Source organism: Methylobacterium sp. D54C (assembly GCF_053345595.1).
This window is the reverse complement of the sequence record NZ_JBKFAK010000019.1, coordinates 54,835-95,308: the sequence shown is the minus strand read 5'-3', so window position 1 is coordinate 95,308 and position 40,474 is coordinate 54,835. Positions and strand designations below refer to the sequence as shown.

The 40,474-nt window shown below is 75.5% G+C and carries 32 protein-coding genes and 1 tRNA gene (1 of these 33 cut by a window edge); 19 read left to right on the top strand and 14 right to left on the bottom strand.

All coding sequences use genetic code 11. From position 1 onward, the window contains the following. The 3 genes from ACLBYB_RS25550 to ACLBYB_RS25540 form a co-directional block, all read right to left on the bottom strand. Window positions 1-445: IS110 family transposase (locus ACLBYB_RS25550; RefSeq protein ID WP_447700457.1), on the bottom strand; the 445-nt coding region annotated here is incomplete at its 3' end. A gap of 389 nt (window positions 446-834) precedes the next feature. After that, window positions 835-1,839: an SDR family oxidoreductase gene (locus ACLBYB_RS25545; protein ID WP_091681446.1), complete on the bottom strand. Its 1,005-nt coding sequence runs from the start codon at window positions 1,837-1,839 to the stop codon at window positions 835-837. Between the two features lie 41 nt (window positions 1,840-1,880). Further along, window positions 1,881-2,096, bottom strand: coding sequence for a hypothetical protein (locus tag ACLBYB_RS25540; protein WP_020095116.1), 216 nt, complete (start codon window positions 2,094-2,096; stop codon window positions 1,881-1,883). Between the two features lie 192 nt (window positions 2,097-2,288). Between ACLBYB_RS25540 and ACLBYB_RS25535 the strand changes: the two genes are divergently transcribed. Next, on the top strand, window positions 2,289-2,870 hold the full coding sequence (locus tag ACLBYB_RS25535) for a hypothetical protein (RefSeq protein ID WP_447681895.1): 582 nt from the start codon (window positions 2,289-2,291) through the stop codon (window positions 2,868-2,870). A 178-nt stretch (window positions 2,871-3,048) separates the two neighbouring features. Here ACLBYB_RS25535 and ACLBYB_RS25530 read toward each other — a convergent pair whose 3' ends face one another. Then, complete coding sequence (locus tag ACLBYB_RS25530; RefSeq protein ID WP_447700456.1) at window positions 3,049-3,879, bottom strand: outer membrane protein; 831 nt, start codon at window positions 3,877-3,879, stop codon at window positions 3,049-3,051. A 1,008-nt stretch (window positions 3,880-4,887) separates the two neighbouring features. On the opposite strand from ACLBYB_RS25530, the gene ACLBYB_RS25525 reads away from it, so the two are divergent. Together ACLBYB_RS25525 and ACLBYB_RS25520 are read left to right on the top strand one after the other, a co-directional pair. Continuing rightward, complete coding sequence (locus tag ACLBYB_RS25525) at window positions 4,888-5,370, top strand: DUF2721 domain-containing protein (protein WP_020095112.1); 483 nt, start codon at window positions 4,888-4,890, stop codon at window positions 5,368-5,370. A 222-nt stretch (window positions 5,371-5,592) separates the two neighbouring features. Beyond that, window positions 5,593-5,772, top strand: a complete 180-nt coding sequence (locus ACLBYB_RS25520) for a hypothetical protein (RefSeq protein WP_447700455.1) — start codon at window positions 5,593-5,595, stop codon at window positions 5,770-5,772. Between the two features lie 19 nt (window positions 5,773-5,791). Here ACLBYB_RS25520 and ACLBYB_RS25515 read toward each other — a convergent pair whose 3' ends face one another. The 4 genes from ACLBYB_RS25515 to ACLBYB_RS25500 all read right to left on the bottom strand — a co-directional run bounded on the left by ACLBYB_RS25515 (window position 5,792) and on the right by ACLBYB_RS25500 (window position 7,393). Continuing rightward, a complete protein-coding gene (locus ACLBYB_RS25515; protein ID WP_042671493.1) occupies window positions 5,792-6,052 on the bottom strand; it encodes a hypothetical protein in 261 nt (86 codons plus the stop codon). A gap of 337 nt (window positions 6,053-6,389) precedes the next feature. After that, window positions 6,390-6,764, bottom strand: a complete 375-nt coding sequence (locus ACLBYB_RS25510) for a hypothetical protein (protein WP_042671492.1) — start codon at window positions 6,762-6,764, stop codon at window positions 6,390-6,392. Window positions 6,765-6,937: 173 nt separating this feature from the next. Next, a complete protein-coding gene (locus tag ACLBYB_RS25505; protein WP_447700454.1) occupies window positions 6,938-7,180 on the bottom strand; it encodes a hypothetical protein in 243 nt (80 codons plus the stop codon). 36 nt (window positions 7,181-7,216) lie between these two features. After that, window positions 7,217-7,393, bottom strand: a complete 177-nt coding sequence (locus ACLBYB_RS25500) for a hypothetical protein (RefSeq protein WP_020095107.1) — start codon at window positions 7,391-7,393, stop codon at window positions 7,217-7,219. 207 nt (window positions 7,394-7,600) lie between these two features. Between ACLBYB_RS25500 and ACLBYB_RS25495 the strand changes: the two genes are divergently transcribed. The 5 genes from ACLBYB_RS25495 (at window position 7,601) to ACLBYB_RS25475 (ending at window position 14,304) form a co-directional block, all read left to right on the top strand. Beyond that, entirely contained in the window at window positions 7,601-7,780 is a 180-nt protein-coding gene (locus ACLBYB_RS25495; protein WP_020095106.1) for a hypothetical protein, read from the top strand. A 265-nt stretch (window positions 7,781-8,045) separates the two neighbouring features. After that, window positions 8,046-9,086: an AraC-like ligand-binding domain-containing protein gene (locus ACLBYB_RS25490; RefSeq protein ID WP_020095105.1), complete on the top strand. Its 1,041-nt coding sequence runs from the start codon at window positions 8,046-8,048 to the stop codon at window positions 9,084-9,086. Window positions 9,087-9,149: 63 nt separating this feature from the next. Continuing rightward, entirely contained in the window at window positions 9,150-9,521 is a 372-nt protein-coding gene (locus ACLBYB_RS25485) for a hypothetical protein (RefSeq protein WP_447700453.1), read from the top strand. Window positions 9,522-9,655: 134 nt separating this feature from the next. After that, on the top strand, window positions 9,656-11,053 hold the full coding sequence (locus ACLBYB_RS25480; protein ID WP_447700452.1) for an efflux RND transporter periplasmic adaptor subunit: 1,398 nt from the start codon (window positions 9,656-9,658) through the stop codon (window positions 11,051-11,053). Window positions 11,054-11,064: 11 nt separating this feature from the next. Then, the gene (locus ACLBYB_RS25475; RefSeq protein ID WP_447700451.1) at window positions 11,065-14,304 is read left to right on the top strand and encodes an efflux RND transporter permease subunit; all 3,240 of its coding nucleotides are present in this window, start codon (window positions 11,065-11,067) and stop codon (window positions 14,302-14,304) included. 45 nt (window positions 14,305-14,349) lie between these two features. On the opposite strand, the gene ACLBYB_RS25470 is transcribed toward ACLBYB_RS25475, so the two are convergent. From ACLBYB_RS25470 to ACLBYB_RS25460, 3 genes are all read right to left on the bottom strand, one after another. Beyond that, the gene (locus tag ACLBYB_RS25470) at window positions 14,350-14,493 is read right to left on the bottom strand and encodes a hypothetical protein (RefSeq protein WP_020095101.1); all 144 of its coding nucleotides are present in this window, start codon (window positions 14,491-14,493) and stop codon (window positions 14,350-14,352) included. Between the two features lie 105 nt (window positions 14,494-14,598). Then, window positions 14,599-14,811, bottom strand: coding sequence for a TOBE domain-containing protein (locus ACLBYB_RS25465; protein WP_020095100.1), 213 nt, complete (start codon window positions 14,809-14,811; stop codon window positions 14,599-14,601). Window positions 14,812-14,940: 129 nt separating this feature from the next. Beyond that, window positions 14,941-15,222 (bottom strand): hypothetical protein, encoded by a 282-nt coding sequence (locus tag ACLBYB_RS25460; protein WP_020095099.1) that lies wholly within the window; start codon window positions 15,220-15,222, stop codon window positions 14,941-14,943. 614 nt (window positions 15,223-15,836) lie between these two features. Here ACLBYB_RS25460 and ACLBYB_RS25455 point away from each other — a divergent pair. The 11 genes from ACLBYB_RS25455 to ACLBYB_RS25405 all read left to right on the top strand — a co-directional run bounded on the left by ACLBYB_RS25455 (window position 15,837) and on the right by ACLBYB_RS25405 (window position 38,490). Continuing rightward, complete coding sequence (locus tag ACLBYB_RS25455; protein ID WP_447700450.1) at window positions 15,837-16,946, top strand: ATP-binding protein; 1,110 nt, start codon at window positions 15,837-15,839, stop codon at window positions 16,944-16,946. Continuing rightward, window positions 16,943-19,255 carry a DUF5682 family protein gene (locus ACLBYB_RS25450; RefSeq protein WP_447700449.1) on the top strand — a complete coding sequence of 771 codons (2,313 nt, stop codon included), beginning with the start codon at window positions 16,943-16,945 and terminating at the stop codon, window positions 19,253-19,255. Before ACLBYB_RS25455 ends, ACLBYB_RS25450 begins: the two co-directional genes overlap by 4 nt. Window positions 19,256-19,302: 47 nt before the next feature. Beyond that, window positions 19,303-23,193 (top strand): DUF4132 domain-containing protein, encoded by a 3,891-nt coding sequence (locus tag ACLBYB_RS25445; protein ID WP_447700448.1) that lies wholly within the window; start codon window positions 19,303-19,305, stop codon window positions 23,191-23,193. Between the two features lie 14 nt (window positions 23,194-23,207). Continuing rightward, a complete protein-coding gene (locus ACLBYB_RS25440) occupies window positions 23,208-27,098 on the top strand; it encodes a DUF4132 domain-containing protein (protein WP_447700447.1) in 3,891 nt (1,296 codons plus the stop codon). Next, window positions 27,095-28,225 carry a VWA domain-containing protein gene (locus ACLBYB_RS25435; RefSeq protein ID WP_447700446.1) on the top strand — a complete coding sequence of 377 codons (1,131 nt, stop codon included), beginning with the start codon at window positions 27,095-27,097 and terminating at the stop codon, window positions 28,223-28,225. Before ACLBYB_RS25440 ends, ACLBYB_RS25435 begins: the two co-directional genes overlap by 4 nt. Before the next feature lie 9 nt (window positions 28,226-28,234). Then, window positions 28,235-30,220, top strand: coding sequence for an SWIM zinc finger family protein (locus ACLBYB_RS25430; protein WP_447700445.1), 1,986 nt, complete (start codon window positions 28,235-28,237; stop codon window positions 30,218-30,220). Window positions 30,221-30,416: 196 nt separating this feature from the next. Continuing rightward, window positions 30,417-33,539, top strand: coding sequence for a hypothetical protein (locus tag ACLBYB_RS25425; protein ID WP_447700444.1), 3,123 nt, complete (start codon window positions 30,417-30,419; stop codon window positions 33,537-33,539). Then, entirely contained in the window at window positions 33,536-35,200 is a 1,665-nt protein-coding gene (locus ACLBYB_RS25420; protein WP_447700443.1) for an SWIM zinc finger family protein, read from the top strand. Before ACLBYB_RS25425 ends, ACLBYB_RS25420 begins: the two co-directional genes overlap by 4 nt. 310 nt (window positions 35,201-35,510) lie before the next feature. Beyond that, a complete protein-coding gene (locus ACLBYB_RS25415) occupies window positions 35,511-37,358 on the top strand; it encodes a reverse transcriptase family protein (RefSeq protein WP_447700442.1) in 1,848 nt (615 codons plus the stop codon). Continuing rightward, a complete protein-coding gene (locus ACLBYB_RS25410) occupies window positions 37,355-38,095 on the top strand; it encodes a hypothetical protein (RefSeq protein WP_447700441.1) in 741 nt (246 codons plus the stop codon). The genes ACLBYB_RS25415 and ACLBYB_RS25410 overlap by 4 nt, the downstream gene beginning before the upstream one ends. Then, window positions 38,092-38,490, top strand: coding sequence for a hypothetical protein (locus ACLBYB_RS25405; RefSeq protein ID WP_447700440.1), 399 nt, complete (start codon window positions 38,092-38,094; stop codon window positions 38,488-38,490). The genes ACLBYB_RS25410 and ACLBYB_RS25405 overlap by 4 nt, the downstream gene beginning before the upstream one ends. A gap of 32 nt (window positions 38,491-38,522) precedes the next feature. Here the strand turns inward: ACLBYB_RS25405 and ACLBYB_RS25400 are convergent, their stop codons facing one another. The 3 genes from ACLBYB_RS25400 to ACLBYB_RS25390 all read right to left on the bottom strand — a co-directional run. Beyond that, complete coding sequence (locus ACLBYB_RS25400) at window positions 38,523-39,623, bottom strand: adenylate/guanylate cyclase domain-containing protein (RefSeq protein ID WP_447700439.1); 1,101 nt, start codon at window positions 39,621-39,623, stop codon at window positions 38,523-38,525. 144 nt (window positions 39,624-39,767) lie between these two features. Then, a tRNA-Ile gene (locus ACLBYB_RS25395) sits at window positions 39,768-39,843 on the bottom strand. Window positions 39,844-39,880: 37 nt separating this feature from the next. Beyond that, window positions 39,881-40,474 carry the 3' portion of a DNA-3-methyladenine glycosylase family protein gene (locus tag ACLBYB_RS25390; RefSeq protein WP_447700438.1) on the bottom strand. Its footprint extends 108 nt past the window's final position, so only the last 594 of its 702 coding nucleotides appear in the window; its start codon lies beyond the right edge, outside the window; it ends in the stop codon at window positions 39,881-39,883.

Here is a 40,474-nt window from a genome sequence, read left to right as displayed (position 1 = left end):
TGCGCCGGGCCGCGACCGCCGTCTTCCGGCACGCGCTCAGGACGCGCAGCGACTCGACCATGCCGTCGCGGGTGCGCGGCGTGACGGTACGGGTGCCGGCGAAGGCCGCGTGCGCCGCGCTCTGTGCGTCGAAGTCGTCGTTCTTGCCCCGACGGCGACGGTCCTGGGTGTCGGGGGCGGTCACCTCCAGCACCTCGATCCCGGACCGCTGGAGGAAGCGGAGCAGGCCGGCACCATAGCTGCCGGTCGATTCGACCCCGACGCGGCGCAGCGGGCCGAACGAACGCATCCAAGTCAGCATCTGCCGATAGCCCTGGCGGGTCGCGGCGAAGCTGGCGGTCGCCAGAACCCGATCCCGGTCATCGACGACCGCGGCGACATGCAGATCTTTGTGGGTGTCGACACCGCCGATGACACGACGCTCGTGAGCTTCCTCGGCACTCATCCCATCCTCCTGTCGATCGAGCCTGATGGCTTCACCACGACCGGATGCGCGGACAGGACAGTCACGAGACCAGACGGTCAGGCCCTTCTCGGGTCACAGGCATCGGCGAGGCAAAACCTCACCGCAGGGTGTTCCCGGGCGGCCGACAGGTCCGGGGAAAGACACGGCCGGTCGATCAGAGTGCGAGTCAGGCCGCACCGGGACGCCCTGCGGCGCCAGCTTAACCGATGGTCCATCGCTGTGCGGGTCAGACCACCCGGGAACTGGCGCAGATCTTCTGACTGTCAGAATGGTCATCGGCCCTGAATGTCGGCTGACCTCCGCCATCATCGTCTAGAAACAAACAGTCCGGCCGGCGCCCGCGCGGGGGCGGGCGCCGCGGCGGGGCTCTAGCGGCGGTCGGCGCGGCCCAGCAGCGAGGCCGCGGCCGCGGTGGCCCCCGCCAGCAGGATCCCGGTCAGGACCGGGTTGATCGAGGCCCGGGTGTAGGCGCTGCGCATGACGTGGTGGGGCGAGCCGCCCCGCACGGCCCCGTCGCGGCCGGCCGCGTGGAGGGCGCCGTCCCGCCGCTTGCCGGCCGCGCCCGCCGTCTGGCTCCGCGACATTACCTGGGCGCCCATCCAGTCGGTCGCCGCAGGGACCCGCTTGCGCAGCGCGCTCATCAGCTTGCCGCCGCCGCCGACGTAGAGGTCGCGGGGCCCGTGCTCCGCGGCGTACAGGATCGCGTCGGCGACGTCGGCAGGGTCGTAGACCGGCGGCGGCAGCTTGGGCGCCTGCGCCATGTAGTTCCGGGCATGCTCCGGGAACGGCGTGTCGATCGAGGCCGGCTTGATGAGCGTCACCGAGACCGGGGCGCCCTCCTCTTGGAGCTCCATCCGGAGCGCGTCCGTGAAGCCTTTGATCGCGTGCTTGGAGGCGGAGTACATGCCCTGGATCGGCAAGGCGAGGTCGGAGGCGACGGAGCCCAGGTTGATCAGCGCGCCGCCGGTCCGCTTCAGGTGCTGCAGCGCCACCGTCGAGCCGTAGACGATTCCCCAGAAATTGACGTCGAACAGCCGGCGATGGTCTTCGTCCGAAACCTCCTCGAGGCGGCCGAAGATCGAGAGACCGGCATTGTTGACCCAGGTGTCGAAGCCGCCGTAGGCGCGCACGGTCTCTGCGGCCAGCGCCTCGACATCCTCGCGGCGGGACACGTCGGTCACGACGGCCCGGGCCTCGCCGCCGCGCTCCTGGATGTCGCGGACGATGTCGTCGAGGGCGGCGCCGTTCCGGGCCGCCAGCACGACGCGGGCGCCGCGGCGGGCGGCCGCCCGGGCCGTGGCGAGGCCGATCCCGCTGGAGGCGCCGGTGATGACGATCACCTGCTCGCGCAGGGGCTTGTGCCGGATCTGCATGCTGCGTTTTCCTCTCTCGCGTGCTGTCTCGATGGCGGCGCTCAGCCCCGGCCTCCGCCCGGCCGGTCGCGCTCCGCGCCGAGGCTGGTCCCGCCCTGGCGCGCCTCCTCCTTCTCGGTGCCGGCCCGCTCCATCGGGCCGTCCTGCGGCCTGACCGTGCCGGTTGCGGTGTCGCGGGGGCTGTCGGCCAGGCCCGCGCGCTCCGGCTCGCCGTGCGGCATCCGCTCGGCCTGGGTGTCGTCCGGCGTGTCCGCCATGCTGCATCCCTCGCGACGGGCCTGATCCCCTGAGGGCCAACCCGTCAGGCGGCCGGCGTATCCGGCGGCCCCGGCCGCGACGGCGGACGCTGCGCGGGTGGAGATGCGGGAGGGTGCGGGTCGGGCGAACGCGCCGCAGGAACACGGCCGCGGGGCCCGTGTTGTCTGCCAAATCTTTTTCACGAGGCGCCGATGTCAGGAACCGCCAAGAAGACCGACCCGAAACTCTGGGACAAGGTCAAGACGCAGGTCACGAAGTCCGAGAAGGGCGGGAAGCCCGGCCAATGGTCGGCGCGCAAGGCGCAGATCGCGACCGCCGAATACAAGAAAGAGGGCGGCGGCTACGCCGGCAAGAAGTCGGCCGACAACCATCTCCAGCAATGGACCGACGAGGAGTGGGGCACGAAGTCTGGCAAAGAGAGCGGCAAGACCGGCGAGCGTTACCTGCCCAAGAAGGCCCGCGAGAGCCTGACCGACACGGAATACGCCGCCAGCACGGCCAAGAAGCGCGCCGATACCCGGAAGGGCAAGCAGTTCTCGAAGCAGCCGAAGGCCGCCGCCGAGAAGGCCGCCGCGGCGCGCGAGGACGGCAAGTCCACCAAGGCGTCCGCAAAAGGCAAGACGTCAGGCAAGACAACCGGCAAGTCTGCCGCCAAGGCGTCCCGCAAGACGGAAACGACCAAGGCCGCGCTGATGCGCAAGGCCCGGGCGCAGAACGTGCCCGGCCGGTCGCGGATGTCGAAGGCGCAGCTGGAGCACGCGGTCCACGCCTGAGGCGCGCCGCGGCGGGCCCTCACCCCCGACGCAAGACGTCCCGGGAATGGCTCCCGGGACGCTCCTCGGCTCAAGCGGCCAGTTTGATCGGGCTGGGGATGCTCAGGTCGAGAGGGGATGCGGCCTGTCCAGAGGCCCGCGCGCCGTCCCGGTGGTCGGGACGGCGCGCGGGTGGATCTTAGTACGAGCCGAACTTGTAGTTCAGGCCGGCGCGGATGACGGCGAACTCGTCGTCGCGGCGGCCGATGTTGTTGTACACCACCGGGAAGTTGTTGGCGGCGTTGATGACGAACGCACCCTGGTTGCGGGTGTTGCGGTCGAGGTTGACGTACAGGCCTTCGACCTTGAGCGTCACGGCCGAGGAGCGGAAGAAGTTCAGGAACGAGTCGGTGGGCAGGGCGTACTCAATGCCGCCGCCGACCGCGTAGCCGGTGCGGAAGCTGTCGTTGCCGGCGAAGCCGCCGAAGGAGCGGTCGGCGCTGCCCGAGCCGTAGGCGAAGCCGCCGGTGCCGTACACGAGGACGCGGTCGAAGGCGTAACCGATGCGGCCGCGCACGGTGCCGAAGAAGTCGAGGCTGGAGAGGCCGCGCGGGTCGGTGACGTAGTAGCCGGGGGCCAGCGGACCGACGAGGAAGGCGTTGTTCCGGCTGCGGCCGAAGTCGAGGTACTGGGCGTCGGCCTCGACACCGACGACGATGCCGGAGCCCGGGGTGAACTGGAAGTTGTAGCCGACCTGGCCACCGCCGGTGAAGCCTTCCTGGTTGCGCTGGCTGAAGAAGGCGGTTGTGCCGTTGCCGTAGGGGGCGGGCACGCCGAAGCTGTTGGTGTTGTTGCTGCTGGCGTCGAAGGCGTAGCCGGCGTTGATACCGAAGTAGGCGCCGGTCCAGGTGAAGACCGGGACGGGGGTGAACACCGGCGGCGGGGCGGCGCGGCGCGGCAGGTCGGCGGCCGAGGCGGCGCCGGTCAGGAGAGCCGTGGCGGCGCTCGCGAGCAGAAGCTTCTTGATCATCTGGTCCTCTGTCTCCCGTTGGGCGGGATGTGTGCGGGGCGGACAGAACGCCAGGACGTGCCGGGGCGATAGTGCATCGCTGCAACAGCTCGGAATCGGGTCTTTGACCCCGAAACAGCCGGGTGCGCTGGAGCACATCGCGAGATCGACTGGTCTAGCCCGAGAAAAACTTCGGTATCCGAATGTTTCCAGAAACAAAATGCCCCGTCGCGCTCGAGCGGACGGGGCTTCAGTTTGTCGGTGAACGTTCCCAGGACCAACCAGGAAGCTTCGGGTTTAATAAATCCTACCGGTCGGCGGCCCGCAAGCCCGATCGCGATCCCGCGAGCGGTTAACATTAATTTACGGGTGGTGCCCGCGCATCCCCGGGCGCGCGGGTGTGGGCGGCGCCGCAGATCTCGCGCGATCCCGTCCCGTATTGTGGGGCTTTCGGACGCCATCGCGCCTCTGTGCGGGCACCACTCGCGCGTCCGGCCGCGGATCTGCACAGATGAAACCGGCCGCCCGACTGGCCCGAGTCTTGATCGCGCATCCCCGGGTCTTGGCGCGCGGCCGCGGCCGGATCGATCTCCTCGGAACCGGCAGATCTCGCGGGGGATCGGCGGCGGCGCGGCGCCGGTCTCCCGGCCTGTGGAGAAGGCGCCGCCGCGCCGGGGCGGCGCGGCGGCCGCGGCTTTTCCGGCGCGCCGCAGGCCCTATCTGCCGGCCTCGTCGTCGGTGGAGATTTCAGGAGACGCGCATGCACCCCGTCGCGCTGCCTTCGATGCCGGCCCTCCGGGCCCGGACCGGGATCGGGGATGTCGGCCCCGCGCCGGCCGGGAGGCCTCGATGACCGACACGCCGGCCCCGTATCTCGCGGTGGCGTTCCTCTCGGCGCTGTGCCTGCTCGTGGCCGGGCTGCAGGCGGAGGGCCTCCTGTGGTGATCCGCCCGGTCCGGAGCCGCGCCGCCGTCCGTCCCGGCGGCCGGCGGAGGCGGGGCGCGGCGCGTCCGCCCGCGTAGCCCGCCGATGTTCGGCTTCTCCCTCAGCGCGACCGAGCCCGACAGCATCGCCCACATCATCCAGGTGGCGCTCGCGCCCGCCTTCCTGCTGTCGGCGCTGGCGACGCTGCTCAACGTGTTCTCGACCCGCCTCGGCCGGATCTCCGACAAGGTCGACAGCCTCTCGGCGGAGGCCGCCCGGGCGACGGAAGCCGAGGCCGGCCGCCTCGCCCGCCGGCTGACCTTCCTGCGGCGGCGCTCCTTCGTGCTGGACGTGGCGGTGGTCCTAGCCTCGCTGGCGGGCGGCCTGATCGGTCTGGCCGTGCTCACGCTGTTCGTCGGCGCGCTGCGCGACGCGGCGACCGCGTCCGTCCTGTTCGCCTGCTTCGGAGCGGCGCTGGTCTGCACCGTGGCGGCGATCGCGGCGTTCATGACCGAGATCCTCATGGCCGGCCGCGGCGTCCGCGACGCGGTCGACCGGCAGCAGGATCAGGTTTCGACGCCGCGGTGAGGCCCGTTCCGGATCGCCCGGACGCGCTCCGCGACCGGGGGCGGTCTCCCGGTCTTCCGGAGATCGCGGGGCGAGCCCGTGCCGCGCGCTGCGGCCGTGCCCGCCGTGCGGGCTGGGCGATCCGGAGCGAACGGGCGGTGATTTCGGTTGCGGCGTGCGCGAGCCGGGCCTTAGTCTCGCCGTGGCCCGACTCCGCCGCCGGCGACGCCCGAGTGTTCCGTCATGAGCATCGCGATCCTGATTGCCTTCGTCGCCGGCGCGCTCTGCCTCGGGATCCTGTCCGCGGTCATCCCGTTCGGGCGGCGCGATGCCGAGGAGCTGGACGAGGTGCTCCCGTACGAGGACGAGTTCTTCGACGTGGGCGGCCCCGTGATCGATCTGGAGCCGCGCCACCTCACCTGACGGCGCGTCGGTCCGAAGCCTACCGGGCTGCCGATCCCTCGGTGCCGGGCGTCGCGGCGTCCTGCCGGGCCGACCAGACCACCCGCCCGGCGGAATCCCGCAGGGCCGCCGAGCCCGCGCGGCCGGCGCGCAGCTCCGCGAAGCGGGCTTTGGCGGCGGCGACCGCCGCCTCCACGAGGGGCCCGGGAATCTGCTCGTCGTGGATGATGATGCCGCCGGCGCTTTCCCGGTGGATCATGCACTGCAGCCGGTAGGGCGCCTGGGTCTCGGGCGTGGCCATGTGGCGATCTCCCGTCCGGTCACGGGACCCGCGCGCCGCCGGAACGGGCGTGGCGCAAGGATCCCGGGCGCCGGCCTCTCTCGGTACGACGCGTCGAGCGCGATCCATACCAGATCGGTCCGGCCCGCGGGCGATCCCGCGCGGTGCCTCTCGCGCTCGCCCCCAACATCCCGCGTGGACGGGCATCGCCCGGCGGTCGGACGCCGCCCTGGCTCCGTCAGGCCGCCTCGCCCGCCGCGTCGTCGGCGTCCGGGATCGTCTCCGGATCGCCCACGAGGGCGTCGCGCCGGTCGGCCGTCGCGACGCGCTCGCGGTGTGGTCGGCCACCTCGCCGCGCTCAACCGCGCCTGCGGGTGTAGCGCTCGACCACGCGCTGCCGGTGCGACGGGAGCTCCGGCAGGCGGGAGGGGCCCGCCAGGGCACGGTCCCGGGCCGCGGGGGGCCGGGGCGCGGGCAGCAGCTCCGGCGGGAACCGGGGCGTCTCGACGACGACCGCCTCCAGCACGATGGGCCGCATCCGCGGCGCGGAACGCACCGGTCGGCCAGGCCGTGCCGCGAGGGTGCCGAACGTGCCGAGGGCCCAGAGCCCGAGGCAGAACAGGCCGATCAGGATCCCGTCCCAGGACGGCTCGGTCCGGCACATCAGGATCCCGGTGCCGGTGAGGGCGGCCGCGGCCGCGAACAGGCGCGGTGTCGGATCGGCGGAACGCATGCACCACCGTCGGTGCGGAGCCCTAGGGACGCGTGAACGGGATCGCTTGAATTGTCGGCACCGCCGGATTCTCCCCAGGCTATTCCCAGGTTCTCTCCAAGTTCTCCTCAGGTTCTCCCGGTACGCACCGGCCCCGGCGGCCGGGACGGGCACCGCGGCCCGGCGGACGCGCCTCAGCCCGCCAGGCTGGACGGGGCCTGCCACGCGACGCCGGGATGCTCGCGGATGTCACCGGCCCGGCATCCGGTATCGGCGTCGCTCGTCCAGTCGCCGGGCTCGGCGACGTGGGCGATCTCGGCGTCCGGATAGGCGGCCGCCAGGAACAGGCGCGCCTCGCCCTCGGCCTCGGCCCGGACCGTCACGAGCGGCCGCTCGCCGCCCGCGTCGCACACCTGCGCGATGAACAGCTTGGTCATGGTCTCCCTCCGGACTCGTCCGCCGGCGCGGCGGGATCAGGCCTGCAGTTCCTCGACGTGGAGGCCGCCGGCCCGCAGGTGGTTCGGGATCCGCGTGCGGTCGCGGAAGCCGGCGGCGCGCGCCATCGCGTCGAGGGCGGCCATCGGATCGAGCGCCGCGCCGCTCCAGAGAATCGCGCCCGTGGCCGCCTGCATGATCCGGAACACCTTCACGCCACGCTCCCGGTCTCGACCCTCGGACAAGCTCGCGGGATTCGCGGGTGTTCCCGACGCGCGGCCGCGGGCGGCTGCGGCCGATTCGCGCCGGCCCGGCCCCGGCGGGAACGGGCGCCGCCGGGGTGCGGTTCTCCAGCCGACGCCGGCACAAGCCGGCACGGCGACGACCCGCGTCGAGACCCCGCTCGGGATCCAAGGAGAGCCATGACCAGCCGCACCGTTCAGTCCGCCCTGCTCGCCCTCGCCCTCGTTGCCGGCAGCGCCGGGATGGCCGCCGCGCAGAGCACGCCCAACGGCAACACCTCGTCTCCCGGCGCCCCCGCGGGCGACAACAGCACCGGCAACGGCGCCACCGGCAGCGGCGCGGCCCCGAGCGGCCGGTAACCACCGGTTAACCATAAGGGTCGAAGCCCTCGATCCTCACAACCGTGCAACTCACCGTCCCGCGGCCACCCGGCCTGCGGGACGTTCTGTTTCACGGCCCCTTGCCGGCCTCTCGCCGGCCTCTCGCCGGCCTCTCGCCGACCGTGCCAGGACGGGGCACGGCGCGGAGTCCGGTGATTGGAACGGAGTGCCACTTTTCTGGGCAGACAGAATCGCCATATTGTCGGCGTGACCGGGCCGCGCTCGGTCAGGACTAACACGGGCGATGCGACCGAAACCGATCCTGCAGCTCAGGGGCGAGAGCCCGGGTCATCGTCAGGCCGACGACTGGCGCGACGCCGTCGCGCCGTTCTGGGATTTCACGATCCGCCGGGAGGACCTGCCCGATTTCCGCGGACAGTCCCGGGTCCGTCACCTCGGCACCGCGATCGTCTGCAGCGCCCGCGCCTCCGGGCTCCGGTTCGTGCGTGCGCGGGCCCTGACCGCCCGGATGGGCGTCGACCACATCGTCGCCCACATGCGCGTCTCCGGGCAGTCCCGGGTCACGATCGGCGGCCGGGAGCGGGACTGCGCCCCCGGCGACATCTGCCTGTTCGACCTGTCGCAGCCGCTCTCCGCCGCCTCCACGGACTACGAGGCCATCACGGTGGTGCTGCCGCGCCCGCTCTTCGGATCCCGGCAGAGCGGCCTCGACGCCCTGCACGGTTCGGTGATCCGGGGCGCGACCCCGTTCGGCCGGATGCTCAGCGACCACCTGCACTCCCTGAGCGCGCACGCGACCGGGTTCTCGGAGCCGGAGGCCGCGGCGGCGGCCGAGGCCACCGCCGCGCTGCTCGGCGCGGCGACCCTGGGCCTGCCGGAGGACGGAGGGGGCACGCAGCCGCCCGAGCGGGCGCCTCTGCTCGTCGCGATCCGGCGCTTCATCGAGGCCGAACTGGCCTCCGCGGACCTGTCCGCCGAGACGATCGGGCGGCGGTTCGGCGTCTCGCGGAGCGCCCTCTACCGGCTGTTCGTCCCCCTCGGGGGGGTCTCCGGCTACGTCCGGCAGCGCCGGCTCGCCCGCGCCTACCGCGACCTCGCCACCGGCGACGGGCGCTTCGCCCGCATCTCCGAGGTGGCGTATCGCTGGCGCTTCGAGAGCCCCGCGCATTTCACCCAGGCCTTCCGCGCGGAGTTCGGCTGCGCCCCCCGGGACGTCCGCGACCGGGCCGCGGCCGAGCCCGACCGGTCCCCGGCCGCGGAGCCGCCGGCCCAGGCCGAGACCTGGGCCGACTTCTACCAGTGGGTCCTCAAGCTGGCGGCCTGAGCGGGTCCGGGGCCGGAACCCGGACCTTGTGCCCCCGGCCTCGGATGGCTCATAAGGGCCGCGATGACCTTCGGGGTTCGGCATAGGCGCCCGGCCGGGGCGCGGGGCTGGTGGGCGCTCGCCGCCCGCGCGCTCGCGCTCGTCCTGGCGCTGGCCGTCGCCGCTCCGGGCGTCGGCTTCGCGGCGGATCTCGCCTTCCACGCGGGCGGCCACCACGACCGGAACCAGGGCCCGGCCCTCGACGCGCCGGCGGCGCCCGCGACCGTCGATCCCGGCCTCTCGGAGCATCTCCATTGCGGCTGCCATCAGGCGGCCCGCCTGGAGGCCACCGAGATCGCGCCCCCGGCCGCTCCGGGCCGGGTGCTGCCGGGCGCCCTCGCCCAGGGCCGCCCCTCCGTCATTCCCGACCGCCTGCCGCGGCCTCCGCGCGCGTGAGCTGACGCCGCCCGCGGGCGGCGCTCCGCCCGGCTGCCGAACCGGCTCCGGGTTCATCCCCACGCGACACCTGAACGGGACCCTCCGGGGCCGCCGCGCGCGGCACCCCGCCCTCCCGGCCGAGCAGCTTCCCCATGCGCATCATCCTGTCCGTGGCCGCCGCCGCGGCACTCCTGGCCGCCGGCTTCGCCCTCGGCGCTGCCGCCCCCGGCGCCCCGACCCTGCCCGACCGTCTCCGGCAGACCCTCGCGTCCGTCGGGCTCGCCCGCGCCCCGGCCGACGACCACGATCAGCGCTACGCGGCGGCCGCACCGGACCGGCCCAAAGCCGCGCCCGACCTGCACGCGGGCGACGATCACGCCGGCCACGACCACGACCACGCGCACGGCGACGCGCACAACCACGAGCACGGCGACGCGCACGGCGCCGACGAGCCTCACGAGGCGGGCACGATCCGGATGCGGCCCGATCAGGTCGCCGGCCAGGACATCGTCACGCGCAGAGTGGAGGGCGGCACGCTGGCGCGCCACCTCCTCGTCCCCGGCACGATCACGCCCGACACCGACCGGATCGCCCGGGTCCCGGCCCGGGTGGTCGGGACCGTGGCCGAGATGCGCAAGCGCCTCGGCGACGCCGTGCAGGCGAACGAGGTCGTCGCCATCCTCGACAGCCGCGAGGTCGCCGACGCCAAGAGCGAGTACCTCACCGCCCAGGTTCAGGCCGAGCTGCAGACGATCAACTTCGAGCGCCAGCAGAAGCTGCTCGCCTCGCGCAGCGCCTCCGAGGCCGCGTTCGAGACCGCCCGGGCCGCCTATCTGGAGAACCGGCTCCGGGTCGACCTCGCCCGCCAGAAGCTGTCGGCGCTCGGCCTCGACGCCGCCGAGGTGGCGGCCGCCCAGAAGCGCGACGAGGCGACGCCGAACCAGTCGACGCTGCGCCGCTATCCCCTGCGGTCGCCCCTCGCCGGCCGCATCGTCGAGCGCAAGGTCGATGTCGGCACGGCGGTCGGCAAGGAGGGCGATCCGGCCGACCTCTACACGGTGGCGGACCTCTCCACGGTCTGGATCGAGCTGTCGGTGCCGACCGTGGACCTCGCCCAGGTCCGGGAAGGCGCCCGCGTGACGGTCACGCCCGGCCGGACGGGCGAGACGGAGCGCCGGGCGGAGGGCCGCGTGATCTTCGTCAGCCCCTTCCTCAACCCCGACACGCGCTCGGCCCGGGTGGTGGTCGCCCTGCCGAACCCCGACTTCGCGTGGCGGCCCGGCACCTTCGTGACCGCCGAGGTCGAGATCGCGCAGGATTCGGTCCCGGTCCGGATCCCCAAGGCGGCGGTCCAGACCGTCGAGGGCCGGAGTGTCGTCTTCGCGCGCACGGCCGAGGGGTTCGAGAAGCGGCCGGTCACCCTCGGCCGCTCCGACGACGAGGCCTACGAGGTCACCGCCGGGCTCGAGCCCGGCGCCGAGATCGCGGTCGGCAACGCGTTCCTGCTGAAGGCCGAGCTCGGCAAGGCCGACGCCGGCCACGCCCACTGAGGAGACGGACGATGATCAGCCGCATCCTCGCCGTCTCGGTCCGCCAGCGCTGGCTGGTGCTGCTCCTCGTGCTGCTGGCCTCGGCCTTCGGCGCCGCCGCGCTCACGCGGCTGCCCATCGACGCCGTGCCCGACATCACCAACAACCAGGTCCAGATCAACACCCTGGCCCCGTCCCTGTCGCCGGCCGACGTCGAGCGGCAGGTCACCTACCCGGTCGAGACGGCACTCGCCGGTATCAAGGGCCTCGAGTACACCCGCTCGCTCTCGCGCAACGGCTTCTCGCAGATCACCGCGGTCTTCGCCGAGTCCCTCGACATCTACTTCGCCCGCCAGCAGGTCGCCGAGCGTATCGCCCAGGTGCGGGAGGAGCTGCCCTCCGGGGTCGAGCCGCGGATGGGCCCGATCTCCACGGGCCTCGGCGAGATCTACATGTGGTCGGTCCAGTACGCGCCGCTGCCTGAGCGCGCGGCCGTGCCGGCGGGCCGGCCGGGCTGGCAGCCGGACGGGAGCTACCGGACCCCGGAGGGCCAGGCGCTCAGGACGGAACTGGAGCAGGTCGCCTACCTGCGCACGGTGCAGGACTGGATCGTGCGGCCGCAGATCAAGTCCGTCCCGGGCGTCGCCGGCGTCGACGGGATCGGCGGCTTCGAGAAGCAGTACCACGTCCAGCCGGACCCCACGAAGCTCACCGCCCTCGACCTGTCCTTCGCGGACGTCGCCCGGGCGCTCCAGGCCAACAACGCCAACCAGGGCGCCCGCTACCTGGAGGATAACGGCGAGAGCTACGTCGTGCGCGCCGCCGGCCGCCTGGAGAGCCCGGAGGCGATCGCCGACGTCGTCGTGGCGAGCCGCGGCGGCGTGCCGGTGCGGATCCGCGACGTCGCGACGGTGCGGATCGGGCGCGACCTGCGGACCGGCTCGGCGAGCGAGAACGGGCAGGAGACCGTCATCGGCACCGCCCTGATGCGGATCGGCGAGAACAGCCGTACGGTGGCGGCCGCCGTCGACGCCCGCATGGACCAGATCCGGCGGGCCCTGCCCCCCGGCATCCTCGTCCAGACCGTCCTCGACCGGACGCAGCTCGTCGAGGCCACGATCCGCACGGTGGGCAGGAACCTCGCCGAGGGCGCGGCCCTCGTGATCGTCGTCCTGTTCCTGCTGCTCGGCAACATCCGGGCGGCGCTGATCGCCGCGCTGGTCATCCCGGCCGCCATGCTGATGACCGTGACCGGCATGGTCGAGGGGAGGATCTCGGCGAACCTGATGAGCCTCGGGGCGCTGGATTTCGGGCTCATCGTCGACGGGGCGGTGATCATCACCGAGAACGCGCTGCGCCACCTCGCCGAGCGGCAGCACGCCCTCGGGCGGCCGCTCGTGCTGGAGGAGCGCCTGGAGACGGTGCGGGACTCGGCCGAGGAGATGATCGCGCCGTCCCTCTACGGGCAGGCGATCATCATGCTGGTCTACGTCCCGCTCCTGACCTTCACGGGGGTCGAGGGCAAGATGTTCCAGCCGATGGCGCTGACCGTCATCCTCGCCCTGGCGGCGGCCTTCGTGCTGTCGCTGACCTTCGTGCCGGCCCTGATCGCCATCGCGCTGACCGGCCGGGTCACCGAGGCCGAGAACCCTCTCGTCCGGGGCCTGAAGGCGCTCTACCGGCCCGTCCTCGCGGCGGCGATCCGGGCGCCCGCCCCGTTCGTCGGGACGGCGCTGCTCCTCCTCGCGGGCGCTGGGCTGCTCGCCACCCGGCTCGGGACCGAGTTCATCCCGCAGCTCGACGAGAAGAGCATCGCCCTCAACGCCACACGGATCCCGTCCACCTCCCTCACCCAGTCGCAGGCGATGCAGCTCAAGGTGGAGCGGGCGATCGCCAAGTTCCCGCAGGTCGCCTACGTGTTCTCGAAGACCGGTACCGCCGAGGTCGCCACCGACCCGATGCCGCCGAATTCCTCCGACACCTTCGTGATGCTCAAGCCGCAGGCGGACTGGCCCGACCCGGGCCTGTCGAAGGCCGAACTGCAGGAGCGGATCGAGGCGTCCTTGAGCGAGCTCGCCGGCAACGTCTACGAGTTCTCCCAGCCGATCCAGCTGCGCTTCAACGAGCTGCTCGCCGGGACACGGGGCGACCTCGCCGTGAAGGTGTTCGGCGACGCCTTCGAGCCGATGCTGGAGACCGCCAACAGGATCGCCGCGATCCTGCGCGGGATCCCGGGCGCCGACGACGTGAAGGTCGAGCAGATCACCGGCCTGCCGGTCTTCGAGATCAGGATCGACCGGACCGAGGCGGCGCGGCTGGGTCTCAGCACCGGGGCGATCCAGGACGTGATCGGCGCCGCCATGGGCGGTCGGGACGCCGGGGTCGTGTTCGAGGGCGACCGGCGCGTGCCGATCGTCGTGCGCCTGACCGATCAGGTCCGCGAGGACCGGGAGGCCCTGGAGAACCTGCCGGTCCCCCTGCCCCCGGGCGCGAACGGCAAGGCCGCCTCCGTGCTCCTGCGGCAGGTGGCGCAGTTCTCGGTGAGCGAGGGGCCGAACCAGATCAGCCGCGAGAACGGCCGGCGCCGGGTCGTGGTCACCGCCAATGTCCGCGGGCGCGACATCGGCTCGCTGGTGGCGGAGGCGCAGGCGAAGGTCGCCGCGCAGGTGACCCTGCCGGCGGGCTCGTACGTCACCTGGGGCGGCCAGTTCGAGAACCTCGCCTCGGCTCAGGCGCGGCTCACCGTGGTGGTGCCGGTGTGCTTCTTCCTGATCTTCCTGCTGCTCACCTCGGCGCTCGGCAGCGCGCGGGACGCGCTCCTCGTGTTCAGCGCGGTGCCGCTGGCGCTCACCGGCGGCATCGCGGCCCTGTGGCTGCGGGGGATGCCGCTCTCGGTGCCGGCCGCGGTCGGGTTCATCGCGCTCTCGGGGGTGGCGGTGCTCAACGGCCTCGTGATGCTGACCTTCATCAAGCAGCTCGTCGCCGCGGGCCGGCCGCTGCGGGCGGCGATCCGCGAGGGCGCCCTCACCCGGCTGCGGCCGGTGGCGATGACCGCGCTGGTCGCCTCCCTGGGTTTCGTGCCGATGGCGCTCGCCACCGGCACCGGGGCCGAGGTGCAGCGGCCGCTCGCCACCGTGGTGATCGGCGGCCTGATCAGCGCGACCCTGCTGACCCTGGTGGTGCTGCCGGCGCTCTACGCGCGGTTCGGGCGCGCCGGTCCGGCCGACCGCGCCGCGCCCACTGCGGAGCCGGTGGCGGATCGCGCCGCCTGACGGCGCCCGAGCCGCGGCCGCGCCCGTCGCCGGGCGGGACGGTCGTCAGGCGGGGAGGATGTGCAGCATCCCGCCGACCATGCCGAGGGCGCCGATGCCGATCAGCCCAACGGCGATGTAGAGCCGCATCCGGCTCTCGTCGGCGGCCGACGGCGGCTGGGGGTCTTCGGGCAGGTCGAACCAATCCATCGGGTGAGCGCAGCCGGTCGGGTGGGCGGGAGGCGCCGCCCTAGGCCGGCCGGATGACGACGGGATGACAACGGGATGACGGCGGTATGCCGGCCGCGCAGGCCGCTACGGCTTCACCAGCAGCACGTTCACCGCCTTGGCGAGCACGTGGACGGTGTCGCCTTCCTTGAGGCCCAGCTCCTCCAGCGAGTCGACCGTCATGACCGAGGCCATGCGGTAGGCGGTGCCGACCAGTTCCACCTCGACCTGGGCCATCACGTCCCCGCGCTTGATCGCCGTCACCGTGGCGGGGATGTCGTTGCGCGCGCCGTGTTTCATGGGAGCTTCCGGGTTGCGCGGCCCGTCCGGCCGCCGTCCAGGCCTATCGCGGCCGGGGCCTCGGCATCAATCACGACGCCGGGTCCCCGGCCTGGAGACCGCCGGGCAGCGGCCCCGGGCAGGGCAAGATCAGCGACGGCCGGAGGCTCCGGCCGAGCCGCCATCGCTGCCGCCGGGCTGGAATCCGGCCGCGTTCGGCGGCCCCTTCATCCGGCCGTCCTGCTTCGGCATCTCCGAGCCCGGAGATCCGGTCGTCGTGCCCGTCGTCTCGCCTTTGCCCGTCGCGCCCTGGCCCGTGTAGCCGGCCGCGTTGGGCGAACCCTGCATGCGGGTCCCGGTATTCTCCGCGGCCGTGGCGGCCGCGCCTGTCGCCAGGAGGCCGGCGACGGTCAGGCTGATCAGCGTCTTCATGTGCGAATCCTCAAGCGCTTCCCCAGGCCGCCTCTCCGGACGTACCGGGGCAACGCGGCCGGACGGATCCCGTTCACGCCGCCGCGACCGGACCGGCGCGGGCGCCGGGGTTGCGGGACAATACTTGCTGCGATGCGATATTTCTGCATCGAAGACGGGGCGCGAGCCCGTTCCGCGAGGCAATGTATTGATTTATGTACGGAGTTGAGCCGCCGCGCACAATTGCAATCCGCGGCAGAATCTGTTTGAATATTCGGACGCGTTGCATTCCATCGTGGTGACTGAATTCGCTTGCGGCCTATCGGGCTCCGCGAGGAGGTCGAACATGTACGCTTTGGCCAAGACCAGAGAGAGAACCGACTGGGAGCTGGTCGTCGTCTTCGGCAGCTGGATCGTCTTCGAGATCGCGATCCTGATGCTGTGCTTGGTGTCGATGTAGGCTTTCTTCGGGACTACGCCCGATCCGCCGCGCCCCGGGCGGTGCCGGATCCCCGGCCGGGTAGCCGATGCTTGGAGATGCGCGGAGACGCTTGAGAAACCCGCGCGTGCCGGGGCATGCTCTGCCGATCGCAGGAGTCGCCGACAGGGTCGGCGCGACGGCAGGGGACGGGTGCATGGCGAAGGCGGTGCGGGCGGGCGGTGATCGCGAGGCGCGTCAGAGACCCCCGGCCGAGGACGCCCACGCCGCGGAACTCGCGCGCCTGCGCGCCGAGGATCCGGCGCCGCGGCCGCCCGGCTGGCAGCTCTCGCTCCAGGCCGTCCGGCGCTTCATCTGCGGCGACGGCGCGACCCCCGCCAAGGTGGTCTGCGCCCCGGCGCTCGTGGAGCGGGCCATGGTCACCCTCGCGACCTCCCGCGCCCTCCTGCTGATCGGCGAGCCCGGGACTGCCAAGAGCCTGCTCTCGGAACTCCTCGCGGCGGCGATCAGCGGGCGCTCGACCCTGACGATCCAGGGCGGCGCGTCGCTGACCGAGGACCAGATCCGCTACGGCTGGAACTACGCGCTGCTCGTCGCCGAGGGGCCGAGCCCCCGCGCCCTGGTGCCGGGCGCCCTCCATACCGGCCTCAGCGAGGGGCGGATCGTCCGCTTCGAGGAGCTGACCCGCTGCCCGCTGGAGGTGCAGGACAGCCTGCTCTCGGTCCTGTCCGACCGGGTGCTCGCGGTGCCCGAACTCACCGGCGCGGACGGGATGGTCTACGCCCGGGAGGGGTTCAACCTGATCGCCACGGCCAATACCCGCGACCGGGGCGTCAACGAGATGTCGGCGGCCCTCAAGCGCCGGTTCGGCTTCGAGACCGTCTTCCCGATCGCCGATCTCGACGCCGAGCTCGCCCTGGTGCAGCGCGAGGCCACCGCCCTATTGGCCCGCTCCGGCGTGCCCCGCGCCCCGGATCCGGAGGTGCTCGAACTCCTCGTGACCTGCTTCCGGGAGCTGCGCGAGGCCGTGGACACCGAGGGCACCGGCATGGAGCGGCTCTCGTCCGTGATGAGCACCGCGGAGGCGGTCAGCGTCGCCCACGCCATCGGCGTGAAGGGCCATTTCCTGCGCGGCGATGCCGGCCGGCCGGAGGACATCGTCGCCTGCCTCGCCGGCACCGCCGCCAAGGACGACGCCGAGGACCTCGCCCGCCTGCGCCGCTACCTCGACCAGCGCGTCAGCCGCCGCTCCGGCGCGGCGTGGCGGGAGTTCTACGCGGCGCGGCACCTCCTCACCCCGCAATGAACCCCGCAACGAGCGGTCCCGCGCCGGATCCCGGCCGCCTGACCGTCATCGGCGTGCGCCACCATTCCCCGGCCTGCGCCGGGCTCGTCCGGCGCACGATCGCGGCGCTGCGGCCGGCCTGCGTGCTGATCGAGGGGCCGGTCGACTTCAACCCGCACCTGCCCGACCTCGCCCTCGGCCACGACCTGCCGGTGGCGATCTTCTCGTTCCGGGCCGACGCGGCGGGCAGCGCCGCCTCCTACACGCCGTTCTGCGCCTTCTCGCCGGAATGGCAGGCCCTGGAGGCGGGCCGGGCGGTCGGTGCCGAGACGCTGTTCTGCGACCTGCCGGCCTGGGATCCGGCCTTCGGGCGCCGCGCCAACCGCTACGCCGACCCGCACGGGGCGCGCGCCGAGGCGGCCGAGCGGGCGCTGGCCGCCGCCCTCGGCGTCGCCGACCAGGACGCCCTCTGGGACGTCCTCGCCGAGGCGGCGCCCGAGGCGGAGCTGCCGGCCCGGCTCGACCGCTACTTCGCCCTGCTGCGCCCGCCCGGCACGGACGATCCCGCCGAGGAGGCCCGCGAGCGCTTCATGGGCGCCTACGCGGCCCATGCCCTGCGGGTGGCCGGCGGCCGGCCGGTCGTCCTCGTCTGCGGCGGCTGGCACGCGGACGCCGTCCGGCGCCACGCCGCGCGGGCGGACGGGACCCGGCCCGAGCCGGCGCCGCCGGAGCCGGACCTGCGCACCGGCAGCTACGTGGTGCCCTACGCCTATCCCCGGCTCGACCGGTTCTCGGGCTACGCGGCCGGCATGCCGGCGCCGGGCTACTACGAGCGCGTGGCCGAGTCGGGCCTCGCCCCCGCGGCCGACTGGGCGATGACGGCGATCACCGCGGCCCTGCGCGAGGCCGGGCAGGTCGTCTCCACCGCCGACCGCGTCGCCTGGCGGGTCCACGCCGAGGCCCTTGCCCGGCTGCGCGCCCATCCCGCGATCCTGCGCGCCGACCTGATCGACGCGGCCCTCGCGGCCCTGGTGAAGGACGCCCTCGACCGCCCGCCCGCCTGGGCGGCCGGCCGCGCCGCGCCCGGCCACCCGGCGCTCGCCGCGATGCTGCGGGCGCTCACCGGCCCGCGCGAGGGACGCCTCGCCCCCGGCACCCGGCAGCCGCCCCTCGTGGCCGACGTCGCCGAGCGCCTGCGCGCCGCCGACCTGGAGCCGGGGCCGGCCAGCCGCGGCGTCGACCTCGACTGGGCCGAGCCCGGTGACCGGGCGCGGGCGCACCTGCTCCACCGGCTGGTTCTGCTCGGGTTGCCGGGGATCGCCCGCGAGGGCCCGGACCGCGCCGGGCCCGGCCTGCCGCGGGAGCGCTTCACACTCGTGCGCCACCCGCACTGGCTCGGCGCCCTGATCGAGGCCTCGCTCTGGGGCGGGACCCTGGAGATGGCCGCCTCCGCCCGGATCACCGCCCGGGTCGAGGCGGCGCCCGATTCCCTCGAAATCCTCGCCGGGGCCCTGTCCGACGCGCTGTTCGCCGGCCTCACCCTGGAGGGCGAACTGCTCGCCCGCCTGAGCGCGGGCATCGCGGCGGCGCACGACGCTGCCGCCCTGGGCGCCGCCGGGGCCGGGATCGTGCGGCTGTACCGGTTCGGCGACGCCTTCGCGCCGGCGCGGCCGGCCCTGGCCCGCCTCTGCGCCGTCCTGGCGGCCCGGGCGCTCTTCGTCGTCGAGGCCGTCCGGGACCCCCGCGCGGGGCTCGGCGCGGTCCCGCTGGTCCTCGCCTGCCGCGACCTGTTCCGCGAGGTCGGCGCGGAGATCCCGGGCCTCGACGACCTGCGCGCCCCGTTCTCCGCCATGCTCGGCCGCCGCCTCGCCGATCCGGAGACGCCGCCGGCCCTCGCGGGGGCGGCGCTCGGCTTCCGGGTCGCCTGCGGCGCGGCCGGATCGGACCCGGAGGCCGCCCTGGCCTGGCTGCGCCGCTTCGGCCTGCCCGCGACGCTCGGCGACTTCCTCGCCGGCCTGTTCGCCCTCGCCCGCGAGGAGATCGCCGCCGACGCGACCCTCGCCTCCGTCGAGGGTCTGGTGGCCGCCTGGGGCGACGACGACTTCCTGCGCGCGCTGCCGTCCCTGCGGATGGCCTTCGCGTGGTTCCCGCCCCGGGAGCGCGAGCGCATCGCCGTCGCGATCCTGCGCCGGAGCGGCCTCGGCGAGGCCCGGGCCGAGGTCGAGGCCCTGGCCTGGATGCGCCAGCGCGCCCGCCCGGCCGATCAGGCCGAGGCCCTGGCCCGCGAGGCGCGGGTCGCCGCGCGGCTCGCCCGCCACGGGTTGACCTGAGCCGCGACAAGGAAAATTTTACCGCCGCGCCACGGGGAGAGGACTGCATGCAGCGTTACGAGCTGACGGCGGGAACATCCGCGAAGTTCTGGGAGGCCGGAGCCGAGGACAGCGTTCTCATCGTGAGATTCGGCCGGATCGGCACGCAGGGGCAGTCCAAGACGAAGAGCTTTCCGAGCGCGCAGGCGGCCCAGGCCGAACTCGACCGGCTGGTGCGGGAGAAGACCGGCAAGGGCTATCGCCCGGCGGGTGAGGCCGCGCCGGCCGGACCAGATCCGGCCTCCGGAGCGGGCGCCGCGGCGACGGGCAACGCCGCCGCATCCCCGGCGGCCGAAGCTCAGGTCGCCGAGGCCCGGTTCGCCGAGACCGGGACCGCCGGGACGTCGCCCGCCCCCGCCGCCGGCGCGGAGGCGCGCCGCGTCCCGATCTTCACCGGTACGCCCCTGCCCACCCGCAGCCGGCCCGGCGCGCCCCTCGACGCCGCCGCCGACTGGGCCGCCTTCGCGGCGCGGATCCGCCCGCTGCTGGCGGCCGCCCCGGACGAGGCGCGCGCGCCGGCCGAGGCCCTCGCCGCCCGGCTCGACGGCGCGCCGCCGGCCCTCGACCCGGACGAGGTCCGCGCCTGGCTGGAGCAACTCGAGGCGGCCTGCCCGGCGCTGAGCCAGCGCCCCTGGGGCGCCAAGCCCGGACCGCAGGGGCCGGCGGCCCGGGCGGCGTTCACGCATCTCGCCCGCTGGCTCGTGGCCCGCTCCGGCACCGGGGGGACGCTCGTGGCCCTGCTCGACCGGCTGCGGCCCCGTCCCTCCGGCCGCTACGGCTCGCTCCCGGTCTCGGCCTGGGACATCCCCACCACCTTGGGTCTCCGGGCGGCCCTGGTCGCCGCCCCCGAGGCGGCGTACGCGGAGGCCCTGGACGCGGCCCTCCGGCTCGCCGCTTCGGACCCGGAGCCCACCCTCACCCGCTGGCTCGCGGTGATCTTCGCGGACGACCGGCCCGGCGCCGACCACGCCCTCTCCGCCCGCGCGGTGCTGGCGCGCTGCGACCCGCCCGATCCCAAGGCCTACGGCAATTCCCACGTCGCCCTGCCGCTGATCGTCGACCTGCCGCCCGCGCAGGCCGCGCCCTGGTACGCCGCGCCGTATCACCGGGCGACGCTGGCGACCTGCGATGTCGGGGCCGAGGAGGCCGCCGCGACGGTGATCGCCGTCGCCGACGCGGCCGGCGAGCCGGCCACCCCCGGCCTCGTCTGGCTCCTGGAGGGGGCGGTCGGCCCCGAGCGCACGATCGTCGCCCGGGCCCTGCTGGAGACCCGCGCCGCCGACGCCCTCGACGCGCTCCTGCCCTTCGTGGGCACCAAGCTGGTCCGCGACGCCCTCGACGCCGCCGACGCGGCCTTCCCCGACTGGATGCTGCGGGCCTATCTGCGCGCGCTCCAGGGCAAGGGGGAGCCCGCCTACGGCCCCAGGGCCGTGACCCTCGCCGCGCGCCACGGGCACGAGACCGCCCGCGCCTGGGCGGCGGCCGAGGGCGGCCGGGGCGCGGGGCGCCTGGACCGGCTACTCGCCGCCGGAAGCGCGCCGCAGGCGGCGCCGGAGGCTCTGCCCCCGGTGCTCCGGGACCCGCCCTGGCGGCGGCGCGGGACCGCGCGCGCCCGGTCGGAACGGGCGGTGGCGCCGATCCCGACGCCCTTCGCGCACGGCTTCGACCCCGACGAGGCCCTCGACCGCAGCACCTTCTACTTCGAGGCTGGGACGCTGGTGGAGTCCATGACGGACCTCGCGGCGCGGATCCGCGCCACCGAGGCGGAGGCCCTCTACGACATGCCGATCCCGCCGCCGGCCGAGCCCGTGCCCGCCGCCGACGCGGATCCGGCCACCGCCCTGGCCTGGCTCGACCGACGGCTCGACCTGGACCGCGACGCGTTCACCGGCTTCTTCTACTTCAACTACGGGCCCTGGTTCCGGATGGTCGGGTGGCAGCCCGAGCCCCTGGCGCTGATGCTGTGGGAGAAGACCGGGCCGCAGCGCGCCCACTACGTCGCGTGGCGGCGCACCATCGCGGTGATGCTGTCGCGCTTCGGCGCGCGGGCCGTGCCCGGCCTCGTCCGCCTCGTCGCGGCGGACCCGGCGCTGCTCCTGCCGGAGGTCGAGCCGGTGGACGCCGCCGACCTCGCCCCGGTCGCCGCCCGGGCCTTCCACCGCACCCGCAAGCTGCGGCCGGCCGCGGCCGCGTGGCTGCGCGCCCATCCCGGCACCGCCGCGCTGCGGCTCCTGCCCGAGACCCTCGGGGCCGCCGGCCCGGACCGCGATGCGGCCGACGCGGCCCTGCGCTTCCTCTCCGCCGAACCCGCGGGGCGCGCCGCCCTCGACGCCGCCGTCGCGGCCTACGCGGAGCGGGATCCCGGCGTGCCCGGGGCGGTGGCCGCCGGCGTCGACAGCGACCCGCTGGAGCAGGTGCCGTCCAAGCCGCCGAAGCTCCCCGACTGGGTGGTCCCCGCCGCCCTGCCCCGCCCGGTCCTGCGGAGCGGCGGCGCCCTGCCCGACGCCGCCGTCACCGCCCTGTGCGAGATGCTCGCCTTCTCCGACCCGCTCGCGCCCTACGCGGGCGCCGCGCAGGTCCGCGCCGCCTGCACGCCGGAGAGCCTCGACGCCTTCGCGGTCGCGCTGTTCCAGTCCTGGATCGCCGCCGGCGCCAAGGCGACGGGAGAGTGGGCGATGCAGGCGCTCGCCCTGATCGGGGGCGACCACGCCGCCCGCGACCTCACCCGGCAGATCCGCGCCTGGGGGCAGGCCGGCCTCAAGCCGCGCGGCAAGGCCGGCATCGCTGTGCTCGCCGGGATCGGCACCGACGTGGCGCTGATGAACCTCAGCGCCATCGCCGAGAAGAGCCCGCTGCTGCAACTGCGCGAGGCCGCCCGCGCCGCCATCGTCGACGCCGCCGAGGCCCGCGGCCTCGACGAGGTCGACCTCGCCGACCGGCTCTCCCCCGATCTCGGCCTCGACGCGCGCGGCGGGCTGGACCTGTCCTTCGGGGAGCGCCGGTTCCGGGTCGGCTTCGACGAGACCCTGAAGCCCGTCCTGCGCGACGCCGAGGGCCGGCGGCTCGCCGCCCTGCCCCGCCCGACCAAGGCGGACGATCCCGAATCCGCCAAGGCGGCGTCCCGGCACTGGGCGGCCCTGCGCAAGGACGCGGAGGCGGCGGCCGGCCTGCAGATCACCCGGCTCGAGGCCATGCTGGCGTCCCAGCGCCGCGTCGCCCCCGGGGTGTTCTGGCCGTTCTTCGCCGCCCACCCGCTGATCCGCCACCTCGCCGGGCGGCTCGTCTGGGGCCTCTACCCGGACGCCGCGCCCGCGACGCCGCCGGGGCACGTCTTCCGCCTCGCGGAGGATCTCTCGCCGACCGACGCCGCGGACGACGCCCTCGCCCTCGACGTCGCGGCGGCCGAGGGCGTGGTCGGCCTCGTCCACCCCCTGCACCTCGACCCGGAGGAACGGACCGCCTGGAGCGGCCTGTTCGCCGATTACGAGATCGCCCAGCCGTTCCCGCAGATCGCCCGCGAGACCTTCGCGTTCACCGAGGCCGAGCGGGGCGCCGCCGAGATCCACCGCTTCGACGGGGTCCGGGTGGGCGGCCGCCGCCTGCGGGGGTTGCGGCCCCAGGGCTGGTCGACCGACACGGGGAGCGAGCACGTCCATGCGGTGCAGCGTCCGGTCGCGCTGCCCGACGGCACCCGCCTCGTCGCGGTCCTGCGCTTCGAGGACGGGTTCTGGCACCGGCCCGGCCCGGAGGGCGACGGGATCCAGACGCTGCGGACCCTGACCCTGTCGGAGACCGGCTGGCGCGCCGCGGCGACCCACCGGTTCGGCGACCTCGACCCGGTGACCGCGAGCGAGGTCCTGCGGACGCCGAGCCTGCTCGCCGCCGCCGGCGACGCGTGAGAGGGAGACAGGCCATGGAACGCTACGAGCTGGTCGAGGGCAGCGCGGCCAAGTTCTGGGAGGTCGGCGTCTCCGGCCCGACGCTCACCGTCCGCTTCGGGCGCCTCGGCACCCAGGGCCAGAGCAAGGACAAGACCTGCGCCGATGCGGCCGCGGCCGTGAAGGAGAAGGACAAGCTCGTCCGCGAGAAGACCGCCAAGGGCTACGTCCGCGCCGACGGCGCGGCTCTCGCCCCGGCGCCGGCCGCGGCCCCCACCCCGGCACCGACCGCCGCCGCCACCTCGAAGCCGGCCCCTGCGCAGGCGTCCGGGCCGGCCGGCGAGACGGTTGTCGAGCCAGCCGCGGAGCGAGCCGCGGAGCCGGCCGCCGCCCCGCCGCCGGCCGAGGCCCCGCCGGAGCACGTCCCGCCCCCCGCCCCGGCCGCGGTCTTCGCGGCGGTGCCGCTGCCGACCCGCCTGCGCCCCGGTCCGCGCCCGGACGCGGCGGAGGCCTGGCGGGCGATCGCGGCGCCGCTGGCGGCCGCGCTCGGCGATGCCGAGGCCGCGCGCCTCGCCGGAGCGCCGCCGGACCGGGACGGCCTCGCCGCCTGGCTGGACGCGATCGTCGACGCCGCGGAGGCGCGCCGACAGGGGAATCCGTCCCGGGCCGCCACCGGCGACGCCGTCCTTCGAGGGGCACTGGAGGCGGTCCTGCGCTACGCCGTGGCCGAGGGCGGGACGGAGACCGTCGCCCGGCTGGCCGATCGCCGCCGCCCGACCCCGAAGACGCCGCGCGCCTACCAGCGCCTGTCCTGGGCCGAGCCGCTCCACCTCGCCCTGCGGGCCGCCCTCGTGCACGCCCCGGAGGCCGATTACGACGCCGCGGTCGCGCTCCTGAACGCCCGGATCGCCGAGGACCACGACTGGCCGGCGGCCTGCGCCTTCGCGTTCATCCTGGCCGACGACCGGGCCGCCCCGCACCCGCTCCAGCCCGTCGCGGTGGTCGAGGCCGCCGCGTCGGCGGGGATCGACGTCGCGGCCGACACGGCCTACCTGCCGCTGCTGGCCGACGCGCCGCCGGAAGCGGTCGCGCGCTGGCGCGCCAAGCGCAGCTACCACCTCTACTTCGTCTACTGCGCCCTCGACGCGGCCGAGGCGGCCGCGACCCTGCTGGCGGTGGCCCGCGCCGCCGGGCAGCCGGCCCTGCCGGCCCTCGACTGGCTGCTGCACTACGCCCTTGACGAGCAGCGTCGCACGGTCGCCCTGGCGATCCTGTCGACGGGCGAGGCCGGGGCGCTCCCGGCCCTGCTGCCCCACCTCCACGAGAAGCCCGTCGCGGCCGCCCTCGACGCGGCGCTGGAGGCGGACCCCGCCGCGATCCTGCCCCGCTGCCTCGCGGCCCTCGCGGGCGGCCGGTCCGAGCCCGCCCTGCGCGCCCGGGTCAACCGGGCGCTCGACACCCACGGGCTCGACCGGGTCCGCGGCTGGCTCGCGGCGTCGGGCGGGCGCGGGGCCGGCATCCTCGACGCCCTGGCGGAAGCCCGCGCGGTGCCCCTCGCGGAGCCCGCCGCCTGGCCGCGGGTGCTGCGCGACCCGCCCTGGCGGGCCAAGGCCCGGACCCGGGACGACCTCGTCCTCGCCCTCGCGCCGCTGCCGACGCCGTTCGCGCACGCGGTGCCGGAGGTCGCCCCGAGCTACTGGCGGGCGCGGAACGCCGTGACCCTCGACGGCCCGGAGGCGCTGTCGGCCTTCGTGGCGGCCACCGAGCTTTCCCATCCGACGCAGGGCTGGAGCCGGATCCCGCCCCCGCTCTCCGAGCCGCCGCGCGACGATCCGCCGGCCCTGATCGCCTGGGTCGCCGGCCGCGTCGCCCAGATCGACGAGGCCTGCCATTACTGGGCGAACTCGCCCTATCGCCAGCTGGTCGGCAGCCTGGAGCGGCAGCCCGAGCCCCTGGCGCTCGCCCTCTGGGCCCAGTCGCGCGTCGTCGCGGGATGCTTCCACGTCTCGCAGTGGCCGGAGATCGTGTGGGCGATGCTGTCGCGGTTCGGCGAGCGGGCGATGCCGGGCCTCGTCGGGCTGGTCGAGGCCGATCCGGTCGGGCTCCTGCCGGCGGTCCTGGCGGTGGACGATGGCCGCCTCGCCGCACCCGCCGCCCGCGCCCTCACGAAGCTCAAGAAGGCCCGCGAGCCGGCCCTGGCCTGGCTGCGCCGCTATCCCGAGACCGCCCTCACCCGCCTCTTGCCCGACGCCGTGGGCCGGCCCGGGGCGCTGCGCGACGCCGGCGAGCACGCCCTGCGCGTGCTGGCGCAGGACCGGGCGGACGGCCGCGCCATCATCGCTTCCGTGGTCGCGCGCTACGCGGACCAGGCACCGGACGTGACCGAGGCGGTCGCGCAGGTGCTCGACCGCGATCCCCTCGCCCGCGTCCCCGCCAAGGTCGGCAAGCCGCCCGCCTGGGTCGTGCCGTCCATGCTGACCCGGCCGCGTCTGCGGGACGGGACCGCCCTGCCGGACGCGGCGATCCTGACTCTCTGCGAGATGCTGTCCTTCACCAACCCGGACGCCGTCTACGCCGGCGTGCCGATGGTCCGCGAGGCCTGTACCGAGGCGAGCCTCGCGGCCTTCGCGTGGGACCTGTTCTCCGCCTGGATCGCCGCCGGGACGCCCTCCAAGGACGGGTGGGCCCTGCGCGCGCTGGGCTGGTTCGGCACCGACGCCACCGCCCGCGACCTGACCCGCCTGATCCGCCGCTGGCCCGGCGAGGCCGCCCACGCCCGCGCGGTCACCGGACTCGACGTGCTGGTCGACATCGGCACCGACGTCGCGCTGATGAACCTCAACGGCATCGCCGAGAAGCTGAAGTTCAAGGGGCTCCAGGAGAAGGCCCGGCAGAAGATCGCCCAGCTCGCCGAGGCCCGCGGCCTCACCCCCGAGGAGCTGGCCGACCGGCTCGCCCCCGACCTCGACCTCGACGAGCGCGGCGGCCTCGACCTCGATTTCGGCCCCCGCGGGTTCCGGGTCGGGTTCGACGAGACCCTCAAGCCCTGGGTCCGGGACGCCGCCGGCCAGAGGCTGAAGGATCTGCCCAAGCCCGCCAAGGCCGACGAGGCCGGCAAGGCCGCGGCGGCGGTGGCCCGCTGGGGCGCCCTGAGAAAGGACGCGCGGGCCGTGGCGAGCCTGCAGGTGGCCCGCCTGGAGGCGATGCTCGCCGGCGCCCGCCGGGTCCAGCCGACGGTGTTCGCCCCCTGCTTCGCCGCGCACCCGCTCGTGCGCCACCTCGCCCAGCGCCTCGTCTGGGCCACCTTCGCGGATGCCGACCCGCGGACCGGTCCAGGCCTGACCTTCCGGGTGGCCGAGGACCTGACCTTCACGGATGCCGACGACGCGCCGCTCGACCTCGACCTGACCGGGGCGGCCCCGGGCCTGATCGGCCTCGTCCATCCCCTGCAGCTCGATGCCGGGGCGCTGGCGGCCTGGGGGGCGCTGTTCGGCGACTACGAGATCGTCCAGCCCTTCCCGCAGCTCGCCCGCGAGACCTACGCCTTCACGGAGGCCGAGGCCGCCGCATCGACCACGAGCCGCTTCGCCGGGACCGTCGTGGAGGCCAACCGCCTGCGCGGCATGGCCGCCCGGGGCTGGCCCCTCGGAGCGCCCCAGGATGCCGGGGTGGTGTGGTGGATCGAGCGCGCCGTGACCTTCCCGGGCGGCGCAGCCGGCCAGGCGTCGCTGACCTTCTCGGAGGGCCTGTTCACCGGCGCGGTGGAGTTCGAGGACCGGGAGCAGACCCTCGGCGACCTGACCCTCGGCTCGCCCTGGAGCAGCCGGTCGGATCCGGGCCAGCGCGCCTTCGGCGAGCTCGCGCCGGTGACGGCGAGCGAGCTCCTGCGCGGGCCGAGCCTCCTCGCCGGGACGCGGCTGCGGTGAGCCTCGACCCGGTCACGCGCTGGCGACTCATCCTGGGCGAGGCGGCGGATTCCGCCTGCGCGGGGGCCGGTTGCGCCCTCTCGGGCGATGCGGCCGGCATGGATCAGGCGCTCGACTGGCTCTACGGCCGCGACGCCGAGGGCGCGGCGCGGGGGGAGCGCCGCCAGGGCGGGCGCGAGGGCTCGACCCTGACGGTGCCGGGCTGGATCAACGCGGTCCACACGCTCTTCCCCCGCGAGACGATCGAGCGGCTGGAGCGCGACGCGATCGAGCTCTACGCCATCGACGACGTGGTCACGAACCCCGAGGTGCTGTCCCGGGTCGAGCCGAACGAGACGCTGCTGAAGGCGGTCCTGCGCACCAAGCACCTGATGGCGCCCGACGTGCTGGTGATGGCCCGCAGGCTCGTGCAGGAGGTGGTGCGGCAGCTGATGGAGCGGCTGGCGCGGGACCTCGCGGTGGCGTTCTCGGGGGTGCTCGACCGGCGGCGCCACACCCGCCTGCCCGGCGCCCGCGACCTCGACCTGAACCGGACGATCCGCGACAACCTGCGCCACTACGATCCCGAGAGCCGGCGGATCACCGTCGAGCGGCTGCACTTCTTCGCCCGGAACCGGCGCCAGATGCGGCCCTGGCAGGTGATCCTGCTCGTCGACCAGAGCGGGTCGATGCTCGATTCGGTGATCCACGCCTCGGTGATGGCCGCCTGCCTGTGGAAGCTCCCCGGCATCCGCACCCACTTGGTCGCCTTCGACACGGCGGTGGTGGACCTGACCCGCGACTGCGACGACGCCTGCGAGATGCTCATGAAGGTCCAGCTCGGCGGCGGCACCGATATCGGGGGCGCCGTGCGCTACGCGGCCGGCCTGATCACCGCGCCGGAGCGGGCGATCGTGGTCCTGGTCTCCGACTTCTACGAGGGCGCGAGCGAGGCCGCCCTGGTCGAGCAGGTGCGGGCGCTCTCCGGCCAGCGGACCCGCGTGCTGGGCCTCGCGGCCCTCGATTCGGAGGCGCGGCCCGCCTACGACCGGGCGATGGCCCAGCGGCTCGTAGCGGCCGGCGCCGAGATCGGCGCGATGACGCCCGGCGAGCTCGCCGGCTGGCTCGCCGCCGCGATCCGGGCCTGAGCGGCGCCGATGGCCCGCCCCGACCTCCGCGCCCTCACGGATGACGGCCTGATCCAGCTCGCCAATGCCGGGCTGGTGAAGCGGGCGCTGCGCGAGGTGGCCGCCGGCCAGGGGCCGGACCTCGCGGAGGCCGGGGACGGCACCGTCGAGGCGCGCTTCGCCGACGGCACGGTCACGCGGCTCGGCCCCGGCCGGCCTCCCGGCGAGGCCAGCTGCACCTGCCCGGCGAGCGGGATGTGCCGGCACCGGGTCGCCCTCGTCGTCGCCTACCGGGCCGCCCCGGTCGCGGACGGGCCGGCCGACGGGACCGGCGATGGGGCCGGCGATGGAGATCCCGAGGGTGCGGCGGTGCCGGCCGCGGCGCCGGTCGCCTGGGATCCCGGCACCCTCGACGGCGCGGCCTTCGAGGCGGGGCTCGGCGGCGCGGCGGCGGCGGAGCTGCGGCGCCTCCTGGCGGGTGGGATCACGGTCGGGCTGGAGCGGGGCGCCGTCCCGGCCGCGCGGCTCCCGACCGCGACCGTGCGCTTCCTCGTGCCCGACGCTGTCGGCTACGCCCGCTGCGACTGCGCGGCCGGGGGCGGCTGCGCCCACGTCGCCCTGGCGATCCGCGCCTTCCGGGAGGCCGCGGGCGCCCCCGAGATCCGCCTCGGCGGCGCGGCCCCGGCCGGAGCGGAGGCGAAGCCGGCGGAGACGGACCTCGCGGAGGCCGCCGACCGGGTGGTCGCCGGCCTGCTGGAGGCCGGGGTCGTGTCCGGGCCGGAGGCGCACGGCGCGGCCCTCGTCCGGCTCCGGCGGGCGGCCGAGAGGCGGGGCGCCACGCAGCTCCTGCTGGCGGAGGCGGATCTCGACGGGCAGGTCGCGGCCTATGCCGGGCGCCACGCCGCCTACGACGCGGCCGTCGTCCTGGCGCTCGCCACGGAGCTCCTCGGCCGCGTCCGGGGCGGGGAGGCCGCCCTCGGCCTCGGCCAGCCCTACGAGACCGCCATGGGCAAGACCCGCCTCATCTCCCTGGGTGCCCGGCTCCTCGCCCGCGGGCGCGGCGCCACCGCCCGGGTGGCGCTGGCCGACACCGATACCGGCGCGCTCCTGGCGCTGGAGCGCGCGTTCGCGCCGGGCGAAGCCGAGGCGGATATCGCGGCCGGCCTGCCCGGGCGCCTCCTGAGCCCGGGTCTGTCCGTCTCGGGCACCGGCCAGGGCCAGATCCTGACCAGCGTCGCGCGGCGCCGGGCCGACGGGCTCCTCGCCCTCGGCCAGGGCGCGCGGGGCCGCACGGCGCTGCTGCCGCGGGACGCCCTGGTGGCCCTGCCGGCCCCCCTGGCGGCGCGGGACGTCCCGTCGATCCTGCGCCGCCTCGCCGACCGACCGCCCGTCTTCCTGCGCCCGCGCGACCGGCTGGAGGCCTTCCACGTCTTCCCCGTCGAGGCGGTCCTGGGACAGGCCTGGGCGCCCGGCGCCCAGACGTGGCAGGCCGCCGTCGCGCTGCCGGGGGCGGGCGACACGCTGCATCTCGCCCGCGCCTACGACCCCGCCGCGCCGCACGCCCTAAACGCCCTCGCGGGCGCCTGCGCGGGGCGCTGGGGACCCGTGCGGCAGGTCGCCGGCCCGGTGCGGATCGCGGACGGCACCCTGGTCTGCGATCCCTGGTCGGTGTCGGTCGACCGGCTCGTCGTGCCCGACCTCGCCGTCCCCGACGGCGCCGGCCACCCGATCCCGCCGGCGCCGGACCTGGGGCCGGCCACGCTCCTCGACGAGGCGGCCGCGCTCCTGGCGAACGCCCTCCATGCGGGGCGGCGGGCCTTCGCGGCCAGCGCCCGCGCCGGCGGCGCCGACTTGGTCGCACGCCTCGCCGCGGCGGGGCACCCGGCCACCGCCGCGCGGCTCTCCGCCTTCCTCTCCGCCACCCTGGCGGCCCCGGGCGCGCAGTCCGAGCCCTTCGCCCGGGCCGCCCTCTGGGTCGCCGCCATGCGCGACGATCCCGGGCCGGAAGAGGCCTGATGAGGCCCGATCACGGAATCGTGCGCGCGCGGTTGCCCCCTCGGTCCCGCTGGGGCAGGTTGCCGCGGCTTCGGGCGCCGCGATTCGCCGGCCGGCCCGTCCCGGTCGTTTCGCGAGGAGCCCGGATGCGAGGACCCGTCGACCGTCGCGCGCGCGCGACGCATTCCTGCCCGGCCGCGCGGGCCGGCGCGGTGGCATGAGGGTCATCCGCGCGGCGCGCCTCCACCTGCGGGACGCCACCTCCGACAAGGTCTACGACGTCGACCTGATCGAGAACGAGGCCCTCGGGACGCCCGAGCGCTACTTCGTCAACACGCGCTACGGCCGGCGCGGCGCGACCCTGCGCGAGGGCTCCAAGACGCCCCAGCCCGTGACCGCCGAGGCGGCCGCCCGGGTGTTCGACAGCGTGGTCGTCTCCAAGATCAACGGTGGCTACCGGCGGGTCGACGGCCCGGAGACCGCCGCACCCGAGGCGACGCCCGACGGGCGCGATGGCGTGCTGCAGGCGCGGCTCTCCGCCTGCCTGCGCGAGAGCTGGGCCGAGCGTGACCGCGACCGCCTGCTCTGGCGCATCGGCGAGCTGCGGCTGGCCGCGACCGCCCCAGACCTGATCGCCCTGGCGCGGGGCCTCGGCCCGGCGCGGGCGAGCTACGCCCTGGTCTGGGCGCTCGCCCGGGCGGCGGGCGCACAGGCCGGTCCGGCGCTCGCGGCGATCGCCGCCGACGCGCCCGGGAGCGTGGTCCGCGACCTCGCCCGCTTCGCGCTCGCCGCCCCGCTCACCGGGCCCTACCGGCCGCCGGAGGCCGAGCCGGACCTGCCCGGCATGGTCGCCCGGCCGGCCGAGGCGGGCGACGTCGACGGGCTGTGCGGGGCGCTGGACGGCCTCGCCCGGCACGATCCGGGCCGGGTCGGGCCGGCCCTGGTGGCGCTCGGCCGCCGGGCGCAGGCGGCGCCCGGCCTGCACGCGACGCTCTGCGCCGCCCTGCTCCGGCTGCCGGCGCGGCCGCCCTACCTGATCGGCCTGCGGCGCCTCTTCAAGCACGCCGAGATGGCCGACGATGCCGCCCTGTTCGGCGCCACCGCCCAGCGCTTCGAGACCGCGCAGGCGATGTATCAGGCCGGCCGGAGCCACGCCTACGTCCCCGACCTCCGGCGCTACGTCGCGGTGGACGCGGCGCGCCAGGGGCCGGAGGCGCGACTCGGCCTGTCCACCGCCACCCGCGCCTACATGAAGCGGCGGATCTGGCGCGCCCTGCGCAAGCGCGGCGCCGTCGGGGACCCGGCCTTCGCGGCGCTGGCGGCGGGCTTCCTGCTGGCGCTCGGGCCGGAGGATCTCGATCCCCCGACCCGCTGGACCGCCTGGGGGCGGCAGCCGGACGGGACCTGGGGCCGGCAGGCGCGGGCGCGGGGACCGCTCGGCCGCAACTGGACGGCGAGCCATCTCCTGTACCGCCACGCCCCGGAGGCCCGGCCGCGGACGGGTTCGCTGACTTTCCTGGAGACCGGCGCCGTCGATCCCGACCGGCGCGACGAGGCCTTCCCCGACCTCTGGAGCGCCCGCCCGGACCTGGCGCTCCGCCTCGCCGCGGAGGGGCGGATCGAGCCGGTGGCGCGGCTGGGCCTGCGGGTGCTGCGCGCGGACCCGCGGGCCTGCGCGGCCCTGACGGCCAGCGAGATCGGGCGCCTGCTGGCCGCCCCGCACGACGCCGTGCGGACCTTCGCGTTCCGGACCGCCCAGGCGCGTCTCGCCGCCGGGATCGCCGAGCCTGCCGAACTCGCCGCCCTGGTGGCGGCGCTGCTCGCGAGCCCGGAGCCGGAGGCGCGGGCGCTGGCCCTGCGGCGCCTCGAGGCGGAGGCGCCGATCGTCTGGTCGGATCCCGACCTCGCCGCCGCGCTGCTCACGAGCCCGGAGCCGGACGTCCAGGCGGCCCTCCCCGGCCTCGCCGGGGCGCGGGCGCTGCCCACCGGGCTCGCGGCGCCCCTGGTGGCGCGGCTGGTGGCGTGGCTGCGGGCGATGCCGCCGGAGCCCGACGCGGCCGCGACGGCCGCGATCCGGGGCCTGCGCGCCGCCCTGCCCTTCCTGTGGCCGGACCGCGACCTGCCGGTCACGTCCGAGACCGCCGCCGCCCTGATCGCCCACCCATCCGCCGCGGTCCGGTCCGCCGGCCTCGCCCTCCTGGCGCAGTCCGAGGCCGGGGCCGCCGGCCTGCCGCCGGAGAGCTGGGACGCGCTGATCGGCGCGGAATCCGAGGACATCCGGATCGCCGCCCTCGTCCTGCTGGCCCGCCTCGACGACGCGCGGCTCGGGCCCTACGCGGACCGGATCGTCGCCTTCGCCAGCGGGCCCGACAGCGCCGTCCGGCGGGCCGCCCGGCCCCTGGTGGTGCGCCTCGCGGCGGCGGATCCGGGCCTGGCTCCCCGCCTCGCCCGGGAGCTGATCGGCAGCCTGTTCCGCGCGGCGCCCGACGACGCCTACGCCGCCGACACCGTGGCCCTGCTGCGCGAGGCCCTGCCTGGGGAATGCGCCGCCCTCGACGACGGCACCCTGTGGCGCCTGCTGCAGGCGCGCGCGGACGGCGCCCGCCGCCTCGGCGCCGCCCTCCTGCCCGACCGGCGCGCCGAGGCCCTCAGCGTCCGCCAGATCGCCCGCCTCGGCGGCCACCCCTACCGATCGGTGCGCGACTGGGCGATGGCGGCCTTCGCGGCCGACCCGGCCCGGTTCCAGGCCGCGGCGGCCGAGGCCGTCCTCTTGGTCGAGAGCGACTGGCCCGACACCCTCGCCTTCGCCCGCGGCCTGTTCGACGCGTGGCCGGAGACCGCCTGGACGCCCGAGGCGCTCGCCGTCGTCACCGACAGCGTCAAGCCGGAGGTCCTGGCCCTCGCCCGCCACCTCCTGCGCAGCCGGCTCCGGCCCGAGGACGCGGAGGCGCAGGTCCTGCGCCTCCTGGAACACCCCGCCCCGTCGATGCACCTCCTGCTCACCGAGTTGCTCACCGAGCAGGCCGTGGCGAGCGAGGCGGCCTTCGCGCGGCTGATCCCCCTCGCCCGCATCGTGATGCTGCAGGTGCTGCGCGGCCGGGTCGCCAAGGACCGGATGGCCGCCTTCCTCCGGGCCGAGGCCCTGCGCAGCCGCGCCCGCGCCGAGGCGCTGCTGCCGCTCTTCGCCGACCTGACCCTGAGTGGCACGGCCCGGGACCGCAGCGCCGCGATCCTGGCCCTGCGCGACGTCGCCGACGCGCATCCCGATCTCGCCGTGCCCCTCGTCCGGCGCCCGCCGGAGGCGCGGGGACCCGTCTCCGTCTCGGAAGAGGCCCGATGAACTTCGTCCATCGCTACCTCGGCGAGAGCCGGGCCGTCTCGGACGCGGACGCGACCCGGCTCGGCTTCGTCCCCGACACCCTGCGCGAGCCGACCTACTTCGCCGGGACGGTGGCGCGGCACCTGCCGTTCCGGGAGGCGATCTCCGCCCTGCACCACGTCGTCGTGTCGGACCTGCGCTTCAAGCCGAAGGACCGCACCGCCTACTTCGCGTGGCTCCAGGCCCACGAGCAGGAGCTCCTGGCCGAGGCCCTCGCCGAGAAGGACAGCCTGCGCGCCGAGATCGAGGCGCTGCGCGCCGAGTCCCGGGACATCGCGGCCCGCTCCGACGCGGTGATGCGGTCGTTCTACGACGCGCGGAAGCGGTACTTCGACTATCTCTACCGGGAGAACCTCGACGCCTGGATCGTGCTCGACCCGGTCATCACGGTCCATCCGGACGAGATCTTCTTCGAGGCGTTCAGCCTCGACGAATCGAGCTACGGGCGCCTGTCCTGCGACCACGACACGTTCGCGCGCATCGGCGACATGGCCTGCGGCACGACCAACATCGACTACAGCCACGCCCTCTACGACGAGTTCCAGAAGATCCGCAGCTACCGCGACACCGAGCTGGCGATCGACCCGACCGGCTTCGCGGTCCAGACCTCCGGCGAGGCCGCCTACCGCGAGGACAAGATCGACCTGCCCGATTCCTGGATGCGGGGCTTCCTGCAGGTGTCGAGCGCCATGGCGCAGCCCGCCCACGTGGTGGACCTGCACCCAGTCGACATGCACGCGATCCTGACCCGCCTCGCCGCGCGCCGGGAGCGCCACGGCCCGCGCTCCCTGCGGTTCCTGCTCGAGCCCGGCCGGCCGGTCAGCGTGCTGATCGAGCCCTGGAACGAGCGGCTGACCTTCCGGCGCTCGATCTACCGCGGGGGCGAGACGGCGGAGATCCGCCTGTGGGGCCGGCGGCGCCTCGCGATCCTGGCCCGGACCCTGCCGCTCGCCCGGTCGGTGCGGCTGCACCTCCTCGGCACCGGTCTGCCGAGCTTCGCGGTGGTGGATTTCGGCGGCCTGCGCTTCACCCTCGGCCTGTCGGGCTGGACCGCCAACGACTGGTCCCGGGCCGGGCAGTTCGACCTGCTCGCGCCCCGGGCCGACGTCGACGCCGACACCGCCGCCCGGGTCTTCGCGGCGCTCCGGCGCCACCACGCCGCCGACACCGGGCAACTCGCCGCCGAGACCGGCCTCGACCGGTCGACCGTGGAGGCGGCGCTCGGCGGCTACGTGCAGGCGGGCCGCGCCATGTTCGACCTCGACAAGCGGGTCTACCGCCTGCGGGAGCTGACCCGGGAGCCGCTGGCGCCGGGCGCCCTGCGCTTCGCCTCCGAGCAGGAGGCCAAGGCCGACCGGTTCCTGGCGGCCGGACTGGTCACCCTCGGGCCCGTCGAGCAGGCCGGCGACAGGCGGCGCCTGAGCGGGACCGTGCTGGACGACGGCCGGAGCCTGAGGCCCGCGGTGGAGCTCGATTCCGACGACCGCATGGTCGGCGGCAGCTGCCAGTGCGGTTTCTACACCCACAACCGGATGACCCGGGGCCCCTGCGAGCACATGCTGGCCGTGCGCCGCCTCGTCCACGCCCAGGTCGAGGGCAAGCCGGTGCGGTGGCAGGCGTGAGACGGACCCGATTGATGCGGCCGCGCGCCTGGCCTATCCTCCCCGCGACGGGGGGCGTCGGCCGGGGCGGACCTTGCATTTCGGGCGGCGATTCGCCGTCCCTGCACCCTGCCCGGCAAAGCGTCACTGGCCCGCTCTTCACTGGGCCGGCACTGACCACCGGTGCGCGTTCGCGGTTTGGGTTCGCTGAACCCAAACGCGCACCGGTGGTCGTGCCGGCGTCGAGTGGACCGGGCCAGTCCCGAGACTTGACGAAGGCATCCCGGCCGACGTCCCCCGTCACGCCTCCTGCCTGCGCCGGAGGCCGCCGATGAGCCAGCAGCCCGGCAGCCTGACCCGCCAGCAGCTCTACGACCGGATCCGCGAGAGCTCGAAGGACGAGGTCATCCTCGAGGAGATGATCCGGCTCGGCTTCTGGCCGGACGGGGAAGCGCAGCCCAACCCGCCGGACGACCTGATCCGCCGCCGCGGCGAGATCGCCCGCGCCCTCGCCGACCTGCACCGGCGGGAGGCGGCGTGGCGCGACCCGGAGGCCGCCCTCAAGGAGATGCATCGCCGCCGCAAGACGGCGGCGCTGGAGCGGCGGCGCGAGACGCGGCTGCGTAACGCCCGCGACCGCCACGCCCGGGCGCAGGCGTGGCACGCGCGCCGGGAGGCGGAGATCCTCCATCTCGGCGACGGCGTCTCGGCCGGCCTCGCGCACGCGGACGCTCCGGGGCGGGGGCCCGCCCCCGGTCTCCCGCCCCTGGCGAGCCCGAAGGCGCTGGCCGAGGCCATGGGGATCGGCCTCGGCGAGCTGCGCTTCCTCGCCTACGACCGGGCGCTCAGCGCGGTGAGCCATTACCGGCGCTTCACCATCCCCAAGAAGGCCGGCGGCCTGCGCCGCATCTCGGCGCCGATGCCGCGCCTGAAGCGGGCGCAGTACTGGATCCTCGACGCGCTCCTCGCCCACGTCCCCGTGCACGCGGCGGCCCACGGCTTCGTGCCCGGCCGCTCGATCGTCACCAACGCCGCCGCCCATGTCGGGCGGGACGTCGTGGTCAATCTCGACCTCAAGGATTTCTTCCCGAGCCTCGACTACCGGCGGATCAAGGGGAAGTTCCGGGGCCTGGGCTACGCCGAGCCGGTGGCGACCGTGCTGGCGCTGCTCTGCACCGAGCCGGACGTGGACGCGGTCGAGATCGACGGCGCCCGCCTCTACGCCGCCCGGGGGCCCCGCCGGCTGCCGCAGGGCGCGCCGACGAGCCCCGCGCTCACCAACCTCGTCTGCACCCGGCTCGACGCCCGGCTCGCCGGCCTCGCCGGCAGCCTCGGTTTCACCTACACGCGCTACGCCGACGACCTGACCTTCTCGGCCTCCGGCGAGGCCGCCGGGAAGGTCGGCGCGCTGCTCAAATACGTCCACGCCATCGTTGCCGGGGAGGGCTTCACCGTCCATCCGGACAAGACCCGGGTGATGCGCCGCGGCCGGCACCAGGAGGTGACCGGGCTCACCGTCAACGAGCGGGTCGGCGTGCCCCGCGAGACCCTGCGCCGCTTCCGCGCCCTCCTGCACGGGCTCGAGCGGCACGGGCCGGCCGGGCGCCGCTGGGGCGCGGCCGGCGAGGCGGGCGTGCTCCGCGCCGCGGTCGGCTTCGCCCAGTTCGTCCGGATGGTCACGCCGGAGACCGGCGCACCGCTTGTCGCGCAGGCCCGCGCCCTCGCGGACCGCCATTCGGCCCCGGTGACGGCGCCCCGGCAGTCGGACTTCCGCGCCCGGTCCGCGCGGGGCGAGGTGCCCCTCGCCCGCTGGTGGGTGCCGGCCCCCCGCCCCGCGCCCGAGCCGGACCCGATCCTGGCCGAGGCCGAGGCGGCCGCCGCGCGGCAGGCGGAGGCGGCCGCGGCCAGGGCTGCGGCCGCGCCGGTACCGGGCCGCAGCGGCGTGCCGGCCTCCGGGCGACCGCGTCTCGGCGCGCCGGAACCGGCCGCCCGCGCGGAGGCCGCGCCGGACGCGGAGCCCGACGACGCCCCGATGAAGCCCTGGAAGGTCGTCCTGGGGATCTTCGTCCTGTTCCAGGCGGCCGCCCTGCTGCACCCGGCGCTCGGGCTGCTCGTCCTCGCGGTCGCCCTGCTCCTCGGCCTGCGACGCCTGCTGCGCCGCTGGCGACGGCGCCGATGAGCCCGGCCCGGAGCCTCCCGGCCGGGCACCTTTGGACCAGCCTCGCCGCGCTCTTCGCCCTGGCCCCGGTCCTCTCGCTCGGACCGGGGGCGTCCCGGGCCGACGAGGCGCCCGCCGCACCCGTCTTCAACAAGGCCGAGGCCGCGGAGATCGCGGCGCCGCTGCGGCAGGACCCGGCCTTGCTGCGCAGCTTCGGCACCTGCCCGGCCGACACCTTCGCGCGGGAGCGCCCGTTCTGGCGGTGGGCGTTCGCGCCCCGCCGGCCCACCGAGCGCCGCTGCGCCCGCGAGCCCGCTTCCTGCTACGCGCTCTGCACCCGGTGGTCGAACGCTCCGGCCTGCTTCGACCTCGCCCTCGCCCTGGAGCACCACTCCCTCGACGTCGCCGACATCCTCGACAAGGAGCGGCTCTACGCCCTCGCCTGCGCGGGCGGGTTCCCGGCGGGCTGCACCAACCGGGCGGCCGGGATCCGGAACGGCGGCTACGCGGAGGATCCCTTCCGCGCCGCGACGCGCGCCGACACGGATGCCTGCCTCGCCCGGAGCTTCCGTCTCGATTGCGACCGGCGCGGCGCCTGGGGCTGCGCCATGCTCGGCCAGGCCTATCGCCTCGGCGAGGGCGTCGCCGCCGAGGCGTCCCGGGCCCGGGCGGCGTTCGACATGGCCTGTGCGATCAACCCGGACTTCGCGGCCTGCACCTTCGCCAAACGGCAGCTGGCCGAGATGGGCGCGCCGTGAGCGCCGGCGACGCCGGACCGGCTTCCGACGCCCTGCGGGCCCTCTACGGGCGGGTCGACCCAATGCCCGAGGGGCCGCCGGCCCCGGGCCACGCGCGCGCCTCCCTATGCGTGGACGTGGGCGACGGGGACGACGTCGCCGCCGCCGAGCGCTGGATGCTGGCCCATGCCGGCCGGCTCACCCGCGTGCGCAGCACCGGCTGCGGCTGCTGCGTGATCGGCTGGGACATCGAGGGGCCGGCGGCGCTCGTCGCCACCCTGCCGGCGGCGCTCGGGGCAACCTCCGACTGGGCCGGCCCGGCCGCGGCCCCGCGGCGCGCGGCGAGCGCGCGGGGCCGGCGCCTCTGGGAGCCCGGGTGGGAGCGCTGGTGGGAGCGCTGGGTCCGCCGCCGCTGAGACGCGACCGACACGCGGCCCCGACGGGGAGCCTAGCGCGGTTCCGCGACGGCCTCGGCGCGGTCCAGCACCGGCGGCGCCGGCCTCTGCTCCGGGATCAGCCGGTCCGGCGCCGCCCCGCGCTCGAGGGTGGCGACCGCCAGGGGCGCGCCGCGGCCGCGCAGGGCGTGCGTCCCCAGCGGGCGGGCGCGGACGCCGTCGGGCAGCCGGTCCAGCCGGTCGAGGAGATCCTGAGAGATCAGGATGTCGACGCCCAGCGGGCGGCACAGGGCCTCGATCCGCGCCGTCACGTTCACGGCGTCGCCGAAATACGCGATCTTGTGGCGGTCGACCCCGACTTCGGCCGTGACCACCGGACCGCCGTGCAGCGCCGCCCGGAGCCGCGGGACCGTCCCGAACCGGGCTTGCCAGGCCGCGGCGTCGGCCTCGATCCGGTCGAGCACCGCGAACACGCAGGTCACGCAGCGCGCGTCCTTGAGGCCGCGCTTCATCGGCCACGTGATCATCGCGAGGTCGCCGATGAAGTCGTCCGTGGAGCCGGCGTTGCGCCGCACCGGCTCGGCGAGCGTCGCGAACACGGCGCTGAGATACTCCTGGGCGCGCAGGTCGCCGTGGGTCTCCGCGAAGGCCGTGGAGCCGACCACGTCGAGGAACAGGAAGATCCGCTCCTCCTGCACCGGCTTGTGGTAGCGGCCGATCATGAAGTTCACGAACACCTCGCCGCCGATCAGGTCGCGCATGCGCATGACGAAGACCAGCAGGGCCGACACGGCCAGCGAGTAGGCGAGGAACCGCGGCGTGATCCGCACCGCCGTGGACAGGCTGTCGGCGGTGAGGCCGAAGGTCCAGACGACCAGGCCGCCGAGCGCGCAGCCGAGCGTGATCAGCACCACGTAGAGCAGTTCGGCGGCCAGCATGTAGACCAGCGCCGGCAGGCGGCGCAGCCGCGTCTGGACGCCCGACAGGGCCAGGCCGGGCACGAAGGCCAGCACCGTCCCGCCCACCGCCAGGGCGTAGACCAGGCCGGCGAGCATCGAGGCCCCGCCGACGAAGAGCAGGTTGTAGAGGAGGCCCGCCCCGCCGGAGGCGAGGAGGAGGGTCAGGGCCCAGAGCCAGCGGTACTGTGGGAGCATGGGCGATCGGCGGGGTCGAGCGTGGCGGTGGGCACGGTTGGACCTACGCGATGGTGGGGGGCGAAGGCGAGAGGGCGCAGGCGGGGGGCGTTCGATCCGGGGGGTGGGACCTGCCACCCGGCGGATCCCGCGATCGGGGAAGGCTGGTGGGCCCGGCAGGACTCGAACCTGCAACCAGACCGTTATGAGCGGCCGGCTCTAACCATTGAGCTACGGGCCCGGGAGGCGCCGACGGATAGCCGATCCCCGGCCGGCCGTCACCCGGATTTCGCCGCGCCGCGGGGGCGCCGGGCCCGGGGTGCCGGGTCCGGCCGGGCCGGCAGGTCCCCAGGCACGTCCCCAGGCACGTCCACCGGTGCGGGCGCCGTGTCCTTGATCCGCCACAGGTAGCGGGCCAGGATCGAGCGGTACGGCGCGAAGGCGGCCGCCACCGCGGCGGTGTCGGCCTGCCCGGTGAGGCGGCGCAGGCAGCCCACCGCCGCCACGTCGCCCGCGGGCCAGATGTCCGGGTCGTGGAAGTGGAAGATGCCGACCATGTCGGCCGTCCAGGGGCCGACGCCGCGGATGCCGCACAGGATCGCCGCCCGCTCGGGATGCGGCAGGGCGGCGAGGCCCGGCCCGAGGAGGCCCGCCGTCTCGGCCGCCACGATCGCCTGGAGCGCCCGCACCTTGTTGCCCGAGATGCCGCAGGCCCGCAGCAGCGCCGCGTCCCCGGCCTCGAACAGGCCCCTCGGGCTCGCGCCCGCCGCCGCGGCCGCGGCCTCGATCCGGGCCCAGATCGCCGCCGCCGCCCGGACGGAGAGCTGCTGGTTGACCACCTCGACGAACAGGCGGTCGGCGACGCACGGATG

Excerpts from the sequence above, each read along its gene's own strand:
- ACLBYB_RS25445 (WP_447700448.1), top strand. The coding sequence starts at position 19,303 with ATGCAGCGTTACGAGCTGACGGCGGGAACATCCGCGAAGTTCTGGGAG.
- ACLBYB_RS25410 (WP_447700441.1), top strand. The coding sequence starts at position 37,355 with ATGAGCCCGGCCCGGAGCCTCCCGGCCGGGCACCTTTGGACCAGCCTC.
- ACLBYB_RS25515 (WP_042671493.1), bottom strand. The coding sequence starts at position 6,052 with ATGGCCACGCCCGAGACCCAGGCGCCCTACCGGCTGCAGTGCATGATC.
- ACLBYB_RS25430 (WP_447700445.1), top strand. The coding sequence starts at position 28,235 with ATGGCCCGCCCCGACCTCCGCGCCCTCACGGATGACGGCCTGATCCAG.
- ACLBYB_RS25400 (WP_447700439.1), bottom strand. The coding sequence starts at position 39,623 with ATGCTCCCACAGTACCGCTGGCTCTGGGCCCTGACCCTCCTCCTCGCC.
- ACLBYB_RS25455 (WP_447700450.1), top strand. The coding sequence starts at position 15,837 with ATGGCGAAGGCGGTGCGGGCGGGCGGTGATCGCGAGGCGCGTCAGAGA.
- ACLBYB_RS25520 (WP_447700455.1), top strand. The coding sequence starts at position 5,593 with ATGAGCATCGCGATCCTGATTGCCTTCGTCGCCGGCGCGCTCTGCCTC.
- ACLBYB_RS25490 (WP_020095105.1), top strand. The coding sequence starts at position 8,046 with ATGCGACCGAAACCGATCCTGCAGCTCAGGGGCGAGAGCCCGGGTCAT.
- ACLBYB_RS25495 (WP_020095106.1), top strand. The coding sequence starts at position 7,601 with ATGACCAGCCGCACCGTTCAGTCCGCCCTGCTCGCCCTCGCCCTCGTT.
- ACLBYB_RS25535 (WP_447681895.1), top strand. The coding sequence starts at position 2,289 with ATGTCAGGAACCGCCAAGAAGACCGACCCGAAACTCTGGGACAAGGTC.
- ACLBYB_RS25440 (WP_447700447.1), top strand. The coding sequence starts at position 23,208 with ATGGAACGCTACGAGCTGGTCGAGGGCAGCGCGGCCAAGTTCTGGGAG.
- ACLBYB_RS25465 (WP_020095100.1), bottom strand. The coding sequence starts at position 14,811 with ATGAAACACGGCGCGCGCAACGACATCCCCGCCACGGTGACGGCGATC.
- ACLBYB_RS25415 (WP_447700442.1), top strand. The coding sequence starts at position 35,511 with ATGAGCCAGCAGCCCGGCAGCCTGACCCGCCAGCAGCTCTACGACCGG.
- ACLBYB_RS25425 (WP_447700444.1), top strand. The coding sequence starts at position 30,417 with ATGAGGGTCATCCGCGCGGCGCGCCTCCACCTGCGGGACGCCACCTCC.
- ACLBYB_RS25460 (WP_020095099.1), bottom strand. The coding sequence starts at position 15,222 with ATGAAGACGCTGATCAGCCTGACCGTCGCCGGCCTCCTGGCGACAGGC.
- ACLBYB_RS25510 (WP_042671492.1), bottom strand. The coding sequence starts at position 6,764 with ATGCGTTCCGCCGATCCGACACCGCGCCTGTTCGCGGCCGCGGCCGCC.
- ACLBYB_RS25485 (WP_447700453.1), top strand. The coding sequence starts at position 9,150 with ATGACCTTCGGGGTTCGGCATAGGCGCCCGGCCGGGGCGCGGGGCTGG.
- ACLBYB_RS25450 (WP_447700449.1), top strand. The coding sequence starts at position 16,943 with ATGAACCCCGCAACGAGCGGTCCCGCGCCGGATCCCGGCCGCCTGACC.
- ACLBYB_RS25545 (WP_091681446.1), bottom strand. The coding sequence starts at position 1,839 with ATGCAGATCCGGCACAAGCCCCTGCGCGAGCAGGTGATCGTCATCACC.
- ACLBYB_RS25470 (WP_020095101.1), bottom strand. The coding sequence starts at position 14,493 with ATGGATTGGTTCGACCTGCCCGAAGACCCCCAGCCGCCGTCGGCCGCC.
- ACLBYB_RS25420 (WP_447700443.1), top strand. The coding sequence starts at position 33,536 with ATGAACTTCGTCCATCGCTACCTCGGCGAGAGCCGGGCCGTCTCGGAC.
- ACLBYB_RS25525 (WP_020095112.1), top strand. The coding sequence starts at position 4,888 with ATGTTCGGCTTCTCCCTCAGCGCGACCGAGCCCGACAGCATCGCCCAC.
- ACLBYB_RS25505 (WP_447700454.1), bottom strand. The coding sequence starts at position 7,180 with ATGACCAAGCTGTTCATCGCGCAGGTGTGCGACGCGGGCGGCGAGCGG.
- ACLBYB_RS25475 (WP_447700451.1), top strand. The coding sequence starts at position 11,065 with ATGATCAGCCGCATCCTCGCCGTCTCGGTCCGCCAGCGCTGGCTGGTG.
- ACLBYB_RS25480 (WP_447700452.1), top strand. The coding sequence starts at position 9,656 with ATGCGCATCATCCTGTCCGTGGCCGCCGCCGCGGCACTCCTGGCCGCC.
- ACLBYB_RS25530 (WP_447700456.1), bottom strand. The coding sequence starts at position 3,879 with ATGATCAAGAAGCTTCTGCTCGCGAGCGCCGCCACGGCTCTCCTGACC.
- ACLBYB_RS25540 (WP_020095116.1), bottom strand. The coding sequence starts at position 2,096 with ATGGCGGACACGCCGGACGACACCCAGGCCGAGCGGATGCCGCACGGC.